General features: G+C 49.1%; 57 protein-coding genes and 1 tRNA gene (2 of these 58 running past the window's edge). 45 read left to right on the top strand and 13 right to left on the bottom strand.

Features of this window, described 5'->3' with window-relative positions; genetic code table 11:
* From hisA to trxB, 7 genes are all read left to right on the top strand, one after another.
* Positions 1-177, top strand: partial view of a 1-(5-phosphoribosyl)-5-[(5-phosphoribosylamino)methylideneamino]imidazole-4-carboxamide isomerase gene (gene hisA / locus AM231_RS17310; RefSeq protein WP_207383629.1) — the final stretch only. The gene continues 555 nt to the left of window position 1, outside the view; only the last 177 of its 732 coding nucleotides appear in the window; its start codon lies off the left edge, out of view; its stop codon occupies positions 175-177.
* Between the two features lie 75 nt (positions 178-252).
* Entirely contained in the window at positions 253-1,011 is a 759-nt protein-coding gene (gene hisF / locus AM231_RS17305) for an imidazole glycerol phosphate synthase subunit HisF (protein ID WP_054403800.1), read from the top strand.
* Complete coding sequence (gene hisIE, locus AM231_RS17300) at positions 1,008-1,706, top strand: bifunctional phosphoribosyl-AMP cyclohydrolase/phosphoribosyl-ATP diphosphatase HisIE (RefSeq protein WP_054403799.1); 699 nt, start codon at positions 1,008-1,010, stop codon at positions 1,704-1,706. The genes hisF and hisIE overlap by 4 nt, the downstream gene beginning before the upstream one ends.
* A 10-nt stretch (positions 1,707-1,716) precedes the next feature.
* Positions 1,717-2,577 carry a histidinol-phosphatase HisJ gene (gene hisJ / locus AM231_RS17295; RefSeq protein WP_054403798.1) on the top strand — a complete coding sequence of 287 codons (861 nt, stop codon included), beginning with the start codon at positions 1,717-1,719 and terminating at the stop codon, positions 2,575-2,577.
* Between the two features lie 151 nt (positions 2,578-2,728).
* Complete coding sequence (locus AM231_RS17290; RefSeq protein WP_054403797.1) at positions 2,729-3,679, top strand: ribose-phosphate diphosphokinase; 951 nt, start codon at positions 2,729-2,731, stop codon at positions 3,677-3,679.
* A gap of 89 nt (positions 3,680-3,768) precedes the next feature.
* Positions 3,769-5,505, top strand: coding sequence for a tetratricopeptide repeat protein (locus tag AM231_RS17285; RefSeq protein ID WP_423212926.1), 1,737 nt, complete (start codon positions 3,769-3,771; stop codon positions 5,503-5,505).
* 133 nt (positions 5,506-5,638) lie between these two features.
* Complete coding sequence (trxB, locus tag AM231_RS17280) at positions 5,639-6,592, top strand: thioredoxin-disulfide reductase (protein ID WP_054403796.1); 954 nt, start codon at positions 5,639-5,641, stop codon at positions 6,590-6,592.
* Between the two features lie 146 nt (positions 6,593-6,738).
* On the opposite strand, the gene AM231_RS17275 is transcribed toward trxB, so the two are convergent.
* Together AM231_RS17275 and AM231_RS17270 are read right to left on the bottom strand one after the other, a co-directional pair.
* Positions 6,739-7,221, bottom strand: a complete 483-nt coding sequence (locus AM231_RS17275; protein WP_054403795.1) for a spore coat protein — start codon at positions 7,219-7,221, stop codon at positions 6,739-6,741.
* 84 nt (positions 7,222-7,305) lie between these two features.
* The gene (locus AM231_RS17270; RefSeq protein ID WP_054403817.1) at positions 7,306-7,758 is read right to left on the bottom strand and encodes a GNAT family N-acetyltransferase; all 453 of its coding nucleotides are present in this window, start codon (positions 7,756-7,758) and stop codon (positions 7,306-7,308) included.
* A gap of 184 nt (positions 7,759-7,942) precedes the next feature.
* On the opposite strand from AM231_RS17270, the gene AM231_RS17265 reads away from it, so the two are divergent.
* The 12 genes from AM231_RS17265 to AM231_RS17210 all read left to right on the top strand — a co-directional run bounded on the left by AM231_RS17265 (position 7,943) and on the right by AM231_RS17210 (position 16,115).
* On the top strand, positions 7,943-8,761 hold the full coding sequence (locus tag AM231_RS17265) for a methyltransferase domain-containing protein (RefSeq protein ID WP_054403794.1): 819 nt from the start codon (positions 7,943-7,945) through the stop codon (positions 8,759-8,761).
* A 433-nt stretch (positions 8,762-9,194) separates the two neighbouring features.
* Entirely contained in the window at positions 9,195-9,689 is a 495-nt protein-coding gene (locus tag AM231_RS17260; protein WP_053490612.1) for a GNAT family N-acetyltransferase, read from the top strand.
* A gap of 46 nt (positions 9,690-9,735) precedes the next feature.
* Entirely contained in the window at positions 9,736-10,296 is a 561-nt protein-coding gene (locus AM231_RS17255; RefSeq protein WP_054403793.1) for a GNAT family N-acetyltransferase, read from the top strand.
* Positions 10,293-10,949, top strand: a complete 657-nt coding sequence (locus tag AM231_RS17250) for an HAD family hydrolase (RefSeq protein ID WP_054403792.1) — start codon at positions 10,293-10,295, stop codon at positions 10,947-10,949. The genes AM231_RS17255 and AM231_RS17250 overlap by 4 nt, the downstream gene beginning before the upstream one ends.
* A gap of 87 nt (positions 10,950-11,036) precedes the next feature.
* Positions 11,037-11,450: a hypothetical protein gene (locus AM231_RS17245; protein WP_054403791.1), complete on the top strand. Its 414-nt coding sequence runs from the start codon at positions 11,037-11,039 to the stop codon at positions 11,448-11,450.
* 291 nt (positions 11,451-11,741) lie between these two features.
* The gene (locus AM231_RS17240) at positions 11,742-12,848 is read left to right on the top strand and encodes a VanZ family protein (protein WP_054403790.1); all 1,107 of its coding nucleotides are present in this window, start codon (positions 11,742-11,744) and stop codon (positions 12,846-12,848) included.
* Between the two features lie 42 nt (positions 12,849-12,890).
* Entirely contained in the window at positions 12,891-13,571 is a 681-nt protein-coding gene (locus AM231_RS17235) for a hypothetical protein (protein ID WP_054403789.1), read from the top strand.
* Positions 13,572-13,615: 44 nt separating this feature from the next.
* On the top strand, positions 13,616-14,086 hold the full coding sequence (locus AM231_RS17230) for a hypothetical protein (RefSeq protein WP_242615221.1): 471 nt from the start codon (positions 13,616-13,618) through the stop codon (positions 14,084-14,086).
* A gap of 223 nt (positions 14,087-14,309) precedes the next feature.
* The gene (locus tag AM231_RS17225; protein ID WP_054403787.1) at positions 14,310-14,771 is read left to right on the top strand and encodes an NUDIX domain-containing protein; all 462 of its coding nucleotides are present in this window, start codon (positions 14,310-14,312) and stop codon (positions 14,769-14,771) included.
* Between the two features lie 72 nt (positions 14,772-14,843).
* Complete coding sequence (locus AM231_RS17220) at positions 14,844-15,047, top strand: DUF4177 domain-containing protein (RefSeq protein WP_053490604.1); 204 nt, start codon at positions 14,844-14,846, stop codon at positions 15,045-15,047.
* A 27-nt stretch (positions 15,048-15,074) separates the two neighbouring features.
* Positions 15,075-15,824 (top strand): DUF3891 family protein, encoded by a 750-nt coding sequence (locus AM231_RS17215; RefSeq protein ID WP_054403786.1) that lies wholly within the window; start codon positions 15,075-15,077, stop codon positions 15,822-15,824.
* 108 nt (positions 15,825-15,932) lie between these two features.
* A complete protein-coding gene (locus AM231_RS17210; RefSeq protein WP_053490602.1) occupies positions 15,933-16,115 on the top strand; it encodes a hypothetical protein in 183 nt (60 codons plus the stop codon).
* Between the two features lie 173 nt (positions 16,116-16,288).
* Here AM231_RS17210 and AM231_RS17205 read toward each other — a convergent pair whose 3' ends face one another.
* Entirely contained in the window at positions 16,289-17,632 is a 1,344-nt protein-coding gene (locus tag AM231_RS17205) for a lytic polysaccharide monooxygenase (RefSeq protein WP_054403785.1), read from the bottom strand.
* A gap of 879 nt (positions 17,633-18,511) precedes the next feature.
* Here AM231_RS17205 and AM231_RS17200 point away from each other — a divergent pair.
* Positions 18,512-19,525 carry a serine hydrolase domain-containing protein gene (locus tag AM231_RS17200; RefSeq protein ID WP_053490600.1) on the top strand — a complete coding sequence of 338 codons (1,014 nt, stop codon included), beginning with the start codon at positions 18,512-18,514 and terminating at the stop codon, positions 19,523-19,525.
* A gap of 138 nt (positions 19,526-19,663) precedes the next feature.
* Here the strand turns inward: AM231_RS17200 and AM231_RS17195 are convergent, their stop codons facing one another.
* The 4 genes from AM231_RS17195 to AM231_RS17180 are packed head-to-tail and all read right to left on the bottom strand — an operon-like array spanning position 19,664 to position 23,127.
* Entirely contained in the window at positions 19,664-20,275 is a 612-nt protein-coding gene (locus AM231_RS17195; protein ID WP_054403784.1) for a response regulator transcription factor, read from the bottom strand.
* Complete coding sequence (locus AM231_RS17190; RefSeq protein ID WP_054403783.1) at positions 20,208-21,434, bottom strand: sensor histidine kinase; 1,227 nt, start codon at positions 21,432-21,434, stop codon at positions 20,208-20,210. Before AM231_RS17190 ends, AM231_RS17195 begins: the two co-directional genes overlap by 68 nt.
* 20 nt (positions 21,435-21,454) lie before the next feature.
* Entirely contained in the window at positions 21,455-22,201 is a 747-nt protein-coding gene (locus tag AM231_RS17185) for an ABC transporter permease (protein WP_054403782.1), read from the bottom strand.
* A 2-nt stretch (positions 22,202-22,203) separates the two neighbouring features.
* Positions 22,204-23,127, bottom strand: a complete 924-nt coding sequence (locus AM231_RS17180) for an ABC transporter ATP-binding protein (RefSeq protein WP_054403781.1) — start codon at positions 23,125-23,127, stop codon at positions 22,204-22,206.
* Positions 23,128-23,398: 271 nt separating this feature from the next.
* Between AM231_RS17180 and AM231_RS17175 the strand changes: the two genes are divergently transcribed.
* The 8 genes from AM231_RS17175 (at position 23,399) to AM231_RS17140 (ending at position 31,508) form a co-directional block, all read left to right on the top strand.
* The gene (locus AM231_RS17175) at positions 23,399-24,349 is read left to right on the top strand and encodes an ROK family glucokinase (RefSeq protein ID WP_053490595.1); all 951 of its coding nucleotides are present in this window, start codon (positions 23,399-23,401) and stop codon (positions 24,347-24,349) included.
* A gap of 53 nt (positions 24,350-24,402) precedes the next feature.
* Entirely contained in the window at positions 24,403-25,311 is a 909-nt protein-coding gene (gene rapZ / locus AM231_RS17170) for an RNase adapter RapZ (RefSeq protein WP_053490594.1), read from the top strand.
* A gap of 57 nt (positions 25,312-25,368) precedes the next feature.
* The gene (locus AM231_RS17165; RefSeq protein WP_207383633.1) at positions 25,369-26,310 is read left to right on the top strand and encodes a gluconeogenesis factor YvcK family protein; all 942 of its coding nucleotides are present in this window, start codon (positions 25,369-25,371) and stop codon (positions 26,308-26,310) included.
* 5 nt (positions 26,311-26,315) lie between these two features.
* Positions 26,316-27,245, top strand: coding sequence for a DNA-binding protein WhiA (gene whiA / locus AM231_RS17160; RefSeq protein WP_053490592.1), 930 nt, complete (start codon positions 26,316-26,318; stop codon positions 27,243-27,245).
* 101 nt (positions 27,246-27,346) lie between these two features.
* Entirely contained in the window at positions 27,347-27,616 is a 270-nt protein-coding gene (locus AM231_RS17155; protein ID WP_006207570.1) for an HPr family phosphocarrier protein, read from the top strand.
* A gap of 234 nt (positions 27,617-27,850) precedes the next feature.
* Positions 27,851-29,650, top strand: a complete 1,800-nt coding sequence (locus AM231_RS17150; protein WP_054403780.1) for an ABC transporter ATP-binding protein — start codon at positions 27,851-27,853, stop codon at positions 29,648-29,650.
* Between the two features lie 35 nt (positions 29,651-29,685).
* The gene (locus AM231_RS17145) at positions 29,686-30,366 is read left to right on the top strand and encodes a response regulator transcription factor (protein ID WP_054403779.1); all 681 of its coding nucleotides are present in this window, start codon (positions 29,686-29,688) and stop codon (positions 30,364-30,366) included.
* Positions 30,366-31,508, top strand: coding sequence for a sensor histidine kinase (locus tag AM231_RS17140; protein WP_082341725.1), 1,143 nt, complete (start codon positions 30,366-30,368; stop codon positions 31,506-31,508). The genes AM231_RS17145 and AM231_RS17140 overlap by 1 nt, the downstream gene beginning before the upstream one ends.
* A 245-nt stretch (positions 31,509-31,753) precedes the next feature.
* Here the strand turns inward: AM231_RS17140 and AM231_RS17135 are convergent, their stop codons facing one another.
* Positions 31,754-32,482: an amino acid ABC transporter ATP-binding protein gene (locus tag AM231_RS17135; protein WP_054403778.1), complete on the bottom strand. Its 729-nt coding sequence runs from the start codon at positions 32,480-32,482 to the stop codon at positions 31,754-31,756.
* A complete protein-coding gene (locus tag AM231_RS17130) occupies positions 32,475-33,923 on the bottom strand; it encodes an amino acid ABC transporter substrate-binding protein/permease (protein WP_054403777.1) in 1,449 nt (482 codons plus the stop codon). Before AM231_RS17130 ends, AM231_RS17135 begins: the two co-directional genes overlap by 8 nt.
* Positions 33,924-34,183: 260 nt before the next feature.
* Between AM231_RS17130 and AM231_RS17125 the strand changes: the two genes are divergently transcribed.
* The 6 genes from AM231_RS17125 to AM231_RS17100 all read left to right on the top strand — a co-directional run bounded on the left by AM231_RS17125 (position 34,184) and on the right by AM231_RS17100 (position 40,661).
* On the top strand, positions 34,184-34,945 hold the full coding sequence (locus AM231_RS17125; protein WP_054403816.1) for an SIMPL domain-containing protein: 762 nt from the start codon (positions 34,184-34,186) through the stop codon (positions 34,943-34,945).
* Positions 34,946-35,352: 407 nt separating this feature from the next.
* The gene (locus AM231_RS17120) at positions 35,353-36,324 is read left to right on the top strand and encodes an ABC transporter ATP-binding protein (RefSeq protein ID WP_054403776.1); all 972 of its coding nucleotides are present in this window, start codon (positions 35,353-35,355) and stop codon (positions 36,322-36,324) included.
* Positions 36,321-37,169 (top strand): ABC transporter permease, encoded by an 849-nt coding sequence (locus AM231_RS17115; RefSeq protein ID WP_054403775.1) that lies wholly within the window; start codon positions 36,321-36,323, stop codon positions 37,167-37,169. The genes AM231_RS17120 and AM231_RS17115 overlap by 4 nt, the downstream gene beginning before the upstream one ends.
* Entirely contained in the window at positions 37,170-37,976 is an 807-nt protein-coding gene (locus AM231_RS17110; protein WP_054403774.1) for an ABC transporter permease, read from the top strand.
* Positions 37,977-38,033: 57 nt separating this feature from the next.
* Positions 38,034-39,086: an ABC transporter substrate-binding protein gene (locus AM231_RS17105; RefSeq protein ID WP_054403773.1), complete on the top strand. Its 1,053-nt coding sequence runs from the start codon at positions 38,034-38,036 to the stop codon at positions 39,084-39,086.
* Positions 39,087-39,581: 495 nt separating this feature from the next.
* Positions 39,582-40,661 carry a PdaC/SigV domain-containing protein gene (locus tag AM231_RS17100; protein ID WP_054403772.1) on the top strand — a complete coding sequence of 360 codons (1,080 nt, stop codon included), beginning with the start codon at positions 39,582-39,584 and terminating at the stop codon, positions 40,659-40,661.
* Between the two features lie 272 nt (positions 40,662-40,933).
* Here the strand turns inward: AM231_RS17100 and clpP are convergent, their stop codons facing one another.
* The gene (gene clpP / locus AM231_RS17095) at positions 40,934-41,530 is read right to left on the bottom strand and encodes an ATP-dependent Clp endopeptidase proteolytic subunit ClpP (protein ID WP_053490581.1); all 597 of its coding nucleotides are present in this window, start codon (positions 41,528-41,530) and stop codon (positions 40,934-40,936) included.
* 164 nt (positions 41,531-41,694) lie between these two features.
* A tRNA-Arg gene (locus AM231_RS17090) sits at positions 41,695-41,769 on the bottom strand.
* Positions 41,770-42,029: 260 nt separating this feature from the next.
* Here AM231_RS17090 and AM231_RS17085 point away from each other — a divergent pair.
* From AM231_RS17085 to AM231_RS17055, 7 genes are all read left to right on the top strand, one after another.
* Positions 42,030-43,073, top strand: a complete 1,044-nt coding sequence (locus tag AM231_RS17085) for a sugar-binding transcriptional regulator (protein ID WP_054403771.1) — start codon at positions 42,030-42,032, stop codon at positions 43,071-43,073.
* A gap of 97 nt (positions 43,074-43,170) precedes the next feature.
* Entirely contained in the window at positions 43,171-44,175 is a 1,005-nt protein-coding gene (gene gap / locus AM231_RS17080) for a type I glyceraldehyde-3-phosphate dehydrogenase (protein ID WP_054403770.1), read from the top strand.
* Positions 44,176-44,370: 195 nt separating this feature from the next.
* The gene (locus AM231_RS17075) at positions 44,371-45,552 is read left to right on the top strand and encodes a phosphoglycerate kinase (protein ID WP_054403769.1); all 1,182 of its coding nucleotides are present in this window, start codon (positions 44,371-44,373) and stop codon (positions 45,550-45,552) included.
* A 76-nt stretch (positions 45,553-45,628) separates the two neighbouring features.
* Positions 45,629-46,381 (top strand): triose-phosphate isomerase, encoded by a 753-nt coding sequence (tpiA, locus tag AM231_RS17070; RefSeq protein WP_053490577.1) that lies wholly within the window; start codon positions 45,629-45,631, stop codon positions 46,379-46,381.
* Complete coding sequence (gpmI, locus tag AM231_RS17065) at positions 46,382-47,926, top strand: 2,3-bisphosphoglycerate-independent phosphoglycerate mutase (protein ID WP_054403768.1); 1,545 nt, start codon at positions 46,382-46,384, stop codon at positions 47,924-47,926. It abuts the gene before it with no gap.
* A 50-nt stretch (positions 47,927-47,976) separates the two neighbouring features.
* Positions 47,977-49,266: a phosphopyruvate hydratase gene (gene eno, locus AM231_RS17060; RefSeq protein WP_054403767.1), complete on the top strand. Its 1,290-nt coding sequence runs from the start codon at positions 47,977-47,979 to the stop codon at positions 49,264-49,266.
* 91 nt (positions 49,267-49,357) lie between these two features.
* Positions 49,358-49,609: a hypothetical protein gene (locus AM231_RS17055; RefSeq protein WP_054403766.1), complete on the top strand. Its 252-nt coding sequence runs from the start codon at positions 49,358-49,360 to the stop codon at positions 49,607-49,609.
* A 216-nt stretch (positions 49,610-49,825) separates the two neighbouring features.
* Here the strand turns inward: AM231_RS17055 and AM231_RS17050 are convergent, their stop codons facing one another.
* The gene (locus AM231_RS17050) at positions 49,826-50,545 is read right to left on the bottom strand and encodes a stalk domain-containing protein (RefSeq protein ID WP_054403765.1); all 720 of its coding nucleotides are present in this window, start codon (positions 50,543-50,545) and stop codon (positions 49,826-49,828) included.
* A 401-nt stretch (positions 50,546-50,946) separates the two neighbouring features.
* Between AM231_RS17050 and AM231_RS17045 the strand changes: the two genes are divergently transcribed.
* A complete protein-coding gene (locus AM231_RS17045; protein ID WP_054403764.1) occupies positions 50,947-51,987 on the top strand; it encodes an ABC transporter substrate-binding protein in 1,041 nt (346 codons plus the stop codon).
* A gap of 35 nt (positions 51,988-52,022) precedes the next feature.
* The gene (fhuB, locus tag AM231_RS17040; protein ID WP_242615220.1) at positions 52,023-54,089 is read left to right on the top strand and encodes a Fe(3+)-hydroxamate ABC transporter permease FhuB; all 2,067 of its coding nucleotides are present in this window, start codon (positions 52,023-52,025) and stop codon (positions 54,087-54,089) included.
* A gap of 90 nt (positions 54,090-54,179) precedes the next feature.
* Here fhuB and AM231_RS29130 read toward each other — a convergent pair whose 3' ends face one another.
* Positions 54,180-54,425 carry a hypothetical protein gene (locus AM231_RS29130; RefSeq protein ID WP_165593428.1) on the bottom strand — a complete coding sequence of 82 codons (246 nt, stop codon included), beginning with the start codon at positions 54,423-54,425 and terminating at the stop codon, positions 54,180-54,182.
* Between the two features lie 260 nt (positions 54,426-54,685).
* On the opposite strand from AM231_RS29130, the gene ypfJ reads away from it, so the two are divergent.
* The gene (ypfJ, locus tag AM231_RS17030) at positions 54,686-55,516 is read left to right on the top strand and encodes a KPN_02809 family neutral zinc metallopeptidase (RefSeq protein ID WP_054403761.1); all 831 of its coding nucleotides are present in this window, start codon (positions 54,686-54,688) and stop codon (positions 55,514-55,516) included.
* Between the two features lie 463 nt (positions 55,517-55,979).
* A protein-coding gene (locus AM231_RS17025; protein WP_054403760.1) for an S-layer homology domain-containing protein crosses the window boundary here: on the top strand, positions 55,980-57,671 show its 5' portion. It continues 3,363 nt past the right edge of the window; the window shows 1,692 of its 5,055 coding nt (coding positions 1-1,692); its start codon is at positions 55,980-55,982; its stop codon lies beyond the right edge, outside the window.

The following is a 57,671-nucleotide window of genomic DNA, read 5'->3' as shown; positions in this document are numbered from 1 at the left end:
GTCTCGCTCGCTAAAGCAAGCGGTCGTTCCGTTATCGCTTCGGGCGGTGTTACAAAGCTGGACGATTTGCTGGCGCTCAGCGAACACAGCGGTGACGGCGTAGGCGGAGCGATCGTAGGCAAGGCGCTGTATACAGGAAATATTGATTTATATGAGGCCATATCACGCATCCAATAAAATTGGTCCTAGGCCTGGTTCTGTTCGATTAAGCCTAAAGAATTAAGTTTATTCAATGGGAAGAGGGGAAAAAGGATGCTGGCAAAACGGATTATACCTTGCCTGGATGTAAAAGATGGCCGGGTGGTGAAGGGTGTTAATTTTGTAAACCTGCGCGATGCGGGTGATCCGGTGGAATTGGCGGCGCTCTACGACCGGGAAGGCGCAGACGAGCTTGTTTTTCTGGATATCTCGGCATCGGTAGAAGGCCGGGCAACGATGGAGGAAGTCGTACGCCGGACGGCTGGAGAGATCTCCATCCCGTTTACGGTTGGGGGAGGCATCTCATCTGTCGAGGATATGAAGCGGATTCTGCGCGCGGGCGCGGATAAAATCGGAATCAACACGGCAGCGGTGAGACAGCCGGAGCTGATCTCGGACGGGGCGCGCAAATTCGGCTCCCAATGCATCGTTGTGGCGGTTGACGCCAAGTACAATGAAGCTTGGGGAGAATGGGAAGTGTACACGCATGGCGGACGGACCCCGTCCGGGATGAAGGCGCTGGATTGGGTGAAGCAGGCGGAGAGCCTGGGCGCTGGGGAAATCCTGCTAACCAGTATGGATGCGGATGGAACGAAGGATGGCTTCGATCTTGCGCTGACATCAGCCGTATCCTCGGTGGTGCGGATCCCTGTCATCGCCTCCGGCGGCGCCGGCAAAGAGGATCACTTCTATGACGTGTTCACCACGGGTAAGGCGGATGCAGGCCTTGCGGCAACCATTTTTCACTATAAAGAAATCTCAATTCCTCATCTGAAGCAGCATCTCAGTGGAAAAGGAGTGGATATACGATGAGCGAAGATATGTTGAAGGATTTATCTCTGGAGCAGGTCAGTGAGCATATCCGTTGGGATGTTTCGGGCTTGGTGCCAGCGATTGTACAGGATGCAGAGAGCAAGCAAGTGCTGATGATGGCTTATATGAATCGGGAGTCTCTTCGGTTGACGCTGGAAAGCGGCGAGACTTGGTTCTGGAGCCGTTCGCGCGAAGAGTTGTGGCATAAGGGGGCAACTTCCGGCAACGTACAGACTGTAGTTTCCATGACGTATGATTGCGATGGAGATACTCTCCTGCTGCAGGTGAATCCGAATGGACCGGCCTGTCATACCGGACAAACAACCTGTTTCTACAATGAGATTACCGTTCAGGGGCAGAGCGAGCCTGCGAGTCCACGTGCGGCAGCAGCCAGCGGACGCTTCGATGTTCTGGCTGAGCTTGAGAATGTCATTGCCCAGCGCGAGGTAGAGCGGCCGGAAGGAGCCTATACGACATATTTATTCGATAAAGGTGTAGACAAGATCCTCAAGAAAGTGGGCGAGGAAGCTTCAGAAACGATCATCGCCGCCAAAAATAAAGATAACGCTGAGCTGAAGCTGGAAATCAGCGATCTGATTTACCACCTGCTGGTCCTTCTTCAGGAGCGGAAGCTTCCGCTCGACGAGATCATGGATGAGCTGAGCCGCCGCCATGAACGGCCGCGTCGCGATTAGGAGGCTTACGATGATTATTGATTACCATACTCACCATGCCCGGTGCGGACATGCAGAGGGGCAGCTGGAGGAGTATGTCCAGCAGGCCATAGAGCTGGAGATGGATCAGTTGGGATTGTCGGATCATATGCCCTTGATTCACGTCAATCCGCAGACGTATTACCCGGAGATGGCCATGCCGATGGATGAGCTGCCGCGTTATGTGGAAGAATGTCTGCTGCTCAAGGAACGCTATAAAGGACAGATTGATATTCGGATCGGACTCGAAGGCGATTATATCGAGGGATACGAAGAAATGATTGAGCAGATCGTGAAGGACTATCCGTGGGATTACGTCATCGGCTCCGTTCACTTTCTGGGTGAATGGGACATAACAGATTACCGCCAGACTCAAGGCTGGGAGGGCAAGAACCCGTTTGAAGTCTATAGGCAGTATTATGATGCGGTGCAGAAAGCGGCCGCGACCGGTTTCTATGATATCATGGGCCATCTGGACGTGATCAAACGGTTCGGTTATGGACCCGGACCGGAGCATACGGCCGATGTGATCGCTCTGGAGAACGCTGCGCTTGCTGCAGTTGCTCGCAGCGGGGTAGCCATGGAGTTAAATGCCTCCGGTTTATCGAAAGCTTGCGAGGAGATGTTCCCGAGCCGTCGCATGCTGGAGGAAGCAATAAAGCTTGGCATTCCACTCACTTTAGGTTCGGATGCCCATCAGCCAATGAAGCTCGGGGAGCATCTGGATCAGGCACGGGCGCTGTTATCAGAGCTCGGAGTACGAGAGCTTGCGACTTTCCGCAACCGAAAACGCGAGATGGTGCTTTGGAATATGGAAGAAACGATGTATAATAAGGACAAGCACGAATTGTAAACTGATTTCATGATGACGGCTGTTTTCCTCCCCATACGACGCGGATCACGAGTCGAAGGGATTGGAAACGGCCTGATTTAACGATAACGCCTTCATTATCATCCCATCATCCGACATGTTCATCATCAACCAATCTCGTCAGGAGGTCCTCATGCATCATTCACTACGATTATTCGCCGGAACTTCCAACCCGCAGCTGGCGGCAAGTATTAGCCAGCAATTGGGAGTTGAACTGGGAAAGATTAAGATTTCCCGCTTTCAGAGCGGGGAGGTTTATGTTCATTTTGAAGAGAGTATCCGTAATTGCGATGTTTTTCTACTGCAGTCCTTTTCTCATCCAATCAATGAAATGTTCGTAGAGCTGCTGGTGATGATTGATGCCGCCAAGCGTGCATCAGCCAGAACGATCAATATTATTGTGCCTTATTACGGTTATGCAAGGCAGGAGCGCAAGGCAGCGCCGCGTGAACCGATTTCGGCCAAAATGGTAGCCGATGTGCTGACTACGGCAGGAGCCAACCGCGTCATTACGATTGATCTGCATGCGCCTGCGATCCAGGGATTCTTCAATATCCCGGTGGATCATCTGACTGCGCTCGATCTGATCACAGAGTACCTGAAGACCAAGAAGATCGAGAATCCGGTGATCGTTTCTCCCGATGCCGGCCGGGCGAAGACGGCGGAGAAGCTCGCTAGTCGATTGGGCTCGCCGTTTGCGATGATGGTCAAGCAGCGCCCAGCGCATAACGAGGCGGTTATTACCCACGTCATTGGAGACGTGGTGGGTCGCACGCCGATTATTATTGAGGACTTAATTGATACGGGAACTACCATCGTTCAAGTGGTAGAAAGTCTTAAAGAACGGGGAGCCAAGGATGCCATTGTGTGTGCGACCCATGGACTTTTTTCCGGGGAGGCATTAAGCCGTCTGGACCATACTCATATTGAGGAAATCGTGATCACAGACTCCATTGTGCTCCCTGACCATCACTGCAAGATGCGGCTGAAGGTGCTGTCTGTTGCGCCTATGCTAGCCCAAGCCACTCATATTATTATCGAGGGTGGATCTATAGCTACTTTATTCAAAGACGCCGGTGTGTAAACTGGTGTCTTTTTTCTGCAAATGACATCGAAACTTGTGTTATACTGTTGTGGATAGAGGAGCAAGTTAAAGGAGGTGCCTTGCTTTTCGTGAATGGTAATCCATACGGGTCCAGTGACCCCCACAATGTTATATCTATCGAAATGAATGCCAATTTCTTCTTCGATCGTGCGGTTCGTTCGCTTGATCGTTATCAATATGACAAGGCTCTGAAGTATTTTCGCAAAGCTGTTGAATATGAACCGGATAATCCGGTGAATCATTGCAATGTGGCGGGTATATTATCAGAGACGGGTGATTATAAAGCTTCTAACGAAGTCTTATCTCACATTCTGAAGCAGGTAGACCCGCTTATGACCGAATGTTATTTCTATATGGCGAATAACTACGCGAATATGGAGCAGTTCGAGAAGGCGGAAGAAGCTCTAGTAACCTATCTGGAGGAAGACCCGAGCGGACAATTTCTGGACGAAGCCGAGGAAATGATGGAGCTGCTTCATTATGAGCTTAATCGTCCTGCCAAGCTGAATCGGATCAAGAGCCGTGAAGGCGTGGTTGAACACGAGCATGCCCGGGCGCTGCTTGAAGAAGGTAAATTCGCTCAGGCGGTCAAGCTGCTGGAGGAGATCGTTAATGACTCCCCGGATTTTCTGGCTGCGCGCAACAATCTGGCTCTGGCCTATTATTACATGGGTCGTTTTGATACCGCAAAACGCACCATTGGCGAGGTGTTGGATCTAGAGCCGGGCAATCTGCACGGTCTGTGCAATCTGGCCATCTTCTATCAACATGAAGGTAATCATGAGCAGCGCGACCGTTTAATGGACATGCTAAGGGTGGCCGTTCCTTTTCATATGGAGCATGTGTTTAAGCTGGCTACAACGATGGGAATACTGGGGCAGCATGAAGTTGCGTACAGTCATTTCCGCCGCCTCTTAAAGGATGAAGAGTTTAGCAGCGACCCTAGTTTGTATCATTACACGGCGGTTGCCGCGTGCAACAGCGGTTATTATGACAAAGCCGAGAAATATTGGCGGCATGCGCTGAAGCTGGACGGCGATTCGGTAATCCCTAATTTCTATCTGGCCCAGCTGCAGCAGCGTAAGGAAACAGGTACGGATCAGATGAAGGTGAGTTATCACTATCATCTTCCGTTCGAGGAACAGTTCAAACGTTGGGAGCATGATGGAGATAAGCTGACCGAGGAAGCGAAGCAGAATCCACTGATTCGTTCTTCTTTCTTCTGGGCACTTAGACATGGCGATCCTCAGACCAAGCTTCAGGTTATCCGGACGCTGGAATTGATAGCGGATGAAGAGGTCCAGCATGCATTGCAGTCATTTCTTCAGGAACCGGGAGAGGATGCGGAGCTGAAGGATGCCGCCCGTCTGGTACTTCAGCAGATGGAAGCTGCAAGCAGTCGGCTGCAGGATCGGCGCGAAGATCGCGATGCGTCCCCGAGTAAGAGCCTTGAGGTATCCCCGGATTGGCTGCCTTCCTGGAAAGCGGTGCTGGAGAAAGCGGAGCAGACGATGGACATGCGTGTTGATGCCTATTGGAAAAAAGACTTGGAGAATCTCTGGTCCGACTTCTTAAGTCGTCTGTATCCGGATATTCCGAAAATTCGGAATGTGGATGGCTGGGCGGCGGCATTGGAGTATCTAACGGCCAAGAAGCGCGGACGCGCTTTAACCTATGAGCAGGTGGCCGGCCGCTACGGTATATCGTCATCAACGGTTAGCCGTTATGCACGTCAAATGGATAGTGTATGTGCAGCGAAAGATCAACCGGACGATGATTTCAGACCATTTACTGAGAAAATGTAAATCGGATTTATCAAGATCTTGAATCAAACAACGTCCTGCTTCATATAGGAATATGTTGGCACATAAAAATTCCTTTATCTCTGAATAGAAAGCAACATGCAGCAGAAATTATCACCTTAAGGAGGCTGTATCTATGTACAAATCAATCGTAATCGGAACAGGTCCTGCCGGATTGACGGCAGCCATCTACTTGGCACGTGCGAATTTGAAGCCACTCGTGATCGAAGGCATGCAGCCTGGCGGTCAGTTAACGACAACAACTGAAGTGGAGAATTTCCCAGGATTTCCGCAAGGGATCATGGGTCCTGAGCTCATGGACAATATGCGTCAGCAAGCGGAGCGCTTCGGTGCAGAGTTCAAGAGCGCCTGGGTTGAATCCGTTGATTTCTCCCAGCGTCCCTTTAAGGTGAATGTCGAGGGAATGGGCGAGCTTCTGGCGGAGTCCATTATTATTTCGACTGGCGCTTCTGCCAAATATCTCGGAATTCCAGGTGAGCAGGAGAACGTGGGCCGTGGTGTAAGTACATGTGCAACATGTGACGGGTTTTTCTTCCGCGGGAAGAGAATTATCGTTATCGGCGGTGGCGACTCTGCGATGGAGGAGGCCAGCTTCCTGACGCGTTTTGCTTCCAGCGTAACGGTGGTAAACCGCCGTACCGAGCTGCGTGCATCCAAGATTATGCAGGATCGCGCAAGAGAGAACGAGAAGATCGAATGGGCTCTTGACCGTACGCCAGTTGAGGTGGTTACCAGTGATATTGGTGTTAAGGGATTGAAGGTCCGCAACAACGAGACGGGTGAAGAAGAGCTGATTGAAGCGGAAGGCGTGTTCGTGGCTATTGGCCATACACCGAATACAGGCTTCCTTGGTAATCAGATTACGACAGATCCAACCGGCTACATTGTCGTGAAGCCTGGAACCACGGAGACCAACATTCCGGGCGTATTCGCTTGCGGCGATGTCCAGGATACGCGCTATCGCCAAGCGATTACAGCTGCGGGGACCGGCTGTATGGCAGCTATGGATTGCGAGAAATATCTTGAGGGCCATATGGTGCATGACTGGAGCGAGACACTGGATAAGTAATCACGGCTTTTGGGAGTGAACGGAATATATGAAAGAGCCCCTGTGCTATTCAGCGGAAGGAAGAACGTGAGAGAATATCTCTGAGCTTCCCGCTGTTAGTCAGGGGCTTTTTTTGTGCATACATAATTATGGATGTTCTGCTGATGTTACAGGCTTAAAGCCTTATTGGCATTCTTCACGTCATTCTCCAGCAGCTGCTTTAAATTGTAAGACGGATACAGGCCACGTGCGTACATGAAGTAGAAGACCTTCCCATGGAGCTCAATAGCCTTGTTTAACTGCTTCTGCAGGGTGTCTCTCACACTTGGGGTTGCAGCCTCCGTAATAGCAATGGCATAGCTGCGAACAGAGGTTTTGGCAAAGCTCAGCAGATGGCCTGCATAATACGCTGTTAAATCGGCACCGGACAGGCTGCGGGTTCCCGTAGGCGCTTCGGAATAATAAGGTAAAAGCTCCCGCAGATTCTGTTCAACTCCTTGGATCGCCTCGGTGTATAGTCCGTGAAGCTGAGGATCTTTAATATCTTGTATAGACATTTTTAGTCCAATCAGGTGATTTGCCTGAAAGGCGGTCAATTCATGAATTTCCATCGTTTCATGCCACGCGAGATGCTTCGGGTTTTGACTCATGCTCAATTGGTTCTCCTCCATCATCAATATGCGATAGCCTATTCAAGATATGAAGGAAAAGTGCATCTGCTTAAGACCAGCTTCTTATAAATCCTGCGACAATCGCACCATATCGCGCAGACGCATACCGTTCTCGTAAATTTCCTCTTCATAATGACGGACAAAAAAGTCCCGGTCGATGCCTGTCATTCGAAATCCGCATTTCTGATACAGTGCCAGCTGTGTAACACCCGTGCTGCCCGTACCGACCTCAATCGTTGCATATCCAAGCTCCCGGGCCTGTTCTATGGCATGATTCACGAGCTTCTTGCCATATCCATGGCCGTGCAAGTCCTCGCTTACAGCAATGTTAACCAGCTCGATTGTATCGGGCCTGGTGGGCAGCAGGACGTAAACACCGATTTGATGCGAGTCCACTTCAGCCACATAACAATGACCGCGTTTCAAATATTCCTCTACGAGCTTCCTCGAGGGATCCGCAAGCAAGAGCAGATCCAGAGGTGGGATTTCATCAGGCTGCAGTTTTCTTATGTTCACGTTAATTTCTCCCTTATTATGTTCCATATTCATGTTAAACAGCTCTATTGTAACATGCCTATATGTTGGAGTACTGGATTTGAAGTTCAACTAGGAGTTGAATTGTTCTGAGATTCAATAATCGGGTTATTGAATGCCCTGAGCAGCGCACCTACAATGTGGTTATAGGAAGGACGTGAACGATATGAGAAACCTGTTAGCCAAAAATATTAATCGTTATCGTAAAGAGCAGGGACTTACCCAGGAAGGTTTGGCACATCAGCTGGGCGTTACGTTTCAAGCCGTATCCAAATGGGAAACGGGGCAGACCATGCCCGATATTGCGCTGCTCCCGGAGTTGTCACGGCGACTCGATGTGAGTATCGATAAGTTGTTTGGTTATTCATCAACAGGCAAGCCGATCAGCATATATGAAGAAGAATATAAAACACCGGATTACTATTGGGGCACAGAGCCGGGCTCAGCCTGTTATCAGGTGCTAGAAATGATCCCTCCCACCAGAAGAGTAAAGCTACTGGATATCGGTTGCGGGGAAGGGAAAGATGCCGTTTTTTTTGCCCGTAATGGCTATGATGTCACGGCGTTCGACATTTCGGATGCGGGAATTGAGAAGACGAAGAGATTGGCCGATCGTATCGGGGTTCACATCAACGTATTCAAGGCGGATATATCAGATTATCGTCTGGACTCGGAGTTCGACGTGCTCTATTCCAGCGGCGTGCTGCATTATATCAGACCGGAATACCGGGAAGAGATATTTGCCAACTATAAACAATTTACTGCGGCAGAGGGGCTTCATTGCCTTAATGTATTCGTACAGAAGCCGTTCATCGCGCCTCCTCCCGAGAATGAGCCTTACGCTTACGACTGGAAGTCCGGGGAGCTTATGATGCACTACCATGATTGGCTGATTCACAGCAGCCCGGAGGTGATATTTGATTGCAATTCGTCGGGTATACCGCACCGTCATGCGATGAGTAAGCTGATTGCACAGAAAGTGTAAGGGAAGCTCGCAGTTGTCTGGTGACCGGGTGGGCAAGGACAAAAATCCAGTCGACGAGATGATTCTACTTTGAGCTCATGATGGATGTTAGGTATGAGGCATAATCATAACTTTTTATATGGGTGATTTTTAACTTTTTATATCCATATGAGGATTGTTAACATAGCGTACCTTGTTAGGATATACATAAGGAAGTGGGGAGCATAAGGCGCTGTACATTCGTTCAGCAAGGAGTTATATATCGAAGGAGTTCCGTTCTAATAAACAGGCCAGCAAAAATAGTTAGAACTAAAAAATACCAGCTGGTAAGGAAGGATTAGGGCGGCAAATCGCTAATTCATAAGTATAGATCCGAAGGCGTTCCGAGGGGGACGTCTTTATTCTGTTGGCAGGCGTTGTTCGAAAATGATCCAGTAGAGAGGAAGATGCATGCATGAATTCATATCATATTCGAGTCGCTGGCCGGGAGGATGAGCCTTTTTTGCGGGAAATGCTGTATGAGTCTCTGTATGTGCCCGAGGGAGAGAAGCCTTTCAGCCGGGACATACTCGAAGAACCTTTCATGAAAAAATACGTGGAGAACTGGGGTAGAACCGGCGATTTAGGCTATATTGCTGTGAATGCCGAAGGAAGGCCCGTAGGCTCAATCCACATCCGTTATTTCGATGAAGGAAATAAAGGCTTCGGTTATGTCAGCGAAAACATTCCCGAGCTGGGGATGGCACTGCTTCCGGAATTTCGTGGGCAGGGGCTTGGAAATGCACTCATGAAGGAATTGTTTAGAGGAATGAAGGAGCGGGGGATTGAGAAGGTATCGTTAAGTGTCGCTCCGGAAAATGCGCCAGCCATGCGATTATATGAGCGTTTTGGATTTCTGGAGGCAGGTATGTGCGGGACCTCCATTACGATGGTTGCAGATGTCATCTGAAACTTGAGAATTGGAATCATTTAATTAGGATCGTGGGGGGATGAGGATGCTGGTGTACGAGGCTGGGCCGATTACGGTCCGCGAGCTGGAGGAGAAAGATGTATTATCTATGGTTTCTTGGCTGTCCAACCCGGATGTGCTGCAGTATTACGAAGGACGGGACAATCCTCACGATGCAGAACGGGTGCGCGAGCAGTTTTACGTGGATGATGATGAGACTCGCTGCATCATTGAATATGAAGGGAAGCCGATCGGGTATATTCAATTTTATCTTCTGGATGAAGAGATGTTAGGTGAGTATGGGTATGGCGAGAGTGATGCAGACGGCATAACGTTCGCCACGGATCAATTCATCGGGGAGCCGGACTATTGGAATAAGGGCATCGGTACGAAGCTTATGACTTCCATGGTGGAGTATCTCGTGGTTCAGAGACAGGCTGATCGGATTGTGATGGACCCGCAGGCTTGGAATGAACGGGCAATTGCTTGTTACGAGAAATGCGGCTTCCGGAAGGTCAGACTGCTGGAGAAGCATGAACAGCATGAGGGCGAGATGCGTGACTGCTGGATTGTGGAATACCGGCCCCTGCAAGGGCAGACATTATGATAACCACCATTGTGTTTGATCTGGACGGTACGCTCCTTGATCGTGATGCCTCCTTGCTGCGTTTTGTCAGGGACCAATATGATCGTTTGTCATTCCACGCCTCAGCCGTAGATAAGGAGCTGTATGTGAAACGGTTTGTTGAGCTTGATCGCAGAGGTTATGTATGGAAAGACCAGGTATATCAGCAGCTTGTCGTAGAGTTTGGCCTGCCCCTGCCTTGGGAAGAACTCCTGGCAGATTACATATCCGGGTTTCAACATCATTGCGTCGGGTTTCCGAATTTGCATGAAGCATTGGGCGGTTTGAAGAGCCGAGGACTCAAGCTCGGACTGATCTCCAATGGCTATGGTGAATTTCAATTTAACAACATCCGAGGGCTTGGCATCGAGCATTATTTTGATATCGTCGTGATCTCGGAGTGGGAAGGTTTACGCAAGCCTGATCCCAGAATCTTCAACAACACTTTACATCGGCTTGAGTCAAAATCAGAAGAATCCATCTATGTTGGAGATCATCCGGTCAACGACATAACGGCAAGTCGGGATGTCGGCATGAAGGGCATCTGGAAGCGGGATCTCTACTATGATCGGAATTTTGCCAGGGATGGGGAGATCGGCGATCTAATCGAAATCATGGACTTTATAGAAAATTAAAAAAACTATTTCTTTTGTATTCTCGTTATCTTATATATAAGCCTAATCGAGATAACTGGTCGTTTTTGCGTGTGAGGAGGGGTGTCCATGAATCGAAATAAAACCATGACCTTGATAGGTAAGGGCGAGTCGTGGAAAGCGACTTATGTCGTTACCCATCAGGATAAGGTCAATGCGAAGTGCACCGTGTTTCAGGATACTCTTGGCGGAAAGCTGAAGCTTCAGTACTTGGGGAAGGAACCACTGGAACATGGGCAGATTAACTATCGGCTGGAGGACATGTCGGGTCGCTTCCAGGATGGAGAAATCGTCGTGGGAATCGACCATGCTGTCATTAAGGAAACCAAGGGTGCGCTGGACTTGGAGTGTCTGTTTAATATGATGAACCCGAATAAGGATCTAACGATCAAGATAGAGTGGAATGGGCACCGTGAAGAGTTCCAGCTGGGACTTCCGCGAAAGATTAGCTTTGGAAAAGCCGTCCGCAAACGGAAGGAATAACGGGACGGGACTTCATGGAAACACGACTGGGCCGACTCATGTCACATGAACTCGTAAGTTGGGAATAACGACGACGTTCAGATGACAGGGAATCCAATGCGTCTTGCATATGATGATCCTGCCCACACTGATGGTGTGGGTTATTCAATTCGCGACGCACGAGGCTGACAGGCATGTCAGTCTTGAAGCGGTTATGCGTTTTTTAATCCCATTTTAAACGAGAATCGACCTTCATTTAAACTTGTTCCTATACATTTAGAGTAGATCGTCACAGAGGAAGTGAACAAAAGCATGCTCAAGGCCTATCTGTTTCCCATATCCTATGCATTTTTGACTTTTCCCATAGCAGCTTTGCTGTGCGCCGTTCCTTTTCTGATCGTGCAGTATCGCAAGTATGGTTATTTTAATAAATTCCGGGGATTTCTGCTGTATTTATTTCTGCTATATATGATGAATGCGGTGTATTTGGTTCTGCTTCCTCTGCCTGCCTCGCGGCATAATACCCCGATGGATGTCGCCTCGGTTATGCAGTTGATGCCGCTGAACTTTATACACGACATATTGAAGGAGACCAAGGTGGTATGGCAAGTCCCCTCCACATATATGCTGCTACTGAAGGAAAGAGCCTTCTTGCAGGTAGTGTTTAATGTGCTGCTTGTGGTGCCCTTCGGCATGTTCCTGCGTTATTATGTGCGGACATCCTGGAAGACGTGTCTGGCAGCTTCATTCGGATTGTCGTTGTTCTTCGAAATCACCCAAGTGACCGGTATTTACGGATTCTATGATTACCCTTACCGATTGTTTGACGTTGATGATCTGCTGATGAATACCCTTGGTGGCATGATCGGATTCGTGCTCGCCGATTGGATGAAGAATCACCTGCCTCGCATGGATCGTCTGGATGAGAAGGTGGATTTGTCTAAAAAGCGGGTCAGTTACACTCGCCGGGCGATCGCCTTCGGGATCGATGTCTGTGTCGTGCTGCCGATCATCGGCGTATTGACCTTGCTTAACGTGAAAGGCGCTTATTTTATTGTTGTCATCATATATTATATCGTGGTCCCTTATATGAAGCAGGGCCAGACCTTGGGGGCATGGATCGTCCGGGTCCAGATCCGTGGAGCAGGAGAACAGCTGAAGCTAAAGGAACTGATGATCCGCAATGGTCTGCTGTATGTCGTATGGGGCGGACTGCATGCCTTACTCCTGATCGTTAATATTTCGGGTTCTCACGTCCTTCTGGCTATGTATGCTGTGGGTTTATTACTTCTGGACGGCATCGTGTTTATCCATGTCTTCTTATGTCTACTCCAGCGGGAGCGGAAACTGCTGCATGAAGCCAAGAGTGGAACAAGGCTGGCTATTGTAGAGAACAAGACACGAGACAAGGACGAATAACACGGGTTACCAAATCCGTATTTATTTGTTACAATATGGAAAATGGGTTTGCTTGAGGAGGAGATACAACTGAAGGGCAAAATCCTCTCTATTGCCACCATTATTGTGGGCTTATTGTTTATTTCCTACCAGCATCTGGGCTATTCCCTCGGAGATGATCTGTTCCGCTGGGCAGGGATTTCTCCCTGGACGAAAGAAGACCATTATGGTCTTCACTTGCCGGCCATAGCAGGGCTTGCCTTATTGGTGACCGGCGTCCTGTGGGTGACACGGATTTATCGTCCTCGTTACCCGAAGATCATGAGCCGCGTGTTGTTGGGCTGTGTTGCTTGGGTCATTATTTTCCCTTTCGTATCGGAGTCCGTTATGTATGTGGTGAATTTCAATTCGAGCGGAATAACATCCGTGGCTTACTCCAGAAAAGACAGCAAATGCAATTATCATACAGAAAATGAAGCTATTCTGGCACGCTGCCAGATTCAAATTTACAGCTATGGCACCGAGCGTCAAGTTTCGTTACGCCCGCTAGGCATAGAGGTTGACGGGAAGACGGTTGATTTTGAGCCTAAGGTGGTTACGGTTCGGCCGCGAGGGCAGGTACAGATTGATGAAGCCTTTGAAGGGTTTGTGGAACGGCCACACGCTTCCTATGAGATGTCCGGTGGAAGGAACAAGCCGGGCATCGAGCTTACCGTGGGTGGCAGGAGCAAACAGATGAAATAACATTCTGAACGAATGCATGAATCCAATATCCGAGGTGGACCTTGGTGAATACTCATCGCATGAAACGATATATGAAAGTATCGCTGATCACGCTGCTGCTAGCCATATGCTCATCGACCGCTGCGCTTGCCTCATGGGCCTATCCGTTTGTTGTGAATGGCGGGAAAATTTTTGTCGTGACCGCAGATCACGTGGATGAATCCAAGCTTGGAGACGTGGTTGGTAAGGTTACCTATTATTCGGATCGGGAAGGTACTTACAGCGGGAACTTCTCCAATATTTACCCGAAAGGAATGAAATACTATGCCATCCAAGGCATTTCCTCCAAACTGGCCATTGCGGTTGAGACGCAGGAAGGCTATGTAATAGCTCGTTATGAAGGAGAGTACGAAGGTGCCCGTTTTCCATTGCAAGTGATCCTGGGCTGGATTGCCGCAGGGCTGGTCCTGCTGATCGTGGGGTGCGTGACGGCTGTAGTATTCAAGAAGCGGGCGGATGGCTCATACAGGCGCTAATTACGAAAAGATACTATCCATTCATCCGCTTGAGCGCAGTGGAACCAAGCCGAGGTTTATGCTTCACGTACAATACAAGCCGGTATTCTCTGAGCATGCTCATGGTATACCGGCTTGTTATCGTTTCGATTCTGTTGCATAAGCGGGTATGGCCTACGGAGCCATCATTTTTTTGCTACAATAGCATTAGTACAAGAAAAACGTAACGATAAGGAGACTTCCCATGAAACCGATTCGGAATTCGGCCAAGGCGATTATTGTGCGGGATCATCAAGTTCTTCTGACGAAGAACGTAGACCATCTGGGGGACTTTTACCTATTCCCTGGAGGCGGACAAGAGAAGGGCGAAACCTTGGTACAGGCATTAGTCAGAGAGTGTCAGGAGGAGATCGGACGTGAGGTAGAGGTTCTGGATCTACGGCATGTCCGTGAATACATAGGGGCCAACCATGAATTCGCAGAATGGGATTCCGACATCCATCAGGTCGAGTTTTATTTTGAATGTCGTTTGGTGGGCGAGAGCGATCTCTTTCAGGGACATAACCCGGATGAATATCAGGTGGGCGTAGAATGGGTTGATCTGTCGGCGCTGGATCAGATTCGTTTATACCCTCACTCGTTGGCCAAGCCGCTTATGGATCAAGCAGTTCTACCTGCGGTTTGCTATGTTGGAGATACGAACTGAGACTTTGTTTGCAGGATATACACTCTCGAGGTTTGTGTTCATTATGAATGGAATGATGGGAGGATGCTGACTATGGATCAATGGGAATATAAAACACTGAAATATAAAACTGGGGGATTCCTTGGGGGCAAGGTTAATGAGGTGGAGTTCGAGGATTTGTTGAACAGCTACGGGATAGACGGCTGGGAACTGATCTCTTGTTTCGATACGAGCGTGCATCAAGGCCAATCCAGAGACATCATTGCCGTGATGAAGCGAAAAGCATATCTGGGATAAGTACAGAACAGAAGGGAGACCACCCGAATGATCATTCGCGAGACAGAAGATGCTTTTGTTATGACTACTCAAGATGACCACGGCCGATTCTCCGGCGATATCGCGCGGGGTTTTCGGAGAGAGTTGTTTATAGACACGTCTGTGTTGGAGCAAGTACTGCTGGCTATAACCGAGCATGACCGCGCCTGGCTGCGGATGGATGATACTCCGATCTGGAATGACGGCAGCCGGCAACCGTACACTTTTATGGATTATCCGGTTCAGCCAAAAATGTTAATGTACAGCAAGGGCGTTGATGAGATTGAAGACATGAGCCCTTATGCGGGGTATCTGTGCAGCCTTCATTTTGCGTCATTTATGAAAAATGCGACAGATGCACCTTTAGTGGAATTCTACCATGCAGAGACAAATCGGCAAACAAGATTGCGAGCTCAGTTTCAATTTCCTGATGAGGCTGCCATCAGCCGCCAGTTTGGACTGCTGCAGCTATGCGATGACATCTCGCTCTACGTGACCATGAATGCGCCGGGCGCATCCAAGGACCAGGAGCACCCTTGGTTTAAAGAGGGCTTTGCCATGTCGATTGACGGAGAAAGAATTATGGCAGCTTGGGTGAATGAGCAAGAAATCAGACTGCATCCATTTATATTTGAAGAGAAGTGGACGGCATCGGTGAAGTGGAAATATGTATTAAAAGAAAAGATAGAAGAGCATGGAGTGGCTAAGGCATTCCATGCTGCGCCATGGACGCAGCAGACGATTACTTTTGTGCCATAAGTTCAGCAGCTGTCATCACTTCCTGGTCAAAAATATGATATGATCACCTAAAGCGGCAAGTATCCATAACTGGACTTATTAATTCTGTAGGAATGTAGAGGATGAATCATGAAGAAAAAGGAATTTTTGATCGTTGCGCTGCTTAATTTCTTGGCTGCCATCGCATTTTTGGTGGTCGTATTCATTACGGACCGAAGCTCTTGGCAATGGGGGTTCGGGGTTGTTTCCTTGCTGTTTGTGATTGGCGGAATCGGCAATTTGGTACTACATGCCAAGAACAAGGACAAATAACGATGCATCGCAGAGAGATCACAGTATATAGATAGAGCATCTCATGAGACCAACAGAGCTTAGAGGCATTAAGCCCAATTTTTCTATGATGTGCATTTCATACATCAAAAAGATGACTTCTGAATTATTCAGAAGTCATCTTTTTTTAAACTCTCCCAGTAAGAAGGAGAATTCTATGGAATTACTTTCCATACATCGGCAGATCCAGGAGTTTCACCTTGTGTCCACCATTTCGCTTCATAGTTCACACCGTTATGGCTGACCTTGCTGCCGCCAACATAAACGGCAGTTGAACTCCATGCCGGATAAGTCGCCGGTGCGTCGGGTGTCGTCACATTGACGACGTTACTTGCTGCGGATACATTACCTGCGGCGTCTACAGCTTTTACGGTAAAGGAATAGGCTGTGTTTGGCGTCAGGCCTGTAGCGAGGTATTCTAATGTTGAGCCCGAAACGGTGGCGATTAGGTTATTTCCTTGGAATACTTGGTACCCAGTCACACCAACATTATCCGTTGAAGCATTCCACATCAAAGGAACCGTCGTGGAGGTCGTTGTTCCCATGACATGAAGGCTCGTAGGAGCTGTCGGCGCTTGCGTATCCGGACCTGTTACAGCTAGGGTCGTAAATGAAGCGGCATTGCTGGCGGGGGATAAATTCCCTGCAGCATCGACGGCTTTGATCGTAATGTTGTAGAGGGTATTCGGCGTTAAGCCTGTTAGATTGTAATTAAGTCCAGTCGTGGAAGCCAATTGCGTAGCCCCATTAAAAATGCGATAGTTGGTTACACCAACATTATCCGTTGCTGCATTCCATGAAATCGAAGCACTTGTCATTGCTACATTGGAAGCTGCTACGCCTGTCGGGGCAGTTGGCGGGGTCGTATCGATATTTCCGCTTCCGGAGAAATTGACGTCAATAACATTATAGAATGCATTATTGGTATCGGAAATTTCCCATACCGCGAGGATGACTTGGTATCCTGTTCTGCTCGGCACATTACAAGTATCGGAATAGGTGTTGGACGGGGTACCTTTATAAGGCACGCTGCAGAAAGGCGTCAAATCAAAAGAAGCGCGTGTAAGCGGTGCATTAGGATCCCAGTTCTGCTTCGTAATATAATACTTCCAGCTTGCTGTGGCATGTGGAACCTTTATTTTCCAATCAAAGGTCGTTGGACCAGGTGAAATATTTACTTTCGTCCAACGGGTTGCGGATTGCTGATCCAGCGGGGCGAACAAGCCGTTAGCGCTTGCAATTTTGCCATCAGCCGGGCCTGCTGCAGGGAATCCTTTGAGAGCTTCAAGGCTATATGGTTCGTAGATAATGAGTCCACAATTGGTATTGATGCCTCTTGCACATAAATCTGCACGACTGGATGGATTGCTCACGTAGCCATGGGCGGATGCCTTTGATTCAAATAAGAACATCGCCATAATGGCAAGCGCCAGCAATAATCCACCAGCCATGATCTTTCTTAGTAATCCTGAATTAGATAAGCGTAGTGTTGTTGACATTAACAGAATTCCTCCTTTTAATGGGTGAAATATGTACGAAGTATGCTTCATATTCCGTACTAGAACAGCGATATATCTCGTTACTCACCTCCTTTCAGTGAAATCTATATAAACTCTTAAAGAGCTTATACCTGCCTTAATTAACTTTTTAAGTAATGATAGAAGCACATCAAACAAAGTGTAGAGTTTACTCAATTGAGAATAGACATGGATGCAGGATGGTGTAGCAGCCGGGTGTATACCGCGAAACACAGTTGCGTGGAGTGAGAAAATGGGTTTGACCATCGAAGAGTGGTGATTATAAAAAGCTGGCGTCTTGGAGTGAACTATTCGACGGAAGCTATGTATTTTGGAGTGGTATGTGGGAGTAAGGAAGCGGCAGAAGAATATGAATTAAATTATGGAAAACTTTAACATTTATTTTATATTAGAGTTCCTTGCTCTGCAATGGTAAATGAGAACCATGACATAATTCCTATTTTCATAAAGCAGTTTTTGTATCCGAAGCTACCACGCTTCCTGATCGTCATTGCTATAAGGAAGATGTGAACACTCAGAGAATCAATACACAAGACTAGCTGAAATGAAACATATGCTTGAGTATTCGGTAGGAAGTTTTTTCATATCTGTTCTCGATCTTTATCGTTGTTTATATCACCATTGTGATGGGACAGGGTATCTGGCGCAGGTCGGACGATACGGAACGTTTCAGCATGACGGTGACGAATTTGGAGCAGCGTAGGGTAAAACCGCATGTTCTCTAGATTCCGTAGCTTCATCTTGGGAATAAGAAAGGTTTCATTATAATCATTCTGTGCCAGGACCCTCATGGACTGATCATGTTAAAATATGCCTATTGATACAAAGGGTGGGGATCATATGGGTATACATAAAATTGAGGATTTTGCTGCTAACTGTCAGTTTTCCGGGGCAGTGCTTTTAACAGATCAACAGAACAACATCGTGTGGAGCGCCTATGGTTATTCGAATCGAGCCGACAGCATCGCCAATCAACCAGACACCAGATTCGGTATTGCTTCAGGCTGCAAGCTGTTCACCGCTATCGCTGTCTGTCAGCTCATTGAGCAGGGAAAGCTGGCCCTGGATAGCAAGCTCAGTGAGTGTCTGGCAGTTCCACTGCCTAACTTTAGCCCGGAGATTACAGTTCTCCATCTGCTGAGCCACTGCTCCGGTGTTCCCGATTATTTCGATGAAGAGACGATGGATGATTTTGAGGACCTGTGGAAGACACTTCCGATGTACACGCTTCGCAGTGGAAAGGATTTTCTGCCCCTATTCCAGAATGAACGCATGAAATTTCAGCCTGGCGAGCGATTTCATTATAACAATGCAGGATATGTGCTGCTTGGTTTGATCGTAGAACAGCATACCGGGATGAGGTTTGGAGATTACGTTGAGCAGTTTGTGTTCAAGCCAAGCGGCATGCAGCACTCTGGTTACTTCCCGCTGGACCGTCTGCCGTCCAATACAGCTTACGGATATATTGAAGAGGGAGACGGAAGTTGGAGGACGAATCAATACGCTATTCCGATTCAGGGCTATGCGGATGGAGGGGCATTTGTGACCGCACCGGATATGGCTCTGTTATGGAGGGCACTCTTGAACCACACGCTGCTAAGTCCAGCTATGACGGAACAGCTGCTGGGTTTGCATACTTATGATCCGGGTGGTGAGCAGCATTATGGGCTTGGCGTATGGATCACCAAGAAGCACGGGGAAGTGTCCAAATACCATGTCATGGGTTATGACCCGGGCGTAAATTTCAGGTCAGCTTATTATCCGGCTACAGGTCATATCCTGGTGGTGGCTTCCAATGGAAGTGGCGGCGCATTTGAGATGATGCAGATGATAGAGGAAGAACTACTGAAATGATATAAATAAAGGTTTTAAAAGGCCCCAGACGAGTAAGTTAAGTCCGGGGCCTTTGCGTTTGTGATGGAAACAGCTGGATGCACATAAGTTGCTGCATATACGTGGCTTTAGCTGAATCATTATAGAGAGAATCCCTGCCTAAATCCAGCCCTTCTCCTCCGCCATTGAGATCGCCTCAATCCGGTTCTTGGCATTCAGCTTGCTTAGAATTTCGGACATATAGTTGCGGACAGTCCCATAGGATAGATGCAGCTTCGACGCGATATCATTGGAGCTGCAGCCTTCTGCAGCCAGTCGGAGGACCTCCCGTTCACGTTCGGTTAGCGGATTAGCACCTGCCCCGGATAAAGTCCCGAATACGAGCTCAGGTGAGACTTCGCGGCGTCCGTCCATTACCCGGCGGATAGCTTCCGCCAGCCTCTCACTGGGCTCGTCCTTAAGCAAATATCCCTGTACTCCCGCCTGTACCGCCCGCTCGAAATAACCCGGTCTGGCAAACGTGGTGAGAATAATGATGCGGCTGGCGTAGCCGAGCGACTTCACTTGCTCTGCTACTTCCAGACCGCTGCGCACCGGCATTTCGATATCGAGCAGGCATACGTCCGGCTGATGAGTCGCAATTAGGGATAGCGCTTCGTCCCCATCACCGGCTTGGCCAATCACATCAATATCGTTTTCAAAATCAAGCAAGGAAGCCAGAGCGCCGCGCAGCATGCGCTGGTCCTCGGCTATCAGCACTTTGATGCTCATGGGTTGGGTCCTCCTTCCGGTTCTTGATGATAATCGGGACATGAATGTTGAGTATGGTCCCTTGCTCGGATCTGGCTTCGACAGTGCCCCCAATGAGGGATAATCGTTCTGCCATCCCCTTTAGGCCGTTACTGTCTGAAGGTGAACCCCCTTCTTCCTTGCAGATCAGACCGATTCCATTGTCAGCCACGGATAACCGCCATTCGTTCTCCAGCGATTCGATGGTGATCTGGCACTGGCTTGCCTGGCTGTGCTTTACCACATTGGTTACAGCTTCTCGCAAGCAGAGGCTTATGATATTGTGGGCCAAGTCCGATATGCCCTCCAGCTTCGGATTACCGGTGCAGCTAAACTGGATATCGGCGCTCTCCAGAATGATCTGGGCTTCCACCAATTCTTCAGGCAAGGTGGCGGTCCGCATATCGGATACCAGCTCACGTACTTGGCGCAGAGCGGCACGGGAGGTGTTCTGAATCTCCCGGGCTTCCAACTGGGCCTTCTCGGGATTCTTCGCTGCCAGCTTCTCCACAAGCTGACTCTTCAGCGTGATGAGGGACAGGGTATGGCCCAAGGTGTCATGAAGATCCCTGGCGATCCGCATCCGCTCCTCACCCTTTATCAGATTGTGTATTTGCTCGTTAGCCTGGGCAAGCTCTTTCTCCAACTGCTGCCGCCTGTTCAGTGAGCGGATGCCGAAGGGTGAAAACAGCATGATGAGAATGAAAGGACTCATAAATGCCAGATCCCTCCATCCCAGCATGCTTGCACTTTTGATCAAAGGAATGGCTTCTATAATGGCAAACAATACAAGGGATACCGTGAATTTGCGCCGGTCGGTATACCAGCCGATGAAATTGGCAGTAAAGAAACCCATGTATATGTAGGATGGGTGGTACCACATGCTCAGAATGAAAATGATGGACATCTGAATGCTGAGCCATACAAAGAAACGATTCGTACCTGCGGCGAAATAGAGCTGGCGGTACGTGACAAGAAACAAGGTAATAAACGCAAATCCGATCCCCATCTTCAAGCCTTCCTCGCTCAGCATGTTGATGATGGGAAGGGCTAAATAAATGAGCCATAAATAGGGGAAAATCCCAAATTGCGTAGGGAACACCTCAAACCCTGTCGATTTAGCGTCTTTCAATTTTTTCATGAAGCCATCTTCCTATCTCCTTAATCGGCTTGTTGTTTTTTCCGAATATAGGTGGATAGTATCATAAATACTGCCAAATATCCCGCTAAAACTAGGAAGTTATTCAAACCTGGCGCTTCTCCGCGCACGATCGACCAGGCACCCCCGCCAAAATGGTAGGAAGGCATCCATTTGCCGATGGTTTGCATGATGGAAGGCATCGCTTCGATCGGGAACCACATCCCGCCCGTAATGGCGAGCCCTAAGTAGATGCCGTTGCTGACGCCGCTTGCTGTATCCACACGTTTCATCGATCCGATTAAGGTACCGATCGCAAGGAAAGGAACGGAAGCGATCAGGATCCACAGACCGCTGAGCAGCCATTGTCCGATAGTAAGGGAGACTCCGTTAATCAGATAGCCGGCAACGAAAATGACGATGATACAGAGCAGATGCATAACCGTTTGCACAAACATTTTGCCGAAGAAGTACACGCTGCCCGGAAGCGGCGTCACCCGCATGTATACCGCCCAGCCCTGAACACGCTCCTGTACGAGGCGAATACCGAGTGACATGATGGCCGTGCCCATAACGCTGAAGGATGCCATCGACATGAGATAATGCGCTTGCCATTGTCCGGCATCGTCCGCCCCTGTATTCACAACTCGGGTAAAGATGAAATAGAATAGAATCGGCATAGCCAGTGACCAGAAAATATAATACGGATTGCGCACCATCCGGAGCAATTCCATTTTGCATTGTAAGGTAATCAGTTTCCAGGTTGTCATGATTAGACGGCCTCCCCTTGTTCCATCGTTAATTGGTCAAATGCTTCGTCCAGGCTTCCTTGATCAATGCGAACGTCGTGTACAGCCAGCCCAGCCCGGAACAGGGCTGCCAGCGCGGTGTCTGTATCATCGGTTACGGCGTTTAATCGTCCGCCCTGCTCATACACATCGGTTACGCCGGGCACTTCATGAAGAAGCTTCTTGACCTGCTCATGGTCTGCATCCACGATAAAGGAAATCGACCTTCGGGTCAGCTTCGCCTTGATATCCTCTGGCGTACCATCTGCCGTCACCTGCCCTTGATGGAACAGGAGAATGCGGTCAGCCATATCATCGGCTTCTTGCAGATAATGCGTGGTGAACAGAATGGTTTTACCCTGATCGGCAAGCTGGCGCACGGTCTTCCAGAACTGCCTGCGTGCCGTCGTATCCAGACCAACCGTTGGTTCATCGAAGAACAAGAGCTCGGGATTGCCCGCAATGGCAAGCGCGAAGCTTAGCTTACGCTTCTGGCCTCCGGACATTTTGACCGCCCATTTATTCAGTTCTTCAGTGGTAAGTCCGCTTAAGTCAGCAATTTCCTCCAGGGAAAGCGGGTTCGGATAATAGCCCCGGATGAAATTGATAATCTCACGTGTCCGCAATCCGTCCATAACACTGACTTCCTGCAGCATCGCTCCGATCTTCTCTCGGACCCTCAAGTCCTGCGGGCTGCCGCCGAACAGGAGGACTTCGCCTTCGCTGACGTCCTTCAGACCGAGCAGCATGGAGATGGCAGTTGATTTGCCTGCCCCGTTGGGTCCGAGGATGGCTGTGATGGATCCTTTTTCTATCGTAAATGACACTTGGTTTACAGCTTTTTTGCTACCGAACATCTTGGTTACCTGCCGCAGCTCAGCAACAGGCTCGTGAGTGGATTTTGCCATGGGATCGCACCTTTCGTAATCAAAAATGAACTGACTTCATCTTACGAAAGCCAAGGAATATCCGTTAGTAAAGGTTGTCATCAATTTGAAGTGACTTTTGTCATGTGCGATGCAGCGTATCGTATTTCATTGTCTGAATAAATGATATCCGCTACGATGAGAGAAGGCTTTTGTCCCCCGGTCCCTTCTCTTGACCAGAGCAAGGCCTTGAATTATAGTTGGTACAGTAGGAGCAATCTATAATATTAGAAGGAAAAAGGTGGCTTGAAACATGTCTGAGAACATCTACGTCGGTGTCGATCTAGGCGGAACCGCAATCAAAGTTGGGATTTGCAACGAGGAAGGGCATCTTCTGCAGAAGTATGAGGGGCCGACGGAAACTGCCAAGGGCGTTGACACGGTTATTGACAACATTGAGAAATATGTGCGTCATATTGTAGAGGAATCGCCATACAGCTGGGATCAACTTGCGGGTGTGGGAGCTGGATTTGCCGGTTTCACGAATATTCGTGAAGGCATCATCATTTTGGCACCGAATGTAGGCTTTAAGGATGTACCGATTCGCGCATTGCTTGAAGAGCGTCTCGGCAAGCCCGTCAAAATAGACAATGACGCCAACGTCGCTGCGCTAGGCGAAGCCTGGAGTGGTGCAGGCCGCGGTGTGGAGAATTGCGTATGTTACACGCTTGGAACTGGCGTGGGCGGCGGCATTATTATTAACGGCAAGATTTATCAAGGTTTCGGCGGCATGGCTGGCGAGCTTGGACATATCTCGGTTGTGCCGGATTTGGAAGCGATTCAATGCGGCTGTGGAGAAATGGGCTGCCTGGAGACAGTATCGTCAGCTACGGGCATTATCCGTATGGCGAAGGATGCCGTAGGGCGTGGTGACCGCACTTCCCTCGCGCATGTAGAGAACATTGCGGCGAAGGAAGTATTTGATGCTGCAAAAGCCGGTGATGAGGTTGCCATTCGCATCGTGAATCGCGCTGCTTATTATTTGGGTAAATCGATGGCAGCTGTTGCAGCTGTATTGAATCCGGAAACCTTTATCGTTGGCGGTGGTGTATCCAAAGCAGGCGATATTCTGTTCGACGAAATCCGCACCGTATTTGCGAAGCTGACACCAGAACCGCTTCAGCGGGGCGTAAGAATCGTACCAGCTGAGCTCGGCAACGATGCCGGTGTCGTAGGCGCAGCCGGACTGCATTTGCGTTCGTAATCATCTTTGATTTTACTTCGTCTGATCTAAACTTATAAAGGGAGGGAAAGCTGATGCTGGAAGCAGCCGATCGAGGCAGCAACACATCATCCATGGCCACCCTGATCATCATTACCGGGATGTCGGGAGCAGGAAAGACCTTGGCCGTACAAAGTCTGGAGGATCTTGGATTCTTTTGCGTGGATAACCTGCCCCCGGTGCTCATTCCCAAATTCGCGGAGCTGATCGATCAATCCAAGGGTAAGATCGGCAAGGTTGCATTGGTCATCGACCTGCGTGGCCGCGAATTTTTTACCGCGTTATCCGAGTCACTGAATTACATCAAGGATCATTTCACGATCCATTGCGAAATTCTGTTCCTGGATGCGACGGATTCCGTACTCGTACAGCGCTACAAGGAGAGCCGCCGCCGTCATCCGCTCGCTCCGGAAGGCATGCCGCTTGACGGAATCCGCTTGGAGCGGAAGATGCTGGAGGAGCTGAAGAATTCAGCTACCCAGGTGATCGATACCAGCAACATGAAGCCTGTGCGTTTGAAGGAGAAGATTATTTCACGCTTCACGCATTTGGAGACCAGTACGCTGTCGGTGAATATTACATCCTTCGGATTTAAATATGGGATCCCGATTGATGCGGATCTGGTATTTGATGTACGCTTTCTGCCTAATCCGCACTATGTTGAGCAGCTGCGGCCCAATACAGGCCAAGACAGTGATGTATATGAATATGTGATGAAATGGCCGGAGACTCAGGCTTTTCTGACCAAACTGCTCGATATGCTGCATTTCTTGATCCCGCAATATCGTAAGGAAGGCAAGAGTCAGGTCATTATTGGCATTGGCTGTACCGGTGGGAAACACCGCTCTGTGGCGATTGCCGAATACCTTGGCAAAATGCTGGGTGCCAGCGAAACGGAATCCGTATCGGTGAGCCACCGCGATTCTGAACGGGATCGGCATTAATTAGAGGAAGTGATAAATGTGGCTGTGCAAGCTAGAAAGCGTCCCCGCATCGTCGTAATGGGTGGGGGAACCGGGTTGTCTGTTTTACTACGGGGACTCAAGGAAAAGCCACTCGATATTACGGCCATTGTCACCGTTGCTGATGATGGGGGAAGCTCCGGCATCCTGCGTAACGAATTGCAAATGCCGCCTCCGGGCGATATCCGAAACGTACTTACAGCACTGGCCGATGTAGAGCCGCTGTTGTCTGATATATTGAAGTACCGTTTTAAGAATGGCTCGGGACTGGCCGGGCACAGCCTCGGCAATTTGATCTTGGCTGCCATGACGGATTTGCACGGTGATTTTGTCACGGCAGTCAAGGAGATGAGCCGGGTTTTTGTTGTGCGCGGGCAGGTTCTGCCTGCAGCGGGAGAGGCGGTTATCCTCCATGCGGAAATGGAAGACGGTACGATCGTGACCGGTGAATCCAAAATTCCGGAGGCCGGCCTTCGCATCAAACGTATATTCCTGGAGCCTGAGCATGTCGAGCCGCTGCCGGAGGCGCTGGAGGCGATTCAGCAGGCGGACGCCATACTGATCGGTCCTGGAAGCTTGTACACCAGTATTTTGCCTAATTTGCTGGTTCCTAAGCTCGCTGACGCCATCGTAGCCTCGGACGCGATCAAAATGTTTGTGTGCAATGTGATGACACAGCCCGGGGAAACCGATAACTATACAGTAAGCGATCATTTGCAGGCGGTTTACGACCATATTGGTCTGCATCTGTTCGATTACGTTATTGTGAATGACGGAGAGATCCCGCCGCAGGTTCAGAGCAAGTACGCAGAGAAGGGAGCAAAACCTGTGCTCCTGGATCGGGATGAGGTCACCAGCAGAGGGTATAAACTTATAGCCGATAAGCTTGTGCTATTTAGAACATACTTAAGGCATGATGCCGATAAGCTGAGCAATCATATTTTTCAATTGGTACAAGATTGGATTTCCAGAAAGGGGTGAGTACCTTGTCCTTTGCGGCACAGACGAAGAAAGAACTGACGATGGTTGAGAGCCAGAGCTGCTGTGAAAAAGCTGAGCTGTCCGCGCTCATTCGAATGAACGGCTCTGTTCAGCTTTCGAACAAAAAGGTAATCCTGGATATTTCGACGGAAAATGCCGCGATTGCAAGACGTATTTATTCCTTAATTAAGAAGCATTTCCAGGCGCATACTGAACTTTTGGTGCGTAAAAAAATGCGTTTGAAGAAGAATAACGTATATATCGTCCGTATTCCCGCTCAAGTTCAGGAGATACTTAAAGAGCTGCGCATTGTTTCTGAAGGTTTCTTATTTCAATCGCGCATCGACGAACAGATCGTCCGCAAAAACTGCTGTAAACGGGCATATCTTCGCGGCGCTTTTATGGCAGGCGGTTCCGTAAACAATCCGGAGGGCTCTTCCTACCACTTGGAGATTGCCTCTATGTATGAGGAGCATTGTCAGTCTCTGGTGGAACTGGCGAATGAATTTCATCTGAATGCACGCTGCATCGAGCGGAAGAAGGGTTTCATCTTCTACATCAAGGAAGGCGAGAAGATCATCGAATTCCTTAACCTGATCGGTGCCCATCAGGCATTGTTCAAGTTCGAGGATGTCCGGATCATGCGCGATATGCGCAACTCGGTCAACCGGATCGTGAACTGCGAGACCGCTAACCTGAACAAAACGATCGGTGCAGCCGTCCGTCAGATTGAGAACATCAAGCTGCTCCAGAAGGAAATGGGCCTTGAGAATTTGCCTGATAAACTGCGGGAAGTGGCAGAGATCCGCTTGGCTCATCCGGACATGAACCTGAAGGAAGTCGGCGAACTGCTCAAAGGGACCGTCAGCAAATCAGGGGTCAATCACCGACTTCGTAAAATCGATGAATTGGCTGAAAAGATTCGAAATACCTAAGTTTTTTCCTTCTAGTGTCCTGTATGATAAAATGGTATAATATTATAAAATGTCAATCGCGCTTTCAATGCAGCAGATTTATTAGATAGGGGGTAATTTTCATGACAAAGCACCCGGTAGTCGTTCGGTTAAAGACGGGTCTTCACGCTAGACCGGCCGCGCTGTTCGTTCAGGAAGCGAATAAATACTCATCTGAAATTTTTGTCGAGAAAGATGATAAAAAAGTAAACGCCAAAAGTATCATGGGAATCATGAGTCTTGCCATTAGCTCTGGCACGGAGGTTTACATCAGTGCTGAGGGAGCTGACGCTGAGCAAGCGGTTACTTCTCTCGTAAACCTGGTAAGCAAAGAGGAACTGGAGAACCAATAAAGGCAGCCTTTTAAGAAAAGTCTTGTGATTGCAAGGCTTTTTTTACTATAAGGCCTCTTGGGGCTTTCGCTTGAAACATGGTACATAAATAGTTGACGATAGAGAGGGGCGGAGAAATCCGCCTCTTTTTTGGTTGCTCTCCTAATGATATGCCGTCGTTTAACTTCAGTTTAACTTGTTGGTTTATTCTTGCCTTACATACAATAAAAAAGTGATGGAAGGGAAGAGAGAACGATGAGTACAACAGACCATGCTTCTATAGTGGCTATGCCTCAGGAAGAAACGGCCGGGAACAAGAAAGCAGGCTCCAAGGCCTTTCTCCGATTATTAAAAGAAACCAAACCTCCCATGCTGCTATTGATTGGTGCTATCCTTCTGAATGTGATCTCCACGCTGGTAGGGCTCGTCATTCCGATGTTTACAAAAAGCTTGGTTGACGGCTTCTCTCTGACGGATATGAATACTACCCATATCGTTGGGCTCGGAATTGCATTTGTGGTGCAGACGATTGCTGCAGGAATCTCGATCTTCTTGCTGAGCTATACGGGACAAAAGATGGTAGCTGCTCTTAGAGACCGGCTGTGGAAAAAGCTGCTTGCGCTGCCGATCCGCTATTTCGATCATCATCGTTCGGGGGAATCCGTCAGTCGGATGACGAATGATACAGGAGTGATAAAAAGTCTCATATCCGACCATGTGGCCGGATTCTTCAGCGGGATCATCTCGATAGTCGGTTCCGTCGGCGTACTGCTGTATCTAAACTGGAAGATGACCTTGACGATGTTTATCGTCATTCCGATTGCAGCGCTGATTCTTGTGCCGCTTGGTAAGAAAATGTACAAAATATCGTTGGGAATGCAAGACGAGACGGCCTCATTTACGGCGAATATCAGTCAGGTGCTGTCGGAGATTCGCTTGGTTAAGGCTTCAAATGCGGAGAATAGAGAATATGAGAATGGGAACAAGGGCATTACCAACCTGCTGAGATTCGGCATCAAGGAAGGTGTGGTATCCGCCTGGATCGCGCCTCTGATGTCTTTTGTGCTGATGATGCTGCTGGTGGTAGTGATAGGGTATGGTGGACTGCAGGTCTCTACAGGAGCACTGACCGCCGGCGAGCTGGTTGCGTTTATCCTGTATCTCATTCAGATTGTCATGCCGATGACACAGTTAACGACATTTTTCACCCAGCTGCAGAAGGCCAAGGGTGCAACAGAGCGTATATTGGAAACACTGGATGCTGAGGAAGAATCGATCATGGCCGGTAACGAGGTGGCGAATGCCAATCAGCGCTTGTCCATTGAGAATTTATCGTTTGGATACAAGCCGGATGAACTCGTGCTGCATGATATCAGCTTTCAGATGGAGCCGGGGACGGTCACGGCGGTCGTTGGACCAAGCGGTGGAGGGAAAACGACGCTGTTCTCCATGCTGGAGCGCTTCTATCTGCCGCAGAAGGGACAGATCCGCTTGGGTAATACATTGATCGACACCTTCTCTTTACGTTCCTGGCGGGGATTAATTGGATATGTATCTCAGGAAAGCCCCATGATCGCAGGAACGATTCGTGACAACTTATGTTATGGGATGGACCGGGAAGTGAGTGATGAGGATATCCGAAGAGCGGCTGAAATGGCTTATGCGGATGGATTCATTGATGAGCTGCCGAATGGCTTTGATACGGATGTGGGCGAACGGGGTGTGAAGCTGTCCGGCGGCCAGCGGCAGCGGATAGCTATTGCCAGAGCTCTGCTGCGGGATCCAAAGATCCTGATGCTGGACGAAGCTACTTCCAGTCTGGACAGCCGTTCTGAGATTGAAGTGCAGAAGGCGCTCAAGAATCTCATGGCGGGGCGGACGACGATGGTTATTGCGCACCGATTATCCACGGTGGTAGGGGCCGATCAGATTATCTTCATTGAAAAAGGAACGGTCACCGGGCGTGGAACGCATGAGGAACTGGTAGAGCAGCATGAGATGTATCGGGAATTTGCGATGCAGCAGCTGCAGATGAATGATGGGGTGGAGGCCTAAGAGCCTTAAGAAGCCTGGAAGATAGGAGGACCGTCATGGCAAAAATATTGGTAGTGGACGACGACCCGAACATTCGCGAACTCGTGAAGGTATTCCTGGAGGAAGCGGGGATGGAGGAAGTGCTTGAAGCCTCAGACGGTGTCGAGGCCCTGTCGGTAATGGATCAGACCTCCGTTGATCTGGTCGTGATGGATATTATGATGCCGAATATGGACGGATGGGAATTGTGCCGGGAAATCCGGAAGAATACCGGCATCCCGGTGCTGATGCTGACCGCTAAAGGGGAGACGAGGCAGATCGTGAAGGGCTTTGAGCTGGGTACTGATGATTATTTGGTAAAGCCCTTCGAGCCAGCGGAGCTAGTTGTGCGTGTTAAAGCGCTGCTTAAACGATATCAGGTCGCCGCCTCGCAGACCGTGACGATCGGCAAGCTGCAGATGAACCGGAGAACCTATGAAGTCAAAACGGGGCAGGAAGTCCATACGCTGCCACTAAAGGAGTTCGAGCTGCTCTTCAAGCTGGCCAGTTATCCGGGGAGCACGTTGTTACGCGACCGGCTGATCGAAGAAATATGGGGCTATGACTTTGAAGGGAATGAACGGACGCTGGACGTCCATGTGAACCGGCTGCGGGAACGGTTTCCGGAGGAGAAATATAGGTTTCGTATTCGGACGGTACGCGGTCTTGGCTACCGCCTGGAGGCAAGCGAGAGCTGATGAAGAAGACACTCAAAATCCTGTGGAGGATTATCCGGGAAATTTTGCAGACGATCCTCGTTTTCGCACTCTTGGCAGGGTCATGGACGGCCGGGACTTATATAACACGATACGTCTATACCTGGACCGGTACCCCGCCGTGGGACTATGTTCTTCAGCTCATCAACCTGTTTGTGGGCGTTATTATCTTCTTCCTATGTATGCTGGTCGTGGGGCTGTTCTTCAAGCATCGACAAATGGCCATGCTGAATTCCATTACGGGAGCCATGCGCCGAATCTCCAGGGGGGACTTCAGTGTGAAGATGGATGAACATGAATGGCGCGGGGAATTCAAGATGATTGCCAGCAGCATCAACGACATGGCCGGCGAATTGGGACGAATGGAGACCATGCGACAAGATTTCATCTCCAACGTATCCCATGAAATTCAATCCCCGCTCACCTCGATTCGGGGGTTCGCCCGGGCGCTTCGCAATCCTCGCCTTACGGAGGAGAAGAGGGCCCATTATCTGGAGATTATCGAAGGGGAGGGCCGCCGCTTGTCCCAGCTGAGTGATAATCTGTTGAAGCTGTCATCCCTGGAGGGAGAGCAGCCCGTATTCGAAGTGATGCGTTACCGGCTGGATGGGCAGCTGCGAGCGGCCGTATTGGCGAATGAACCGCAGTGGCTGGCGAAGCGGATTCAGGTAGACCTGGACCTCGCTGAAGTAGAGATTGAGGCTACGGAGGATCTGCTCAACCAGGTGTGGACCAATCTGCTCCACAACAGTATCAAGTTTACACCGGAGGACGGTGTGATCTCTATCGTACTGCAGGCAGAGGAAGAAGAAGCCAAGGTCACGATAACGGATACAGGGGTAGGGATGTCAGAATCGGATCAGCTGCATGTATTCGAGCGGTTCTACAAAGCGGATAAATCACGCAATCGCGCTGACGGTGGCAGTGGACTGGGATTATCCATTGCCAAGCGGATTGTGGATATTCACCGCGGGAAAATTTCGGTTCAGTCAGAGCTGGGACAGGGTTCAACGTTTACGGTGACGATACCTTGCAAGCGCTTCTTGAAACGAAGTCATGCGGGAGATCAGGGGAAGACGGCCAATAGACCAGCACGACTGAATGATTCCAAGGCTCATAATTGAAGAAATAGGTCGGCAGCCATCCAAGCATGCTTCGGATCATGCATCGTGCGTACATGGAGAATGGCGCCCGAGTACAAGCAGGGAAATAAATCGGTATAACAAAATAACGGACTACAGGGACGTTAAAAGGAGGATATGCTTCTGAGCATATCCTCCTTTGTTGAGTCATAACGTCTGTCGTAGTCCGTTTGCTATGGAAGTTGTTACCGAATATTTATATGCTATTAATAGATCTCTTCGGGTCGTTACAGCACCTTCTCCAAAAAGCTGATGGTCCGCTCATGCTCTGGGCTGCCGAACACCTTCTCCGGCGGTCCCTCCTCCACGATATACCCGCCGTCCATGAAGATCACCCGATCGGCCACTTCACGGGCGAAGCCCATCTCATGCGTTACGATGATCATGGTCATTCCCTCGCTGGCCAGATACTTCATGACGCCCAGCACTTCGCCGACCATCTCGGGGTCCAGCGCCGAGGTCGGCTCATCGAACAGCATGATGTCGGGATTCATCGCCAGCGCACGCGCGATGGCCACGCGCTGTTTCTGACCGCCCGACAGCTGGCTCGGGAAAGCCTCCGCCTTGTCAGAGAGATCCACTCGCTCCAGCAGTTTCAATGCCGATGCACGGGCCTCGGATGCATTCTGTTTGCCCAGCTCCACCGGGGCAAATGTAATGTTCTTCAGCACATTGAAATGGGGAAACAGATTGAAATGCTGGAATACCATCCCGACATTTTCGCGTGCCTTGTTGATATCTATTGAGGGATCGTTGATATTCTGATCATGAACATACACCTTGCCTGCCGTGATGTCTTCCAGCCGGTTCAGGCAGCGCAGGAAGGTGCTCTTGCCGGAGCCCGAAGGACCAATGACACAGACAACCTCGCCTTCCTCAACCTGCATATCGATACCCTTGAGCACATGATTCGAGCCAAAGCTTTTCTTCAGTCCTTCTACGCGTATTTTAGCCATGACGCACCTTCCTTTCCAGACGGTCTGCAAATTTGGTCAGAATGGTGATGACGATCAGATACATGATCGCCACAGTCAGCCAAATATCAAACGATGAGAATGTTCTTGCGATAATAATCTTCCCGGATTGGGTCAGCTCGACCATGCCGATGACCGACAGGATAGATGTATCTTTGAGTGTGATCACCATCTGGTTAATAAAGGTCGGAATCATGATTTTGATCGCCTGCGGAATAATGATCTTCATCATGGCCTTACGGTAGGGAAGGCCAAGTGAACGGGCAGCTTCCAGCTGTCCGGGATCAATCGACTGGATACCTCCGCGGATAATCTCTGTTACATAAGCACCGGCATTCAAGCTTAGTGTCAGAACGGCTGCCACCAAGGGCGACATCGTAAATCCGAACGCCTGCGGAATCCCGAAATAGATGAAGAAGGCGAGCACAAGCAGCGGGATGCCGCGGAAAATGTCCACGAATACGGTCGCGATACCCCGAAGCCACTTATTGCGTCCGACCTTCATAAAGCCGAATATCAAACCTATAAAAAATGCAAAAAACAGCGAAACAATCGTCAGCAGCAAGGTTTTGCCAAGACCCTTCAGCAGGTAAGGCAGTGATTCGATGACCAGCCCCATGCGGCTTTGGTTCGCCGGAGATGGGGCATTCTCGCCCACATATTTCTCCTGGATGCGGTCAAATTCCCCGCTCGCCCTCAAGTTGACCAGACCAGCATTAAATTTCTGCAGAAGCTCCTGGTTCTGCCCTTTACTAACGGCAAAACCATAGGAGGCGCCGGGCTCCATATCTGTCACGATCTTCAGTCCGTTATTCTGTTTGACGCCATAAGCCAGTACGGGAAAGTCGTCAAAGCAGGCAACAGAATTGCCTGTCTTCACATCATCATACATCTGGGCTGAATCATCAAAAGGCACGATGGTGAATCCGTGTTCGGCCGAGATGGATTCCGCGAAGCTGTAGCCCTCCGTGCCTGTTTTGACGGCGACCTTCTTACCCTTTAAATCCTCATACCCTTTAATGGACTCCTGATCCTCACGAATGGCCATGACCACACCTGATTTGAAATAGGGATCGGAGAAGTCGAATTTCTGTTTGCGTTCGTCCGTGATGCTCATACCTGCGATGACCCCATCTACCTGACGGGCCTCCAGTGCCTGAACCGCGGCATTGAATCCAAGCGGCTTGATCTCGTACTGGAAGTTCTGATCCTTAGCAATCGCATCCAGCAAATCCATGTCGATACCGACAAAATTCCCGCTGGCATCCTGGAATTCAAATGGGGCAAACGTAACGTCTGTTCCGATTTGATAAACTTTACCGGAAGCCGGCTCTGCCGCCGCACTTGCTGTACCATAAGGGATACCCGCTGCGATGAGGATCAGCAGGGATAAGAATGCGTATAACACCCGGAATGATTTCATAGTGACCTCCTCTTTTTAACACAGTTGTAAGTTAGTTACCCATGAAGGCTTCCCCATTAAACAGATGTTTTGGGCTTCATGGGCTATCCTATTGTGTGGAAATGCGAATCATGCCTGGAAGTGCCAATGATGAGGGCTGATATAAAAGTTAAAGAAAAATGTGTAAACGCTCTATCCACCATGCAACATTTACCAACCGCTTCACGTTAGAAGGGTAAGGCAAGCATGGCAACGATGCCAATATAAGGAGGACGATTATGATGAAGAGATGGGTCAAACAAGTAGGTTCCGTGATGATTGCGGGTGCACTGTTAACTGGCGGTACGACATGGGTAGGGCTGAGCGGGACAACCGAGGTGCATGCAGCGGAGGCCGCACAGCAGAATCTTCTTACCGTAATGGGTAAAGGCGAGATTTCGGTGAAGCCGGATATCGTATATCTGTCCATTGGAGCAGAGTCATATGCAGAAACGGCTAAATCTGCGCAGAAGAGCAATGCCCAGAAGATCGACAAGATTACCAAGCTGCTGAAAGAGACTTGGAAAATCGATGACAAGGATATTAAAACCGAGCAGTTCTATGTACAGCCGAACTATACGTACTCCGATGATAATGGACGCAAAGTGAAAAATTATTCTGCGTATCATTCACTGGAAGTTACTCTTCGTGATCTGAGCAAGGTTGGCGATCTGCTTGATGCAGCCTCCGATGTCGGCGCTAACTCCATTGGCAATGCCCGTTTCTCGATTGAGAATCGTGATGCATTTGAAGCACAAGTGATTGATAAAGCAATGGCGAATGCAAATCTGAAGGCACAAGCGATGGCGAAGGCCTCTAATCGATCGCTCGGGATCGTGCTGAATATTGTGGAGGGTTCGGTTAGTGTAAATAACATCTATGGGCTTGAAAGCTTGCAATCGAAAGCAGAGGTAGCCTTTGACGCCGAGAGTGCCAACACCTCTGTAAAGCCGGGTGAGGTCAAGCTCTCGACACAATTATATGTACAATATGAATTGAAGTAATAACATGTTTGATTAGCGTGGAAGAAAACCGTTCATCCGAGTTGTTGCCGGGTGGACGGTTTTTTGATGTTTTCCTTCGGAAATCCGAATGCCAGAATTCGGACATATATCCGAAGCTTCCCCTGTCTAAATACATAGAAAAGTGTTGTGTATGGGGGAAAAACGAGGTATAGTGAATATGCGAAAAAATGAACTTATATTCTGGACCATTAAAGCCATACCCATGGATATGGCTTTTTTTTCTTAGTAGAGATTATTAGATGCTTTCCTCTTAAGAAACGGATTCTGCCTTCTATGCAACAATAGGCGGTATAACCGTTTCTTCTTAGTGAAGAACATTTTTGTGCATACTATCGAGCATGAAGATAAAGCGTGAATGAAGCTGCATTTTGTTGAGAAAGGGGTTGATGCATGTGATTGAACTTGTCCAAATCGAGAAGCATTTTCAAGGACAAGCGGTCGTGCATCCGCTATCGCTATCGATAAACGAGGGAGAATTCTTAACATTGCTGGGGCCCAGCGGCTGCGGCAAAACGACCATTCTCCGCATGATAGCAGGATTCGAACAGCCGACCGAAGGTCAGGTGTGGTTGGCGGGTCAGAATGTGACGGAAGTGCCTGCGAATAAGCGGGATTTGAATCTGGTATTCCAACACTATGCTCTGTTTCCGCATATGACCGTAGAAGACAATATTGCCTTCGGGTTAAAAATGAAAAAAATGCCGCGCCAGCTCATTAAGGAGCGCGTGGACGAGGCCGTAACCATGACGCAGCTGACCGCCCTGCGGGATCGCTTCCCGCACCAATTGTCCGGCGGACAGCAGCAGCGCGTGGCGATTGCCCGCGCTATCGCGAATAAGCCTAAGGTGCTGCTATTAGATGAACCGCTAGGTGCGCTGGATTTGCAGCTGCGTAAAAATCTGCAATCCGAGCTCAAGCATTTGCAGCGGACACTCGGGATTACGTTTGTTTATGTCACGCACGATCAGGAGGAAGCCATGATGCTCTCCGACCGGATCGTAATTATGAACCATGGACGGGTAGAGCAGATCGGTACGCCGCGCGAGATTTATGCGAAGCCGAAAACGCTGTTTGCCGCTACTTTTGTAGGGGAGAATAACGTCTTTAACTCGCCTGAAGGTCTCTTTGCTGTACGGCCTGAGAAGCTGATTCCGCTGCGTGAACAAGGTGGCAAGAAGAGCGGCGTGATTGAGGATGTGCAGTATCTGGGCAGTGTTCACAAGCTGCTGGTCCAACTGGATAATGAACCGATGAAGGTGATGATCGCTCTGGATATTTCGGATGACCATCCATGGGAGGTTGGTGAACGGGTCGGGGTGGACTGGAACCACAAGGATGAGGTGATCATCGGACCATGAGGAAATCAAGATTCCTGCTGACTCCGGTGCTGCTGTGGCTATGCCTGTTCCTGATCGTTCCGATGCTGATTGTGGTCGGCATTTCCTTTCTCTCCCGGGACGCGCTGGGGAATATCGTTTTTTCCTTCAGCTTGGAAGGTTATAAGACCTTTTTTGATCCATTATATTTAGGCATCTATTGGGATACCTTGGTATTGTCGCTGCTGACAACGGTGATTTGCTTGTTGGTCAGCTATCCCCTGGCTTACTATATAGCGGGAGCTTCCCCGCGTATTCAGACCTGGGGATTGATTCTGATTACGGTCCCTTTCTGGATTAACTTTTTGATCCGTACTTATGCCTGGGTTTTGCTGCTGCGAACGCAAGGCGTAGTGAACAGCCTGCTGCTGTGGATGGGATGGATCGATGAACCGATTCAGATGCTCTATACGTACGGTGCCGTACTGCTCGGCATGGTGTATAACTTCATCCCGTTCATGGTGCTGCCGATTTACGTGGCCCTGGAGCAGATGGACAAGCGTCTCTTGGATGCGGCCAGTGATCTGGGCGCTTCCAGATGGAAGGCGTTCCGGCATATTACCTTGCCGCAGAGCAAATCCGGCATCATGACCGGCGCGGTTCTGGTCTATGTCTCAACTTCAGGAATGTTTGTTGTCACGGATATTCTGGGTGGCGCGAAATCTTCCATGATCAGTAACATCATCCAGCAGCAGTTCCTGGGTGCACGCAACTGGCCTTTTGGAGCGGCGCTGTCCGTGATTTTCGTTGCTACGTCTCTGGTGCTGATCCTGCTCTTTAACCGGGCGATGCAAGCCCGCCATCAACGCGTAGGGGAGGGAAGATAAGTGAAGAAGAAGAATCATCCGCTGCTCGGGATTCACTCCTTCCTTATGATGGCTTTCATCTATGTACCCATCATCATGATCATCATCTATTCCTTCAATGATACGCGGCTGAGCGGTAACTGGGAAGGCTTCACACTGGATTGGTATGCATCGCTATTTGAGAACCGGCATGTCATGGAAGCGCTGATGAACAGCTTGACGGTGGCTGTCATATCGACCATCGTTTCAACCCTGCTTGGCACGGCAGCTGCGCTCTCGCTCCGGAATTTGGGGCGTAAGGGCCGCACCGGCATGAATGGTCTGCTGTACCTGCCGGTCATTATTCCGGATATCATTATGGGACTGTCGCTGCTGGTGTTGTTCAGCCAACTGAACATACCGCTTGGCAAGACAACGGTGATCATCGCCCATATTACGTTCAGCTTGTCGTACGTCTACGTTGTTGTGACGGCCCGATTGTCGGGCATGGGCAAGCAGCTCGGGGAGGCAGCGCAGGATCTGGGCGCGACGCCGTGGCAGACCTTCCGGTACGTCACGCTGCCGCAGATTGCTCCTGGTATTATATCCGGCGCTTTGATTGCTTTTACACTGTCACTGGATGACTTTATGGTCAGCTTCTTTGTTGCCGGCCCAAGTTCCACGACGCTTCCGATATATATCTATGCACAGGTGAAACGCGGTATTTCACCCGAGATTAATGCGCTATGTACACTGCTCATCTTGGTAAGCATTACGCTGATCCTGTTAGCCCAATATATTCTTAACCGCGGCAATGGGCAGAAGAAACACAAAACATTACCGATCTAGCGGCAAGAGTCGTTTTATCGAATACAATTTGGAAATGGAAAGAGAGGAGATAGTGAATTGAAACAATCTAGATGGACCCGCCTGCTCGCGGCAGGCCTGGTTGCAGTATTGTCTGTAGGACTCCTGGCTGCTTGCGGCTCGGATAAGGAAACTCTTCACATTTATAGCTGGGCGGACAATTTCGATCCCGAGGTGCTGAAGGACTTCGAAACGAAGTACAACGTGAAGGTGACCTACGATAATTATGCAAACAATGAAGACCTGCTGGCTAAGATCAAGGCTGGCGGCAGTGGGTATGACCTCATTCAGCCGTCCGATTATATGGTGAAAACAATGATCGAAACGGAGCTGCTTGAGCCTCTGGACATGAATAATATCCCGAACTTCGTCAATATTACGGATACGTTTAAGGATCCTTCTTATGACCCGGGCAATAAATATTCGATCGTCTACACGTCCGGTGTAACGGGAATTGCATATAACAAGAAATATGTAAAAGATGAGATTAACAGCTGGGAAGACCTCTGGAATCCGGCATACAAGGGAAAAGTCCTGCTTTTGGATGACAACCGTGAAATGATCGGCATGGCCCTGAAGAAGGAAGGGAAGTCCAACAGCACTACGGACGAAGCCGAAATTACTGCTGCCACGAATGAACTGAAGACACTGCTGCCGAATGTGCTCGCGTTTGATACGGACAACATTAAGCAGAAGATGATTCAGGAAGAAGGCTGGATTGCTACCGTATGGTCTGGGGATGCGGCATTCATTGCGGCCGAGAACCCGGATGTTGCATATGTTGTACCTGAAGAGGGGGCGACCATCTTCTCGGATAACTATGCGATTCCTAAGGGTGCGAAGAATAAAGAGCTGGCCGAGAAATTCATCAACTATATGATGGAGCCTGAGGTCAGTGCCAAGAATTATGAATTTATCGGATACAGCAATCCGAACACCAAAGCGATGGAATTCCATAGTGAGGACTATCGCAATAACACCATGATCAACTTGACGGACGATGAGCTGCATCGTACCGAGTGGCTTGATAATGTCGGCGAAGCGCTCCAGATCTATGACCGTCAGTGGACCGAGCTGAAGAGCGGCCGATAATCGAAGATATTACAGTAACAAAGACACGAAGCCTGTCCCTGTGGGGATGGGCTTTTTTGTGTTTGCGGCTCTTTTAGGCGGCTATTTTTTTTCATCGCATCAAACGGCGCTTTTTATATCGTAGTGATCCTTTAGACCCAGAATAGGGAAAATAGTCCGATTTATACGAATCTAACCACAACTAAAAGTCCGCTCGTGGTGTTATATGTTATATATAAGAGAGGATATGCCTTGGGATGCGAGCTTGGCTTTCTTGCCACAGCTTATATTGTGCAAGACAGTGCGATTTATGGTTTGTAGATGCTTATGGAGGTGCTCTTGTTTACGTTCCATTTCCAGAGTAACAGCATGTTATGAAAGATTAGGCATTAAGACCCGGAATCAAAATTGTCACTGACTTTGTTACCAATACATAGAAGGCTTTCCTTATAATGATTAAGGGTAATATATTAACAACTCATGAGAAACTTAATTTAATAAAGGTGGAATTCTAATATGAATCCTAAATTTCGTGTATGTGCATCATTAATCGCTACTAGTGTCCTACTTGGCAGTCTTGGAATGAACGGACAGGTCATCGATGCAGGCGCTCCGAAGACAACCGTTTCCACCAGCCAAAAATCGTCTAAGAATGAAGTTCAGTTGAAATGGAACGGCAAGAACTTGCCACAAAAAGGGATTGTGCTGCATGGGGTAACCTATGTGCCGGCCACTGCTTTGCGGGATGGTCTGGGAATGTCTCTTAAATATGACTCAAAAAATCGTACGTATACGCTGAGCAACAGCGGCGGCTATAACAAGCTAAGCGCCGTCGTATACTCCTCCAACGAAATCGGCATTTTGGTGAGCGGTAGTTACGCTGGTGACCCGGGCGGACAGATTATTAATGGGCGCCTGTATCTGCCTTACAAGAATATTAGCGACTACCTTGGAATTCAGGGACAATGGAACCCTGCCTCGAAAACACTTAGCATGACGCCGAAGAAGCAGAATGACATTACGATCAAATCAGCGACGCTGAAGAAGAAGATTCTAGGCGTAGAAGCGGTTGCCCATTATCCGGTTGTCAGCGGCCTGGCTGATGCGGACGTACAGGCTGAAATTAATAGTGTGCTGAAAGAGAATGCATCGGGTGTGATCACAGGTGCTGAAGAAAACGAGGGTACCCTCTCGCCGTCGGATTCCCAATATCCGTATGAATTCAATGGAGATTTCATAGTTCAGTATAACCAGAACGATATTCTCAGCATTACGACATATGATTATTCTTATACTGGCGGTGCCCATGGTATGACTTTCCGTAAAAGCTTTACGTTCTCCTTGAAGGACGGCAAGCAAATGAAGCTGGGTGATTTCATTAATATGGAAGGCAAGAACAAGCAGAAACTGAACAACACCGTGCTGAATAAGATGAAAAAGGAAGGCGGATACCTCGGTGGATTTGAGGGAGTGCCTGCCGATGCAGAGTTTTATGTAAAGGATAATGCTGCGGTGTTATACTTCCAGCTCTATGAATACACAGCATATGCCTATGGATTCCCGGAATTTGAGCTGAAGCTGAAGGAATGGAAATAAGATACTGCGGATAGATTGTCTATAAACGTACGTCAGGAATAAGGTTCATTACGTACTCATTACTCGTTATTAAATTATGAATACATGCTGTCCCGAAGCAACAGTGTACTGGAACCAATTGCAGAGAACCCTTGGTCATAGAGGCGCAGGAGATAGAGTCTTCTGTTAGCTTCTTATGGCCAAGGGTTTTTCTGTATGTGCAATTATATATTCAAGAAAAATGAAAAAGGCAGCTGCCGGTTGACACCGGTAACTGCCTTTAGCTGCGATTCTTATAGTCCTTGCGGTGGTGTATTCTCAAGTACTTGATCAATCAGACCATATTCTTTGGCTTCTTCAGCCGTCATGAAGTAATCGCGGTCGGTATCCTTCTCAATGCGCTCCAGCGGTTGGCCGGTACGTTCGGAGAGGATGCGGTTCAGCTTGTCACGCATCTTGAGGATGCGGCGGGCACGGATTTCGATATCCGTTGCTTGGCCCTGAGCGCCGCCGAGCGGCTGGTGAATCATGATCTCGCTGTTTGGCAAACCGTAACGCTTGCCCTTAGCGCCTGCGTTGAGCAGGAAAGCACCCATGGAAGCAGCCATACCGACACAGATGGTTGAAACATCCGGCTTGATGAACTGCATCGTATCGAATATAGCCATACCAGCAGTAATGGAACCGCCAGGGCTGTTGATGTAAAGATGAATATCCTTCTCAGGATCCTCAGCTGACAAGAACAGCATTTGGGCTATGATGGAGTTGGCAACCACGTCATTGACGTCGGAGCCGAGGAATATAATGCGGTCTTTCAGCAATCGGGAATAAATGTCGTACGCCCGCTCGCCGCGGTTACTCTGTTCAACGACCATAGGGATAAAACTCACGTGAAAAACCTCCTCTTAAAAGTACCTCATATCAATACTGTTACCTTATTAACCATATGATAAACAATTTAAATCAAAAAGTCAAAGATAGTCAAACTATTGGATAAAAAAAAGAGCCGTCATGGGCACTTTAGGGTAATCAGTATAGAGAATCAAAGTTAAAATGGCGCGCCCGCGAGGAATCGAACCTCGATCTCAGGCTCCGGAGGCCTACGTCATATCCATTGGACCACGGGCGCAAAGAAAATTAGCAACGAAGTTGATTATACCGCATCTATTTTCAAATTACAAGAGCGAACAAAACTTTGCTCCTATTATATAGAAAGCCCAAAGTTGGCCATAATGAATAAGAATGCTTGGGGCGGAGAAATATACTTTCGGACACTTGCAACCCGTGTGATTATTGGTTAGAATATAGGTGGGACTTAAAACGTTTGACTGGGACATTTTACGGCCAGGTAGAGGAGAGCCAAGACGAAGTTTGCAGGAGTGGAAATGCATGCGTAACCTATTAGAAATACAAGAGCAACTTCTGCCGGATCTGATGGACACTCTCAAACGAAGATATTCCATACTTTATCAGATTAAGTTGTCCGGAATGGTTGGTCGCAGGACGCTGGCTTCATTATTATCAATGACCGAGCGTGTGCTCAGAGCAGAGACGGATCTGCTGAAGGCCCAAGGGTTGATTGAGATTGAAACGCTTGGCATGCGGATTAGCGCTTTAGGAATAAGCTTGCTGGAAGATTTGGAACCGGTCATGAATGAGTTGTTCGGACTTGTTGAACTGGAAGAGAAGATTCGTCAGGCTTACGGGCTTCGTAAAGTGGTCATTATTCCCGGTGACAGTGAATCATCTCCGGAAGTCAAGCGGGAGCTTGGGCGTGCCGGAGCCAGAACGCTTCTCAGCTTTGTAGAGAATGGAGACACGATTGCCGTTACAGGCGGCTCCACACTCGCTGAAGTAGCAGAACAGATGCCTGCTTTGCCGAATGGCGAGTCGTTGACAGACACTTGGTTCGTGCCAGCTCGGGGTGGTCTCGGTGAGAGCATGGAGATTCAAGCGAACACCATTGCCTCCAAGATGGCTAAGCGTGTCGGAGCAGAATACCGGCTGCTTCATGTACCGGATCTGTTAAGCGAGGATGCCTACCAGTCCCTGGTTCAGGACCAGCATATCCAAGAGATTGTGGATGTGATCAGGCGGTGCCGGGTCATTATTCACGGCATCGGCGACGCAATGGAAATGGCAAGACGACGCAAACTGGATGACAGCTCTATTCAGGGCTTGCAGGCAGATGGCGCCATTGCGGAATCCTTCGGCTATTATTTCAGTGAAGATGGCGAAGTCGTCCACAAGATGCTTACCCTCGGCCTACGGCTTGAGGATATTATGCGGACGGAGACGATCATCGGTATTGCAGGCGGTCAAGGCAAGGGCAAAGCGATTCACGCGGTCCTGAGGTTCGGACATGAGAATATTCTCGTGACGGATGAAGCTGCCGCACTGGAAATCGAGAAAGAGATTGACGCGGATATTTAATTCCGTGGATCAGGCTTGTTTTTCAATATTGTTGTCATGATTGGCTTAACGGCTAATCTTGAATATATAAATTTCATAAATATGGAGGGAATTACTCATGGTTAAAGTAGGTATTAACGGTTTTGGACGTATTGGACGTAACGTGTTCCGCGCTGCGCTGAACAACAGCGAAGTTGAAATCGTAGCAATCAACGATTTGACGGATGTGAGCACGTTGGCACACCTTTTGAAATATGACACTACTCACGGCAGACTGGATGCAACAGTTGAAGCTAAAGAAGGCGCACTGGTTGTAAACGGCCGCGAAGTGAAAGTATTCGCTGAGCGTAACCCTGAAGCATTGCCTTGGGCTGAGTACGGCGTTGAAATCGTTGTAGAATCCACTGGTATTTTCACAGCGAAAGACAAAGCTTCCGCTCACTTGAAAGGCGGCGCTAAGAAAGTTATCATTTCCGCTCCAGCTACTGACGAAGATATCACCATCGTTATGGGCGTAAACGAAGACAAATACGATCCAGCTAACCATACTATTATCTCCAACGCTTCTTGTACAACAAACTGCTTGGCTCCATTCGCTAAGGTTCTGGACGAGAACTTCGGAATCGAAAAAGGTATGATGACTACGGTTCACTCTTACACGAATGACCAGCAAGTACTTGACCTGCCGCACAAAGACCTTCGTCGTGCTCGTGCAGCAGCTGAGAACATCATTCCTTCCACAACTGGTGCAGCTAAAGCTGTTAGCTTGGTTCTGCCACAGTTGAAAGGTAAATTGAACGGTATGGCTATGCGCGTACCTACGAAGAACGTTTCCGTAACAGACTTGGTAATCGAAACTTCCAAGCCAGTAACAAGAGAAGCTGTAAACGAAGCTTTGAAAGCTGCTGCTAACGGTCCTCTGAAAGGTATCATGAACTACTCCGAAGAGCCGCTTGTATCCAGCGACTACAATACAGATCCTGCTTCTTCCACAATCGACTCCCTGTCGACAATGGTTGTTGGCGACAACATGGTGAAGGTTATTTCTTGGTATGACAACGAGTGGGGCTACTCCAACCGTGTCGTTGACCTTGCTGCTTACATCGCAAGCAAAGGTCTGTAATTGATCTAGCCATTCAATCGAAGAGGAGTTCCGTTCACGGGTCTCCTCTTTCGGTTCATGGTTTTTCCTTATTTTCATGCCAGAGCACTGGGAAGAATAGATAAATCCGGGCACTGGCGAGGCGATAGAGAGACAAACGGGAGCAACCGCATGCTGCCTTGCGAGGAGAAACATTTTCTTAGGAGGAACGTGGAGATGAACAAGAAAAGTGTACGTGATGTGGAAGTAAGCGGCAAACGGGTGTTTGTCCGCGTCGATTTCAATGTACCGCTGGAAGATGGCAAGATTACAGACGACACTCGTATTCGCGAAACTTTACCGACCATTAAATACTTGGTAGAGAAGGGTGCGAAGGTTATTCTGGCGAGCCATCTGGGTCGTCCAAAAGGAGAGGTCGTTGAATCCTTGCGCCTGACTCCAGCTAGCGAGCGTCTGTCCGAACTGCTGGGCAAGCCGGTAGCCAAAGCGGATGAAGCCGTAGGCGAAGCTGTTAAAGCGCAAATCGACAAGATGCAAAACGGCGATGTGCTCGTGCTTGAAAACGTTCGTTTTTACCCTGGTGAAGAGAAGAATGATCCGGAACTCGCGAAGCAGTTCGCCGAGCTTGCTGATCTGTTCGTGAACGACGCATTTGGTGCTGCTCACCGTGCGCACGCTTCGACAGAAGGCATCGCACATCATCTTCCGGCTGTATCGGGATTGTTGATGGAGAAAGAGCTGTCCGTTCTCGGCAAGGCCCTTTCGAATCCAGATCGTCCGTTTACCGCCATCATCGGTGGATCGAAGGTTAAAGACAAAATCGACGTGATCGACAACCTGCTTACGCTTGCTGACAATGTCATTATCGGCGGTGGACTTGCTTACACGTTCTTCAAAGCTCAAGGCCATGAAATCGGTCAATCTTTGCTTGATAAAGAGAAGCTGGATGTGGCCCTCGGTTTCATCGAGAAAGCTAAAGAGCTGGGCAAAAATTTCTACCTGCCGGAAGATATCGTCGTTACGGATGAGTTCAGCGCTGATGCGAATACGAAGATTGTTGGTATCGACAGCATTCCCGCTGATTGGGAAGGCGTTGACATCGGTCCTAAGACTCGCGCCAAGTATGCAGAAGTGATCAAAAACTCCAAACTTGTTGTATGGAACGGTCCGATGGGCGTATTCGAAATTGCTCCGTTCAGCAACGGTACTCGTGAAGTGGCACAGGCATGTGCGGATACGGAAGCTTACACGATTATTGGCGGCGGCGACTCTGCTGCAGCAGCGGAGAAATTCGGCCTGGCCGACAAGATGGATCACATCTCGACAGGTGGCGGCGCATCTCTTGAATTCATGGAAGGCAAAGCACTTCCTGGTGTTGTGGCACTGAACGACAAATAGAAATAGGAACTACATTGGATAGCGAGTGGATGAAGCTTGAACCCGGAATCATCGGGGGAATAAAGGAGTGAATCGTGTGAGAACACCTATCATAGCTGGTAACTGGAAAATGTTCAAAACTGTTCCGGAAGCAACTTCATTTATTGAAGATGTGAAAGGCAAAGCGGAAGTGGAAGGCGTGGAGAGCGTGATCTGCGCGCCATTTACGAATCTTCCTGCATTGGTTGAAGCGGCAAAGGGCACGAACATCAAAATCGGTGCACAAAATCTTCATTTTGAAGATAATGGTGCCTTTACTGGTGAAATCAGCGGATTGATGCTGAAGGACCTGGGCGTGGACTATGTCATTATTGGACATTCCGAGCGCCGTCAGTATTTTGCCGAAACCGATGAGATCGTCAATAAGAAGGTACATGCGGCATTCCGTCATGCTCTTCTTCCGATCGTATGTGTCGGAGAGAAGCTGGAAGAGCGTGAAGCCGGTCAAACCAAGGACGTATGCAAAGTGCAGACGGAAGCTGCGTTCGCAGGTGTTCCTGCAGATCAGGCGATTCATGTGGTTATTGCTTATGAACCAATCTGGGCGATCGGAACAGGCAAATCCTCTACCGCAGAGGATGCGAATGAAGTCATCGCTTATATTCGCGAGCTTGTTAAAGGTCTGTATGGCGAGAGTGTTGCAGAGCAAGTACGTATTCAATACGGCGGTAGCGTTAAGCCTGAAAATGTAACGGAGTATATGGGACAAAGCGACATCGACGGCGCGCTCGTTGGTGGTGCAAGTCTACAACCGGCTTCTTACATTGCGCTCGTTGAGGGGGCGAAGTAAATGACGGCTCCAAAACCCGTTGCTCTGATCATCATGGACGGTTTCGGGCTTCGCAACACCGAGGTGGGCAATGCGGTCGCGCAAGCGAACAAGCCTAATTACGACCGGTATTTGAAGCAATATCCGAACACAACGTTGACTGCTTGCGGTGAAGCCGTGGGCCTGCCACAAGGTCAAATGGGGAACTCCGAAGTGGGTCACTTGAACATCGGCGCAGGCCGGATTGTCTATCAGGATCTGACCCGCATCACGAAGTCGATTCGTGAAGGAGAATTCTTCGAGAACGATACGCTCTTGGAAGCCGTACGCGCGGCCAAGAACAATAACAAGAAGCTGCATCTGTATGGTCTGGTATCCGACGGCGGCGTACACAGCCATATTGAGCATATGTTCGCGATGCTGGATCTTTGCAAGAAGGAAGATTTCCATGAGGTCTACATTCATGGCTTCATGGATGGACGCGATGTGGCGCCGGACAGCGGCAAGCAGTTCGTCAAGGACCTGATTGCGAAGATCGAAGAAGTGGGCGTAGGCCACATCGCTACCCTGTCCGGACGCTATTACGCGATGGACCGCGACAAGCGTTGGGATCGTGTCGAGAAAGCTTATCGTGCCATGGTGTATGGCGAAGGACCTAAATATACCGATCCACTGAAGGCTATTACGGAATCTTACGAGAAGTCTGTGTATGATGAGTTCGTAGAACCGACAGTGATCGTCAATAGTGCTGGAGAGCCGGTAAGTCTGGTGGAAAGCGGAGATTCGGTTATCTTCCTGAACTACCGCCCTGACCGCGCGATTCAGTTGTCTCAAGTGTTTACCAACCAGGATTTCCGCGGATTTGATCGCGGACCGAAGTTCCCGCAGAACTTGCATTTTGTCTGCTTGACGCTGTTCAGTGAGACGGTGGAAGGCTTTGTGGCCTACAAACCGAAGAATCTGGACAACACGCTGGGCGAGGTGCTTGTTCAACACAACAAGAAGCAGCTGCGTATTGCAGAAACCGAGAAGTATCCGCACGTCACGTTCTTCTTCAGCGGCGGACGCGATGTCGAGCTTCCAGGCGAAACACGCGTTCTGATCAACTCGCCGAAAGTAGCGACATACGATCTGAAGCCGGAGATGAGCGCTTATGAAGTGGCGGATGCCTGCGTACGAGAAATCGAAGCAGATAAGCATGATGCGATCATCTTGAACTTCGCCAATCCGGACATGGTAGGCCACTCCGGCATGCTGGAGCCGACCATCAAAGCCGTGGAAACAACGGATGAGTGTGTGGGCAAGGTGGTTGAAGCTGTTTTGGCAAAAGGCGGGGTTGTTCTGATCACTGCTGACCACGGGAATGCGGACATGGTATTTGACGAGAATGGACGTCCATTCACGGCTCATACCACGAACCCGGTGCCATTCATCGTAACGGACGAGAATGTAACGCTGCGTGAAGGCGGCATTCTGGCCGACATCGCCCCAACGATCCTCGATCTGATGGGTCTGCCGAAGCCAGAAGAGATGACCGGAACTTCCATGATTGCAGCACGTAAGTAAGTCGTTCATAATGGATATAAACTAACAACGTTTAAAAGGAGACTATACACATGACTATTATTTCTGACGTATATGCACGCGAAGTCCTCGACTCCCGCGGTAATCCAACAGTAGAAGTTGATGTATACCTGGAATCCGGTGCACTCGGTCGCGCGATCGTTCCATCCGGTGCTTCCACTGGCGTTCACGAAGCAGTTGAGCTTCGCGACGACGACAAATCCCGTTACCTGGGCAAAGGTGTTCTGCAAGCTGTTAAGAACGTTAATGAGATCATCGCTCCTGAAGTGATCGGCCTCGACGCTCTGGACCAAATCGCCATCGATAAACTGATGATCGCTTTGGACGGAACACCAAACAAAGGCAAATTGGGTGCGAACGCAATCCTGGCTGTATCCATGGCTGTTGCTCGTGCTGCTGCTGACGCTCTGGCTATTCCGCTGTACACATACCTTGGCGGATTCAACGCTAAACAACTTCCAGTACCAATGATGAACATTGTTAACGGTGGCGCACATGCGGACAACAACGTTGACGTGCAAGAGTTCATGGTATTACCTGTAGGAGCTCCTAACTTCAAAGAAGCTCTGCGCATGGGTGCGGAAATCTTCCACAACCTGAAGTCCGTTCTGAAAGGCAAAGGCCTGAACACCGCGGTAGGCGACGAAGGTGGTTTCGCTCCGAACTTCACATCGAACGAAGATGCATTGTCTTCCATCATCGAAGCAATCGAAAAAGCTGGCTACAAGCCAGGTGAAGATGTATTGCTGGGTATGGACGTAGCTTCCACTGAATTCTTCAAAGATGGCAAATATGTTCTGGAAGGCGAAGGCAAATCCTTCACGCCAGCAGAATTCGTTGACTTGCTCGCTTCTTGGGTAGACAAATATCCAATCGTAACCATCGAAGACGGATGCTCCGAGGACGATTGGGAAGGTTGGAAACTGCTCACCGAGAAACTGGGTGACAAAATTCAACTCGTGGGTGACGACCTGTTCGTTACAAACACCGAGCGTCTGGAAAAAGGTATCAAAGAAGGTATCGGTAACTCCATCTTGATCAAAGTTAACCAAATCGGTACATTGACTGAAACTTTCGATGCAATCGAAATGGCAAAACGCGCAGGATACACTGCTGTTATCTCCCACCGTTCCGGTGAGTCCGAAGACAGCACGATCGCTGATATCGCTGTAGCTACCAACGCTGGCCAGATCAAAACGGGTGCTCCTTCCCGTACAGACCGCGTTGCGAAATACAACCAATTGCTTCGCATCGAAGACGAATTGGGTGAACTTGCTCAATACCACGGCTTGAAGTCGTTCTACAACTTGAAGCAAAAATAATGAAATAAGATGGAAGCCCGGCTCCTGATTTGGGGAGCTGGGCTTTTTTGCATTGATATGAGGGATGGCGGGGAAGGGGGAGGCTGCACACTTGGTTTGGGGCTGTGGGTCGGTCCGTATATCGGCTCCGGTCACTGTTAAAATCGGGAAGCTGGAATGGAATAAGCTGAGGAGGCTTCCCGCTTTTAAAGGCGAACGCGCTGCTCCTCCACCGATATTCGCACCTGAGCAGGGAAGAGGTGTGCAGCCACTTGCGAGTATCTCATGGGAGTGCAAAGAAAGCCCGGCTCATGTGAGGTCTCATGAGCTGGGCTTTTTGGGTGTGGGCACTGGTGCTTGGTAGAGGGCAGGACACGTCGGCTAGGGTGTAGTCGAGGGGGGAAGTATGGGCTTAAAGGCTGCTTGTAGAAACCAATTGTTCCTGTATTCGAAAGTTCAACACGAATGTAAACTGTGACCCATAATGAAGGACACTTTGTTGAAAGTGACCCTCTTATAGGTTTCTGTTTTATCAGTGCAATGCATGGCGAGGAACACGACTATAGAAAAAATTATAAAATTATAAGCCTTTTGAAGCACGAAGATAGATGTCGCATTCCTTTTTGAACCAATCTCCATAACCCTTTACTTTGTATATTTTCCATTCCCTTATGTCCTTCGGATTCTGTACACCAATTTGAAGATCAGAAGGACTCTTATCGTCAATATAAAATAAAAGGTCTTTGGCTGCAGGGGCATTTTCGCCAGGATGTGGTATATATGCAGGCTGAACAAGCCTCACAAAAAAGGAACTGGTTTCTGAGGACTTCTCTTTTGTCGTTTCACTATTTTTCAGAACAGGGATTTGATCTGCCATTTTCATGGTTGTATCTGCTTCTAAGTCTGTGCTTAACAGTCCCCGATAAACTTCATTATATAGGGTGGTTAAATGAAACAAAAATGCTTGATTTGCTTCATTTTCACCATTGATACTATCAGGATCAGATGTAACAAAGATATCATTTCCCCGCTGAAGAACGATTCTTTCGATAGGTCTTTCTTTCTTTTTTTCTTCAATCGTTAGTGATTTTGTTTCTGAATCCCATATTACTTGTTGATTCAAATTTTCTGCAATGACTCTCAATGGAACGAATATTTTTCCTTCAATTATTTTCACTTGCTCCGTTGTATTTACCGTTTTACCGTGAATCACTAAGTTAATTCCTTCCGCAGCATGGGCCATTTGAACTGCCCCTAGAACTAACAGGGCTGCACCTACGGTAATCCATTTTCTTTTCATAGTTATGGCCTCCTCTAAGATTTTTTGGATGTTAAAAACCCCAAAATTTTTAAGTAACACGTGTTTTGCAACCAACCCTGTTTGCGGCAGTTTTGGATTGGATATTTAGGCTAATCAGTTAGAACTAAAAGACAATGCCGTATATAATCGCCAATACGGACTTTTTATATAGAACACCTAGATTTGGAATAAGTTCCATTCATTTTGTGACTAATGCTGCGGAAATAGAGAGCTTTTCTGCTAGGTATTGCAGGCCAAGAGGTTGAAGCAAGAAACCTATTGACATAACAAGTGAGAATGATTATCATTGTCTAGTGTATTGATAATGATAATTGTTCTCAATAATAATTATTAATAAAAAATATCTACAATACATAGGAGAAGATGAGGGGGAAAACTTCATGCGTCATATGAAGACAAAGAGTTTCGTGTTTATCATGTTGATATTTGTTTTGGTTTTAGCCGGTTGCGGAGCTGGAACAGCTTCCAAGGACGGCAGCAGTTCTAGTGGAGCGCCGAATGCAGATCAGGGAGCCGCTCAGAGCGGAGACAAAGCGGAGGCGGCGCCGGAGACTCGCACCATTAAGCATGCACTGGGCGAGACGGAAATTAAGGGCGTTCCGAAGCGCATCGTGGCACTGGAATGGCTGTACGCAGAGGATGTTCTCGCTCTTGGCATCCAACCGGTTGGTATTGCGGATATTGAAGGGATGAATCAATGGGTGAACATTCCGGTTGAGATCGGTTCGGACGTGACCGACGTCGGTACTCGTCAAGAGCCAAATGTGGAGCTGATCGCTTCCTTGAAGCCGGATCTGATCATTGGTTTGAAATCAAATATTGAAGGAAACTATGAAGCTTTTAAGAGCATCGCGCCTACATTGGTATTCGATCCTTATCCGGGTGAGGGACAAGGAGATCAATATGAAGAGATGGTGAATACGTTTAACACGATCGCTGACGTGCTTGGCAAAAAAGAGGAAGCGTCCAAAGTGCTTAGCGACTTGGACCAAACGTATGCCGATGCCAAATCCAAGCTTGAAGCCGCTGGCATGACAGACAAACCGTTTGTGCTCGCAATGGGTTACAGCAATCAGAATGCAGTGACGTTCCGGATTTCAACGGACAATTCACTGGCGGTTAAAATCCTGGAGCATATCGGCCTGACTAACGCCTATAAGCCTAAACAATTTGAAGTCTATGGTTTTACCACAGCTGACGTGGAGGCGCTGCCTGCCCTTCAGGACGCGAATTTCCTGCATATTATCCAGGACAGTGACAACGTCATTGAGAACCAACTGAAAGATAATCCCGTTTGGAAAGGCTTGAATTTTGTGAAAGAAGACCGCGTATATGCACTTGGCGGTGACATGTGGCCATACGGCGGCCCACTGTCTGCCCAGACAATGGCCCGGAAGACAGCTGATCTGCTCACACAATGAGTCCCGGCAAGAAACTAGCTCAAGGCGCTAAGCCAATGAGCATCCATCCAGCCCTGCCCCGTTCTACAGGCGCGGGCTGGAAGCCGTTATGGATGCTGGCTGCGGGTCTTGCGGCACTACTATTCCTCACGTTCATCAGTTTAACGCAAGGCCTTGCGGATATATCGGTCAAAACGGTTGTGCAAGCTTTGGTGTCTCCACAGGATATCGCGGATCATCACCTTATTCGCAGCGTGCGGCTTCCGCGTACGGTGATGGGACTGCTAGCGGGTGCTGCCCTGGCGGTATCGGGTGTGCTCATGCAGACCGTCACACGCAATCCGCTGGCGTCGGAGACAACGCTTGGTGTGAATGCAGGCGCTTATTTGGCTGTCGTGGCCGGGATGATCTTTTGGCCGGGACTGCTGCATCAATATGCTCTTCCACTGGCAGTTGCTGGGGGAACACTAGCGGCCGTAGCAGTCTATGCATTGGCAGGCAGGACACAGGGCTCGCCCCTGCGGATTGCCTTGTCCGGCATGATCGTAACCTTGGTTCTCTCCTCCGTTACGAGTGCGCTGCTGCTGTTGAACCAGCAAACGACACAGGGGATTTTTCTATGGGGCTCGGGCTCGCTGATTCAGAATGACTGGGATGGCGTAGCTTTTTCATGGCCCTGGATCATCGGCGGGTTAATCGTGCTGTATACGGCGGTGCGCCAGTGGGATATTCTCACGCTGAATGAAGAGTCGGCGCGTTCGCTTGGCCAAAAAGTCGGAATCACCCGCTTGCTTGCGATGGGGGCAGCTATTGTGCTAGCCTGCGTGACGGTAAGCGTGGTGGGTCCGATTGGCTTTATCGGGCTGGTGGCTCCCCATCTGGTGCGCTTGTCGGGCGTGGTCCGGCATGCAGGATTAATTCCGCTGGCGGCCGTATGGGGTTCGGCGCTTCTGGTCGGGGCTGATACGGTAGCTAGAATGTTCATCAATGCATACGGCGAGCTTCCGGTCGGTGCCATTACCGCCATGATCGGGGCTCCGTGTCTCATCTGGCTGGCGCTGCGGGTATCCCGTACGCTGATCGGTGGACGCAGCGGCTCAGGGGGATCGATGATGGCGGGCACAAGCCTGCGCCGGATTCCGTATCCGGTTCTGGTTGCGCTGCTGAGCGTACTGCTCGTGGTTGTATGGGTGCTCAGCCTGATGAGCGGCACCCTGCGCATCCCCTTGGCAGAGGTGTGGGCTGTACTTACAGGCGGCGGTGATGCGATGTATCGCCAAATCCTGCTGGACTTCAGGCTGCCGAGGCTGCTAACGGCTGGGCTGTCCGGTATGGCGCTTGCCGTCAGCGGCAGCCTCCTGCAAAATGCCGTCCGTAATCCGCTGGGCGATCCGCAGGTGATCGGGGTAACCAGCGGATCCGGTGCAGGAGCGCTGCTCCTGATGGTGGGCTTTCCTTCATTGTCTGCGGGCTGGGTACCGGTCGGTGCAGTGCTTGGGGGAATGGCTGCGGCTGCTCTGGTGTACGCGGTCTCCTGGAAGAGAGGGCTTCATCCGACGATCCTCACGCTGGTCGGTATTGCCGTTGCCGCGCTGGGATCTGCTATTATCAATCTGATGATCGTTCATGCGAAGGTCGACGTCGCCCCCGCCTTATCCTGGATGGCGGGAAGCACGTATAACCGGGGCTGGACGGAGGTACAGCGCATTGTTCCGGCGATTCTCATCCTGCTGCCCCTGGCCGCATGGCTCGGACGGAAGGTGGACCTGCTGACCTTCAGCGAGGAAAGCTCCACGGGTCTTGGACTCCATGTACGGAACACAAGAGTATATGTGGCTATCATTGCGGTGCTGCTGGCTTCCATTGCTGCGGCGAATGTCGGCTCGGTCGGCTTTATCGGACTGCTGGCGCCGCATGCTGCCAGGATGCTGGTCGGTGCCCGCCATCGACAATCCATGGTCGTCGCTGCACTGCTCGGCGGCATACTGCTGGCTGGAGCAGACTGGATCGGAAGAGTGGTCATTATTCCGAAGGAACTGCCTTCCGGTATCGTTACAGCACTGCTGGGTGCGCCGTATCTGTTATATCTGATGGGAAAAACCAATAAGCTGAAGAGAAAATAGAAATGTGTAGTGAAAAGGCTGATTCATAGGCACCCAAGTGGTGACATGAACTAGCCTTTTTACGTATGTCATTAGACAGAATGAAGGGGCCTATTTCATGAAATACGAAATGATCCCTTCGTTCACCTGGAACGAAGGGGTCGTCTCTTTCTTTTGGCCGGCCGTTTCCATAAAGTCGTAAAACGACAACGATTTGGTCGGATAAACAGCAGACGTCTTTTCGCTTAAAGAATAGAATATGGACACTACGATTAAGCAAGCAAGGAGGCTGAGAATGAAACTGTTGAGATGGATCGTGCTTACTCCGGTTTTGCTGTTATTGGGGATTGTCGTCATTATCAATATTTCTCCCTATCCTTTCATCTATTGGTTTCGCCATCAACCGGGCCCGGTCCAACGCGGCGGTCTTCTGCGGAAACGTACTTTTCGCAGAGCGCTTTTTCCTGGAGCTTTCGAATCTCTCTGCTGGCGTTTGGATAGTTGTGGCGGAAAAACATGGCTTGTCAGACGAAGCGAGATTATGGGTATATATTTAAGAAAAAAGCAATGAATGAATTCCATAAACTCAAATCGTTTCCGTTGAAGGAGGAATCGCCATGCAATGGAAGGGAAGACGCGGCAGCACGAATGTGGAGGATCGCCGGGGAAAAGGCGGCGCAATGATTGGCGGCGGGATCGGAGGCATTATCATTTTGCTTGTAGTGACGCTGCTTGGAGGCGGGAATGCCGGGGATTTGCTGAACTCTTTGACGTCCGTGAGTACGGAATCCAGCGCGCCTTATCAGGAAACGCAAGAAGAGAAGGAACTGGCACAATTCGTGTCCGTGGTATTGGCGGATACGGAGGAGGTATGGACATCCTTGTTCAAGGAAAAGGGACTGACTTACGAAGAGCCCACTCTTGTCTTGTATACGAACAGCGTTCAATCGGCATGCGGGACGGCTGGGAAATCCGTGGGCCCCTTTTATTGTCCGGGCGACCAGAAGCTTTATATCGATCTGAGCTTTTACGACGAGCTGAGGCAGAAATTCCAGGCTCCGGGCGATTTTGCGATGGCTTATGTCATTGCGCATGAGGTGGGGCATCATGTCCAGACCTTGCTTGGAACGACGGAGCGGCAAATGGCGGGGAATCAGCGATCGAATGCTCAATCGGTGCGGCTTGAGCTTCAGGCGGATTATCTTGCCGGCGTGTGGGCCCATCATGCCCGGGATGACTTGGGCGTTCTTGAGCAGGGAGATCTGGAAGAGGCGCTGACTGCGGCGTCGGCGGTCGGTGACGATACGCTGCAGAAGAAGGCGCAGGGGTATGCCGTGCCGGAGAGCTTTACCCACGGGACATCCGAACAGCGGAAGCGCTGGTTCTATAAAGGATTTCAGAGCGGCACGATCGAAGGAGGAGACACCTTTAAAGCCGAGCAGTTATAATATATTGTTCTAGAATGAATCCGGCTCCCTCAGGGCATAAGTTGCTTGGTATATCAGGTTTCTCTTGCCTGCTAAATAGGTTGTGAAGTGAAATGGCTGATTCATAGTTACCCAAGAGGTGACATGAATTAGCCTTTTTTTACGTATGTCAGCAGGTAGAATGATGAGACCTGTTTCATGAAAAAGCCCTCTACGGAGGCTACGGGCTGCCCAGAAGAAGGTTGGCTATAGTTTCGACAAGGAGACTCGGTATTTGTAGAGTTTTTGTAGAGATCGATCTGTTACAGTGGTTGTTGCCCATGAACTTTCCTCCCATTAGAAATCAAGGGAAGAACATATTGTTTGTAATAAGTGTCATTTGATATTTTTGGTTTTGAAAAAAGTCATTCAGAAGCAGAGGGAGTCGATTTTATTGAAAGAAAGATCACGATTACGATGGAGTAAACGATGGTTCTCAACATTCATGGCATTGTTGATTACGATCAGCACGTTCTCGCCGGCTGCAATCGCCGCAGCTGCGGGAGGCCCGGTAAATGGGGCTACTTATTTTGAGAACAAGGATAATTGGAATCCAAATAATGAAGCCAATGATTTCGGGGCAAATATCAAAGTTGGTAATAAAGGTGCTTCAAATGATGCTTTATATCCGATTGAATTCAAGATGAGAGATATAAGGCATGCACCTCAAGAGAGCGCCTATCTATTAGTCCGCGCGTATGATGTGGATGAATATGATGCGAAGTCACCATCTGGCACCGGGGAATGGGATCGGGTTTATTTTTCGGATAAAGCCGAGGATATCGTATTAGCCAACAGGGAGAATGAGCCTGGTCAGACGAAGTGGGCTGGTAACAAGGTGGCTTCTAAAGGACATCCATATTTGGATGAGTTCAAGCAAGCTAATTATATCGGTGCACTATCTGGTCAAAACGACACTTGGAATACCACCGTGTTGAAGATAGAAGATCTGTTGAAGATTAAGTCGGGCGATCACTATGTCGGCGTCTCTACTCATCATTATGTGACTGCCAATGATGTCACAGTCAGTAATTGGATTGTTGAGATTGATTGGGCGCAGCTCGTGATTGATGGAGGCTCCCGTAACAAGGGGGAAATCACAAACGGCTCTTTTACGATAGATCCGAATGGAAATGCTGAGATTAAGACCTGGTTTACGCCTAAACAACAGGGCAACTTCTCTATGGAAGTGAATATTGTTGAACGCGATCCCGATGGTACCGAGCGTAACCTGACGACCTCTAAGGATTTCTATAACCAGGCTGGTTTAACTGCAAATACGGAGAAACAGGGAACAGAACTGAAATATAAGGTTCCAAACTATAGTCCGAATAAAGAATATATTGCGAATATCATATTGTTTGAGGATACAGGGGCTAATAGTGGCAAAAAAGATCCTACGGACCCACAAGAAGCTCAGCACATCTATTCTATTTCTACCTTTGACCCTAAGGTGGCTAATATCGAGAAGAACGATAGTCCTCAATATGAAACAACCGACTTTAGCCAGCAAGATTTTAAGGAGAAGTTCTCCAAAATCAATGGTCAGCAGGATAATACACTAGAAAAAGTAAAGATCGTGTCTCTACCAGATCCGGCAGCAGGTCGTCTCGTGCTTGGAGATGATGATGTAGCTGCGGGAGATGAGATTCCGACTGCGGAATTGGACAACCTCAAGTTTGTCCCTGCCCAAGACGGCAGCTTCAAGCAGCCGGTTACTTTCAAGTGGAACGGCTATGATCAGAGCAAACAGAAATACGCTCAGTTTGATGCGGATGTAACCATCACGCCTAATCTTGCGCCGATCCTTGAGCATGTCGTTATTCCGGCTAATAAGGGAGAGGATACGATCCCTCTTGGCACTGAGATCAAGAAAGCGATCCAGGATGGGGACGCGCAAGCAGATCCGAAGCATATAACCATTCTCTCGCTGCCATCACCGGATAAGGGAAAATTAACTCTAGGTTCTGTTGATGTAACACAAGGTATGGAGATCCCTTGGGCCGATTTGGGCTCACTAGTGTACATACCAGCTGACAAAGATCAGACGGGTACCGTATCTTTTACATGGAATGCTTCAGACGGTGTGCAGTATGCAAAGGATCCAGCAACGGTGAAAATCCAAATCAATAATCCG

Source organism: Paenibacillus solani (assembly GCF_001277345.1).
Classification (GTDB): Bacteria; Bacillota; Bacilli; order Paenibacillales; family Paenibacillaceae; genus Paenibacillus_AQ; species Paenibacillus_AQ solani.
Note: the sequence above shows the minus strand (reverse complement) of the source record. Positions and strands in the feature narration are given on the sequence as shown.

Excerpts from the sequence above, each read along its gene's own strand:
- hisF (WP_054403800.1), top strand. The coding sequence starts at position 253 with ATGCTGGCAAAACGGATTATACCTTGCCTGGATGTAAAAGATGGCCGG.
- hisIE (WP_054403799.1), top strand. The coding sequence starts at position 1,008 with ATGAGCGAAGATATGTTGAAGGATTTATCTCTGGAGCAGGTCAGTGAG.
- hisJ (WP_054403798.1), top strand. The coding sequence starts at position 1,717 with ATGATTATTGATTACCATACTCACCATGCCCGGTGCGGACATGCAGAG.
- AM231_RS17290 (WP_054403797.1), top strand. The coding sequence starts at position 2,729 with ATGCATCATTCACTACGATTATTCGCCGGAACTTCCAACCCGCAGCTG.
- trxB (WP_054403796.1), top strand. The coding sequence starts at position 5,639 with ATGTACAAATCAATCGTAATCGGAACAGGTCCTGCCGGATTGACGGCA.
- AM231_RS17275 (WP_054403795.1), bottom strand. The coding sequence starts at position 7,221 with ATGAGTCAAAACCCGAAGCATCTCGCGTGGCATGAAACGATGGAAATT.
- AM231_RS17265 (WP_054403794.1), top strand. The coding sequence starts at position 7,943 with ATGAGAAACCTGTTAGCCAAAAATATTAATCGTTATCGTAAAGAGCAG.
- AM231_RS17260 (WP_053490612.1), top strand. The coding sequence starts at position 9,195 with ATGAATTCATATCATATTCGAGTCGCTGGCCGGGAGGATGAGCCTTTT.
- AM231_RS17255 (WP_054403793.1), top strand. The coding sequence starts at position 9,736 with ATGCTGGTGTACGAGGCTGGGCCGATTACGGTCCGCGAGCTGGAGGAG.
- AM231_RS17250 (WP_054403792.1), top strand. The coding sequence starts at position 10,293 with ATGATAACCACCATTGTGTTTGATCTGGACGGTACGCTCCTTGATCGT.
- AM231_RS17245 (WP_054403791.1), top strand. The coding sequence starts at position 11,037 with ATGAATCGAAATAAAACCATGACCTTGATAGGTAAGGGCGAGTCGTGG.
- AM231_RS17240 (WP_054403790.1), top strand. The coding sequence starts at position 11,742 with ATGCTCAAGGCCTATCTGTTTCCCATATCCTATGCATTTTTGACTTTT.
- AM231_RS17235 (WP_054403789.1), top strand. The coding sequence starts at position 12,891 with ATGGGTTTGCTTGAGGAGGAGATACAACTGAAGGGCAAAATCCTCTCT.
- AM231_RS17225 (WP_054403787.1), top strand. The coding sequence starts at position 14,310 with ATGAAACCGATTCGGAATTCGGCCAAGGCGATTATTGTGCGGGATCAT.
- AM231_RS17220 (WP_053490604.1), top strand. The coding sequence starts at position 14,844 with ATGGATCAATGGGAATATAAAACACTGAAATATAAAACTGGGGGATTC.
- AM231_RS17215 (WP_054403786.1), top strand. The coding sequence starts at position 15,075 with ATGATCATTCGCGAGACAGAAGATGCTTTTGTTATGACTACTCAAGAT.
- AM231_RS17210 (WP_053490602.1), top strand. The coding sequence starts at position 15,933 with ATGAAGAAAAAGGAATTTTTGATCGTTGCGCTGCTTAATTTCTTGGCT.
- AM231_RS17205 (WP_054403785.1), bottom strand. The coding sequence starts at position 17,632 with ATGTCAACAACACTACGCTTATCTAATTCAGGATTACTAAGAAAGATC.
- AM231_RS17200 (WP_053490600.1), top strand. The coding sequence starts at position 18,512 with ATGGGTATACATAAAATTGAGGATTTTGCTGCTAACTGTCAGTTTTCC.
- AM231_RS17195 (WP_054403784.1), bottom strand. The coding sequence starts at position 20,275 with ATGAGCATCAAAGTGCTGATAGCCGAGGACCAGCGCATGCTGCGCGGC.
- AM231_RS17190 (WP_054403783.1), bottom strand. The coding sequence starts at position 21,434 with ATGAAAAAATTGAAAGACGCTAAATCGACAGGGTTTGAGGTGTTCCCT.
- AM231_RS17185 (WP_054403782.1), bottom strand. The coding sequence starts at position 22,201 with ATGACAACCTGGAAACTGATTACCTTACAATGCAAAATGGAATTGCTC.
- AM231_RS17180 (WP_054403781.1), bottom strand. The coding sequence starts at position 23,127 with ATGGCAAAATCCACTCACGAGCCTGTTGCTGAGCTGCGGCAGGTAACC.
- AM231_RS17175 (WP_053490595.1), top strand. The coding sequence starts at position 23,399 with ATGTCTGAGAACATCTACGTCGGTGTCGATCTAGGCGGAACCGCAATC.
- rapZ (WP_053490594.1), top strand. The coding sequence starts at position 24,403 with ATGCTGGAAGCAGCCGATCGAGGCAGCAACACATCATCCATGGCCACC.
- AM231_RS17165 (WP_207383633.1), top strand. The coding sequence starts at position 25,369 with ATGGGTGGGGGAACCGGGTTGTCTGTTTTACTACGGGGACTCAAGGAA.
- AM231_RS17155 (WP_006207570.1), top strand. The coding sequence starts at position 27,347 with ATGACAAAGCACCCGGTAGTCGTTCGGTTAAAGACGGGTCTTCACGCT.
- AM231_RS17150 (WP_054403780.1), top strand. The coding sequence starts at position 27,851 with ATGAGTACAACAGACCATGCTTCTATAGTGGCTATGCCTCAGGAAGAA.
- AM231_RS17145 (WP_054403779.1), top strand. The coding sequence starts at position 29,686 with ATGGCAAAAATATTGGTAGTGGACGACGACCCGAACATTCGCGAACTC.
- AM231_RS17140 (WP_082341725.1), top strand. The coding sequence starts at position 30,366 with ATGAAGAAGACACTCAAAATCCTGTGGAGGATTATCCGGGAAATTTTG.
- AM231_RS17135 (WP_054403778.1), bottom strand. The coding sequence starts at position 32,482 with ATGGCTAAAATACGCGTAGAAGGACTGAAGAAAAGCTTTGGCTCGAAT.
- AM231_RS17130 (WP_054403777.1), bottom strand. The coding sequence starts at position 33,923 with ATGAAATCATTCCGGGTGTTATACGCATTCTTATCCCTGCTGATCCTC.
- AM231_RS17125 (WP_054403816.1), top strand. The coding sequence starts at position 34,184 with ATGAAGAGATGGGTCAAACAAGTAGGTTCCGTGATGATTGCGGGTGCA.
- AM231_RS17120 (WP_054403776.1), top strand. The coding sequence starts at position 35,353 with ATGCATGTGATTGAACTTGTCCAAATCGAGAAGCATTTTCAAGGACAA.
- AM231_RS17115 (WP_054403775.1), top strand. The coding sequence starts at position 36,321 with ATGAGGAAATCAAGATTCCTGCTGACTCCGGTGCTGCTGTGGCTATGC.
- AM231_RS17100 (WP_054403772.1), top strand. The coding sequence starts at position 39,582 with ATGAATCCTAAATTTCGTGTATGTGCATCATTAATCGCTACTAGTGTC.
- AM231_RS17085 (WP_054403771.1), top strand. The coding sequence starts at position 42,030 with ATGCGTAACCTATTAGAAATACAAGAGCAACTTCTGCCGGATCTGATG.
- gap (WP_054403770.1), top strand. The coding sequence starts at position 43,171 with ATGGTTAAAGTAGGTATTAACGGTTTTGGACGTATTGGACGTAACGTG.
- AM231_RS17075 (WP_054403769.1), top strand. The coding sequence starts at position 44,371 with ATGAACAAGAAAAGTGTACGTGATGTGGAAGTAAGCGGCAAACGGGTG.
- gpmI (WP_054403768.1), top strand. The coding sequence starts at position 46,382 with ATGACGGCTCCAAAACCCGTTGCTCTGATCATCATGGACGGTTTCGGG.
- eno (WP_054403767.1), top strand. The coding sequence starts at position 47,977 with ATGACTATTATTTCTGACGTATATGCACGCGAAGTCCTCGACTCCCGC.
- AM231_RS17050 (WP_054403765.1), bottom strand. The coding sequence starts at position 50,545 with ATGAAAAGAAAATGGATTACCGTAGGTGCAGCCCTGTTAGTTCTAGGG.
- AM231_RS17045 (WP_054403764.1), top strand. The coding sequence starts at position 50,947 with ATGCGTCATATGAAGACAAAGAGTTTCGTGTTTATCATGTTGATATTT.
- fhuB (WP_242615220.1), top strand. The coding sequence starts at position 52,023 with ATGAGCATCCATCCAGCCCTGCCCCGTTCTACAGGCGCGGGCTGGAAG.
- AM231_RS29130 (WP_165593428.1), bottom strand. The coding sequence starts at position 54,425 with ATGACGACAATCCCCAATAACAGCAAAACCGGAGTAAGCACGATCCAT.
- ypfJ (WP_054403761.1), top strand. The coding sequence starts at position 54,686 with ATGCAATGGAAGGGAAGACGCGGCAGCACGAATGTGGAGGATCGCCGG.